The 42,126-nt window shown below is 68.1% G+C and carries 39 protein-coding genes; 26 read left to right on the top strand and 13 right to left on the bottom strand.

Going from position 1 to position 42,126, the window contains the following annotated elements; all coding sequences use genetic code 11:
- The first annotated feature begins 23 nt into the window (after positions 1-23).
- A complete protein-coding gene (locus AB0O34_RS21050; RefSeq protein WP_363917690.1) occupies positions 24-3,215 on the top strand; it encodes a 2-oxoglutarate dehydrogenase E1 component in 3,192 nt (1,063 codons plus the stop codon).
- Entirely contained in the window at positions 3,212-4,045 is an 834-nt protein-coding gene (locus AB0O34_RS21055) for a CoA ester lyase (protein ID WP_363917692.1), read from the top strand. Before AB0O34_RS21050 ends, AB0O34_RS21055 begins: the two co-directional genes overlap by 4 nt.
- A gap of 406 nt (positions 4,046-4,451) precedes the next feature.
- Here the strand turns inward: AB0O34_RS21055 and AB0O34_RS21060 are convergent, their stop codons facing one another.
- Positions 4,452-4,658, bottom strand: a complete 207-nt coding sequence (locus AB0O34_RS21060) for a hypothetical protein (protein WP_363917694.1) — start codon at positions 4,656-4,658, stop codon at positions 4,452-4,454.
- 28 nt (positions 4,659-4,686) lie between these two features.
- Between AB0O34_RS21060 and AB0O34_RS21065 the strand changes: the two genes are divergently transcribed.
- Entirely contained in the window at positions 4,687-5,220 is a 534-nt protein-coding gene (locus AB0O34_RS21065; RefSeq protein WP_363917696.1) for a hypothetical protein, read from the top strand.
- Positions 5,207-6,169, top strand: coding sequence for a hypothetical protein (locus AB0O34_RS21070; RefSeq protein WP_363917698.1), 963 nt, complete (start codon positions 5,207-5,209; stop codon positions 6,167-6,169). The genes AB0O34_RS21065 and AB0O34_RS21070 overlap by 14 nt, the downstream gene beginning before the upstream one ends.
- Here the strand turns inward: AB0O34_RS21070 and AB0O34_RS21075 are convergent, their stop codons facing one another.
- From AB0O34_RS21075 to AB0O34_RS21085, 3 genes are all read right to left on the bottom strand, one after another.
- Positions 6,170-6,634, bottom strand: a complete 465-nt coding sequence (locus AB0O34_RS21075) for a helix-turn-helix domain-containing protein (RefSeq protein ID WP_363917700.1) — start codon at positions 6,632-6,634, stop codon at positions 6,170-6,172. It abuts the gene before it with no gap.
- Between the two features lie 41 nt (positions 6,635-6,675).
- Positions 6,676-7,749, bottom strand: a complete 1,074-nt coding sequence (locus AB0O34_RS21080) for a hypothetical protein (protein ID WP_363917702.1) — start codon at positions 7,747-7,749, stop codon at positions 6,676-6,678.
- A gap of 102 nt (positions 7,750-7,851) precedes the next feature.
- The gene (locus tag AB0O34_RS21085; protein WP_363917704.1) at positions 7,852-8,733 is read right to left on the bottom strand and encodes a hypothetical protein; all 882 of its coding nucleotides are present in this window, start codon (positions 8,731-8,733) and stop codon (positions 7,852-7,854) included.
- A gap of 494 nt (positions 8,734-9,227) precedes the next feature.
- Between AB0O34_RS21085 and AB0O34_RS21090 the strand changes: the two genes are divergently transcribed.
- A complete protein-coding gene (locus tag AB0O34_RS21090) occupies positions 9,228-10,205 on the top strand; it encodes a S41 family peptidase (RefSeq protein ID WP_363917706.1) in 978 nt (325 codons plus the stop codon).
- A 222-nt stretch (positions 10,206-10,427) separates the two neighbouring features.
- Here AB0O34_RS21090 and AB0O34_RS21095 read toward each other — a convergent pair whose 3' ends face one another.
- On the bottom strand, positions 10,428-12,758 hold the full coding sequence (locus tag AB0O34_RS21095) for an ATP-binding domain-containing protein (protein WP_363917708.1): 2,331 nt from the start codon (positions 12,756-12,758) through the stop codon (positions 10,428-10,430).
- 164 nt (positions 12,759-12,922) lie between these two features.
- Complete coding sequence (locus tag AB0O34_RS21100) at positions 12,923-13,297, bottom strand: STAS domain-containing protein (RefSeq protein WP_363917710.1); 375 nt, start codon at positions 13,295-13,297, stop codon at positions 12,923-12,925.
- A 139-nt stretch (positions 13,298-13,436) separates the two neighbouring features.
- Here AB0O34_RS21100 and AB0O34_RS21105 point away from each other — a divergent pair, with 139 nt between their 5' ends.
- From AB0O34_RS21105 to AB0O34_RS21145, 9 genes are all read left to right on the top strand, one after another.
- Complete coding sequence (locus tag AB0O34_RS21105; protein ID WP_363917712.1) at positions 13,437-15,239, top strand: glycosyltransferase family 2 protein; 1,803 nt, start codon at positions 13,437-13,439, stop codon at positions 15,237-15,239.
- A gap of 212 nt (positions 15,240-15,451) precedes the next feature.
- A complete protein-coding gene (locus AB0O34_RS21110; protein ID WP_363917714.1) occupies positions 15,452-16,486 on the top strand; it encodes an energy-coupling factor ABC transporter permease in 1,035 nt (344 codons plus the stop codon).
- A complete protein-coding gene (gene cbiQ / locus AB0O34_RS21115) occupies positions 16,486-17,250 on the top strand; it encodes a cobalt ECF transporter T component CbiQ (RefSeq protein WP_363917716.1) in 765 nt (254 codons plus the stop codon). Before AB0O34_RS21110 ends, cbiQ begins: the two co-directional genes overlap by 1 nt.
- Positions 17,247-17,999: an ABC transporter ATP-binding protein gene (locus AB0O34_RS21120; RefSeq protein WP_363917718.1), complete on the top strand. Its 753-nt coding sequence runs from the start codon at positions 17,247-17,249 to the stop codon at positions 17,997-17,999. Before cbiQ ends, AB0O34_RS21120 begins: the two co-directional genes overlap by 4 nt.
- Before the next feature lie 117 nt (positions 18,000-18,116).
- Positions 18,117-18,458: an STAS domain-containing protein gene (locus AB0O34_RS21125; RefSeq protein ID WP_363917720.1), complete on the top strand. Its 342-nt coding sequence runs from the start codon at positions 18,117-18,119 to the stop codon at positions 18,456-18,458.
- Positions 18,459-18,506: 48 nt separating this feature from the next.
- Positions 18,507-19,280: an SDR family NAD(P)-dependent oxidoreductase gene (locus AB0O34_RS21130; RefSeq protein WP_363917722.1), complete on the top strand. Its 774-nt coding sequence runs from the start codon at positions 18,507-18,509 to the stop codon at positions 19,278-19,280.
- A gap of 21 nt (positions 19,281-19,301) precedes the next feature.
- Positions 19,302-20,066, top strand: coding sequence for a crotonase/enoyl-CoA hydratase family protein (locus AB0O34_RS21135; RefSeq protein ID WP_363917724.1), 765 nt, complete (start codon positions 19,302-19,304; stop codon positions 20,064-20,066).
- Between the two features lie 184 nt (positions 20,067-20,250).
- A complete protein-coding gene (locus AB0O34_RS21140; RefSeq protein ID WP_363917726.1) occupies positions 20,251-20,913 on the top strand; it encodes a rhomboid family intramembrane serine protease in 663 nt (220 codons plus the stop codon).
- Between the two features lie 92 nt (positions 20,914-21,005).
- Entirely contained in the window at positions 21,006-21,416 is a 411-nt protein-coding gene (locus AB0O34_RS21145) for a BlaI/MecI/CopY family transcriptional regulator (RefSeq protein WP_363917728.1), read from the top strand.
- Positions 21,417-21,453: 37 nt separating this feature from the next.
- Here the strand turns inward: AB0O34_RS21145 and serC are convergent, their stop codons facing one another.
- Both serC and AB0O34_RS21155 read right to left on the bottom strand, forming a co-directional pair.
- Complete coding sequence (serC, locus tag AB0O34_RS21150; protein WP_363917730.1) at positions 21,454-22,566, bottom strand: phosphoserine transaminase; 1,113 nt, start codon at positions 22,564-22,566, stop codon at positions 21,454-21,456.
- A gap of 179 nt (positions 22,567-22,745) precedes the next feature.
- Positions 22,746-23,852 carry a citrate synthase 2 gene (locus AB0O34_RS21155; RefSeq protein ID WP_363917731.1) on the bottom strand — a complete coding sequence of 369 codons (1,107 nt, stop codon included), beginning with the start codon at positions 23,850-23,852 and terminating at the stop codon, positions 22,746-22,748.
- Positions 23,853-24,022: 170 nt separating this feature from the next.
- On the opposite strand from AB0O34_RS21155, the gene pdxH reads away from it, so the two are divergent.
- From pdxH to AB0O34_RS21180, 5 genes are all read left to right on the top strand, one after another.
- A complete protein-coding gene (gene pdxH / locus AB0O34_RS21160) occupies positions 24,023-24,676 on the top strand; it encodes a pyridoxamine 5'-phosphate oxidase (protein ID WP_363917732.1) in 654 nt (217 codons plus the stop codon).
- Between the two features lie 69 nt (positions 24,677-24,745).
- On the top strand, positions 24,746-26,002 hold the full coding sequence (locus tag AB0O34_RS21165; protein ID WP_363917733.1) for an MFS transporter: 1,257 nt from the start codon (positions 24,746-24,748) through the stop codon (positions 26,000-26,002).
- A 247-nt stretch (positions 26,003-26,249) separates the two neighbouring features.
- Positions 26,250-26,954: a metal-dependent transcriptional regulator gene (locus AB0O34_RS21170; protein WP_363917735.1), complete on the top strand. Its 705-nt coding sequence runs from the start codon at positions 26,250-26,252 to the stop codon at positions 26,952-26,954.
- 168 nt (positions 26,955-27,122) lie between these two features.
- A complete protein-coding gene (locus AB0O34_RS21175; RefSeq protein WP_363917737.1) occupies positions 27,123-29,351 on the top strand; it encodes a SpoIIE family protein phosphatase in 2,229 nt (742 codons plus the stop codon).
- Between the two features lie 215 nt (positions 29,352-29,566).
- Positions 29,567-30,343, top strand: coding sequence for an alpha/beta hydrolase (locus AB0O34_RS21180; protein WP_363917739.1), 777 nt, complete (start codon positions 29,567-29,569; stop codon positions 30,341-30,343).
- A gap of 55 nt (positions 30,344-30,398) precedes the next feature.
- Here the strand turns inward: AB0O34_RS21180 and AB0O34_RS21185 are convergent, their stop codons facing one another.
- Together AB0O34_RS21185 and AB0O34_RS21190 are read right to left on the bottom strand one after the other, a co-directional pair.
- A complete protein-coding gene (locus tag AB0O34_RS21185; RefSeq protein ID WP_363917741.1) occupies positions 30,399-30,563 on the bottom strand; it encodes a hypothetical protein in 165 nt (54 codons plus the stop codon).
- Between the two features lie 223 nt (positions 30,564-30,786).
- Positions 30,787-31,932, bottom strand: coding sequence for an acyl-CoA dehydrogenase family protein (locus tag AB0O34_RS21190; RefSeq protein WP_363917743.1), 1,146 nt, complete (start codon positions 31,930-31,932; stop codon positions 30,787-30,789).
- A gap of 274 nt (positions 31,933-32,206) precedes the next feature.
- Here AB0O34_RS21190 and AB0O34_RS21195 point away from each other — a divergent pair, with 274 nt between their 5' ends.
- From AB0O34_RS21195 to AB0O34_RS21205, 3 genes are all read left to right on the top strand, one after another.
- Positions 32,207-33,538: a hypothetical protein gene (locus AB0O34_RS21195; RefSeq protein ID WP_363917745.1), complete on the top strand. Its 1,332-nt coding sequence runs from the start codon at positions 32,207-32,209 to the stop codon at positions 33,536-33,538.
- Positions 33,535-34,395: a class F sortase gene (locus tag AB0O34_RS21200; protein ID WP_363917747.1), complete on the top strand. Its 861-nt coding sequence runs from the start codon at positions 33,535-33,537 to the stop codon at positions 34,393-34,395. The genes AB0O34_RS21195 and AB0O34_RS21200 overlap by 4 nt, the downstream gene beginning before the upstream one ends.
- 124 nt (positions 34,396-34,519) lie before the next feature.
- The gene (locus tag AB0O34_RS21205) at positions 34,520-35,554 is read left to right on the top strand and encodes a cupin domain-containing protein (protein ID WP_363917749.1); all 1,035 of its coding nucleotides are present in this window, start codon (positions 34,520-34,522) and stop codon (positions 35,552-35,554) included.
- Between the two features lie 52 nt (positions 35,555-35,606).
- On the opposite strand, the gene AB0O34_RS21210 is transcribed toward AB0O34_RS21205, so the two are convergent.
- Positions 35,607-37,049, bottom strand: coding sequence for a HAMP domain-containing sensor histidine kinase (locus AB0O34_RS21210; RefSeq protein WP_363917751.1), 1,443 nt, complete (start codon positions 37,047-37,049; stop codon positions 35,607-35,609).
- 398 nt (positions 37,050-37,447) lie between these two features.
- Positions 37,448-37,882, bottom strand: a complete 435-nt coding sequence (locus tag AB0O34_RS21215) for an ATP-binding protein (protein ID WP_363917753.1) — start codon at positions 37,880-37,882, stop codon at positions 37,448-37,450.
- A 138-nt stretch (positions 37,883-38,020) separates the two neighbouring features.
- Between AB0O34_RS21215 and AB0O34_RS21220 the strand changes: the two genes are divergently transcribed.
- The 3 genes from AB0O34_RS21220 (at position 38,021) to AB0O34_RS21230 (ending at position 39,365) form a co-directional block, all read left to right on the top strand.
- Positions 38,021-38,848, top strand: a complete 828-nt coding sequence (locus AB0O34_RS21220) for a helix-turn-helix transcriptional regulator (protein WP_363917755.1) — start codon at positions 38,021-38,023, stop codon at positions 38,846-38,848.
- A complete protein-coding gene (locus AB0O34_RS21225; protein ID WP_363917757.1) occupies positions 38,839-39,066 on the top strand; it encodes a DUF397 domain-containing protein in 228 nt (75 codons plus the stop codon). Before AB0O34_RS21220 ends, AB0O34_RS21225 begins: the two co-directional genes overlap by 10 nt.
- A gap of 68 nt (positions 39,067-39,134) precedes the next feature.
- Positions 39,135-39,365 (top strand): DUF397 domain-containing protein, encoded by a 231-nt coding sequence (locus AB0O34_RS21230; protein ID WP_363917759.1) that lies wholly within the window; start codon positions 39,135-39,137, stop codon positions 39,363-39,365.
- A gap of 81 nt (positions 39,366-39,446) precedes the next feature.
- Here AB0O34_RS21230 and AB0O34_RS21235 read toward each other — a convergent pair whose 3' ends face one another.
- On the bottom strand, positions 39,447-40,334 hold the full coding sequence (locus AB0O34_RS21235) for a hypothetical protein (protein WP_363917761.1): 888 nt from the start codon (positions 40,332-40,334) through the stop codon (positions 39,447-39,449).
- 633 nt (positions 40,335-40,967) lie between these two features.
- On the opposite strand from AB0O34_RS21235, the gene AB0O34_RS21240 reads away from it, so the two are divergent.
- On the top strand, positions 40,968-41,948 hold the full coding sequence (locus AB0O34_RS21240; RefSeq protein ID WP_363917763.1) for a hypothetical protein: 981 nt from the start codon (positions 40,968-40,970) through the stop codon (positions 41,946-41,948).
- Positions 41,949-42,126: the final 178 nt, after the last annotated feature.

The following is a 42,126-nucleotide window of genomic DNA, read 5'->3' on the forward strand; positions in this document are numbered from 1 at the left end:
TTTGCCCCCTGGCGGTCGGTGTCGTGGAGAGCCGGCTCCTGCGCGGCCGTGATGCCGCCTTGGCGCGCAATATGGAGGCCAGCCTCACCGTACCGACGGCCTCGACAGTCCGAACCTTCAACGTCGACCGGTTGGTGTCGTGGCGGGCCGGGCACAAGAAGGCCGGCCGGCCACTGCAGTACGCCGCCGTGATCGGCCACGCGCTCGTACGCACACTGGTCGAGGATGTCCCGGCGATGAGGCATCGGCTGGAGCGCGACGACGCCGGGACGTGGCGGGTCGACGACCAGGCGGTACACCTGGGAGTCGCGGTCGACCTGGAGACGGAGAAGGGCCGGACGATCCTGGTCCCGGTGATCCGCGACGCCGATCAGATGACATTCACCCAGTTCCGGGAGCGGCTGGAAGCTCTGGTGCAGGCGTGCCGATCCGGCCGGGTCGACCTCCGGGACCTCAGCGGGGCGAACATCATCATGACGAGTACCGGCCGGTTCGGCTCAACCAGCGGCATACCGCGGCTTCCGGTCGGCCCAGGCTCCATCGTCGCCGTCGGCACCATAGGCGTGCCGCCCGGCCTTGAGCTGCTGGCCAACAGTGTTCCGGTGTCGCCGGTCGTAACCGTCACCTCGACGTACGACCATCGCGTCATCCAAGGCGGCGACTCCGGTGCCTTTCTCTCCTTCCTCCAAGGCAGGCTGCAGAGCGCCGATTTCTACGCCGCGCTCGACGACGAACTGACGCCCGCCGCGTCGGCCGACAATCCCGCCGCCAAGCTCGCCCCGGCTCGGGTACGGCACCGTGGTGCGGCCGGGGCGGAGCCCTCGTCCCGGATCAGTGGGCCCGGGCGCGTATTCGACGGCGTCGAGATCGAGGCGGCACACCTACCCGATCCGGACGCACGGGCCTGGTTCGACCAGGTGATCGCGCAGGCAGACGACTACCGCCCGACGCCGGACGCACGCCGGTCGGCTTTGACGTTGCTGGCCCGCCTCGACAGCTTCGAACGGTTTCTACAGCGGCAGTTTCTGGGGCAGAAGACGCTGTCCGTCGAGGGTCTCGACACGTCTGTCGTGCTGTTGGCCGAGATCGCTGAGCAGGCGGCCGCCGAGCGGGCCGAAAGCGTGTTCATCGGGATGGCCCATCGCGGCCGCCTGAGCATCATGGCGCACGTGCTCAACTGGCCGTACGAACGGATCCTCCGGGAGTTCCTGCCAGACGCGCTACCGCCGGACACGTCGGGGTCTGGCGATGTGCGCCAGCACCTGGGCGGTGCCGGCCGCTACCGAGGCCGGGCGGGGAACGTCGTCGACGTGTACCTCGAAGAGAACCCCAGCCATCTGGAGTTCGTTTCCCCGGTGGCGCTCGGCGCCGTTCGAGCCGTCCAAGACGACATGGTGCGCAGGGGAATTCCCCTCCCGGCTGCGCAGGCACGGGCAATGCCGGTGCTCTTTCATGGTGACGCGGCGTTCACCGGTCAGGGCGTCGTGTACGAGACGCTCAACCTGCACGCGCTGGATGCCTACACGGTGGGCGGCGCGGTCCACGTGATCCAGGACAATCGGCTCGGCTTCACCGCCGGCCCAGGCCAACTGCGATCTACCGGCTGGCCCACCGACGTTGTGCGCGGCTTCGGGATTCCGGTGCTGCATGTGGACGCCGACGACGTGGACGGGGCGCTCACCGCCGCCCGTATCGCCCACCGGTACCGGAGGCGGTTCGGCCGCGACATCGCGGTCCATGTACTCGGCTACCGCCGGCTCGGGCACAACGAATCCGATGAGCCGCGCTACACCCAGCCGCTGTACTACCGGACCGTCGACCAGCACCCCCGGGTCGCGGAACTTTACGAGACGGCATTGGTGGCCGACCGCGCCGTGTCACCCGGCCGCGTGCGCGAGACGCAGGCGGACACGCACGCTCAGCTGGCTTCCGCACTTGCGGACGTCAAGGCCGATCCGGCCGGCGTGGCTCTCCAACGCCGCCGAGCGTCGCCTGTCGGCGAAGTCGCTTCGGCCAATCTGGAGTCCTGGCTGGCCCAGGCCGACGAGGCATGGGTGGAGAAGGCTCTGACCGAACTGGAGAGCCCACCAGAGGGCTTCGCCACCCACCCAAAGCTGCGCAGACAGTTCGAACGCGCCCGCCAGACCCGGCAGGCCGACAGCACCGTCGACTGGGCGCAGGGAGAACTGCTCGCCCTCAGGCTGATCAGCGAGGCCGGCGTCCCGGTCCGGCTGACCGGCGAGGACTGCGAACGGGGTACGTTCAGCCAGCGGCACGCGGTGCTGCACGACGAGCTCACCGGTGAACGCTGGCAGCGCCTCCAGTCAGCGCATGGTCCGATACTCGTGGCGAACTCCCCGTTAACCGAGGTCGCCACCGTCGGTTACGAGTATGGGTACGCCCGCACCGCTCCGCACGCCCTGGTGCTGTGGGAGGCCCAGTTTGGTGATTTCGGCAATGTCGCGCAGGTCATCTTCGACCAGTTCGTCATGGCCGGCCGGGAGAAGTGGTCCCGGGACGGGCGGCTGGCCCTTCTGCTGCCGCATGGTTGGGAGGGCGCCGGGCCTGAACACTCCTCGGCCCGGTTGGAGCGGTTCCTTACGCTCTGCGCCCGCAACAACGCCTCGGTGCTCAACCCGACCACCGCCAAACAGTACTTCGCGGCTCTGGTGTCGGCTGCCTTGAACGAGGAACCCGCGCCGACGGTCATCATGACACCGAAGTCGTTACTGCGCTCCGAGAGCGCCCGGTCGACGGTGCAGGAGTTCGTCGGCGCCCGATACGAGCCGGTTCTCGCGTACGGCTGCGCCCGTGAAGAGGCGAGGCGGCTCGTTCTCTGCTCCGGAAAGATCGGCGCGGAGCTCGCCCCGCTGCTCGCCGGCGCGCCCGGGGTACGGCTGCTCCGGCTAGAGCGGCTCTACCCGTTCCCCCGCCGGGAAATCGCCCGCGAGCTGGCCGGCTGCGCCTCGTTGTCAGAGGTGGTCTGGGTCCAGGAGGAGCCGGAGAACATGGGTGCCTGGCGGTACGTGGCGCACGAACTGCTCAAGTCAGGGATGACCGGCCCGAGGCTTGGCTACGTCGGCCGGCCCGAGGCGTCCTCGCCCGCAGAGGGCTACCATGCGGCGCACGTTGTGAACCAGGAACGGTTGCGCGCAGCCGCAGTACGCCTCGGTACGGCCGACTACTGGCTGGTCGGATCGGCGGCGAGTTCGTGACCGGCCCCGTATCGGCAATCCACGCGCGCTCCTGGTTGTTCGTACCCGGCGACCGGCCCGACCGATTCCGTAAGGCGGCAACCAGCGGCGCGGACGTGGTGCTCATCGATCTGGAAGACGCAGTCGACCCGCAATGGAAGGCGCTGGCGCGCGACGCGTGCCGAAAGCACCTGGACGCCGGGCAGCCGGCGGCCATCCGGGTCAATGGTGTCGACACCCCGTACGTTAACGAGGACCTGCGCGCGCTGGCCGGTACCAAACCGACCGCCATCGTGGTGCCCAAGGCAGAGTCGCCCGAGCAGATCCGTTCACTGGTCGCTGCGTTTCCCCAAGACGTACCTGTCGTCGCCCTCATCGAGACGATCAAGGGCGTCGACGCGATGGCCGACATCGCCGCCGAACCCGCCGTAGTGCGGCTCGCGCTGGGTCACATCGACCTGTCCATGGATCTCGGTGTCGGGCTGGAGGCCCCGCTCCTTGTCCACGTTCGGAACTTGATGGTTCTGGCCAGTCGGCGGGCGCACCTCCACCCGCCGATCGACGGCATCTGCCTGGAGATGGTAGCCACCGACGCGGTCACCGTGCAGGTTCATGGGGCTAGGGAGCAGGGCTTCCGGGGCAAGCTGTGTATCCACCCGACCCAGGTACCAGTTGTCAACTACGGCTTCACGCCGAGCCAAGACGACGTCGACTGGGCGCACCAAGTCGTCGCGCTCAGCCGCAGCGCCGGCAGCGGGGCGATCGCGCACGAAAGCCGCATGATCGACCGCGCGGTCATCAAGCGCGCCGAGGGGATCCTGCTACTGGCGGCACAGTACGGCAGGCGATGAAGACCCCGGCGGGGTCGGCCGCTTACAGGGAGGAAAGGGAGCATATCCGCGCCGTACTCAACGAACGGTTCGCTGAGGCGGGCGGCGCAGCGCATCAAGCGGAGTGAGGGCGACAGCGCGGGAATGGGGGAGTAGGAGCCCTAGCCCTTTCTAGGGTCCTTCAACCTCGCTGCCGCCCCCGTCTCAGGGCGAGATCTCCTCTTCTCGTAGGGGGCGACACGTCCAGCGCGGCGCTTCGCGGAGTCGGTTGCCGATGGCACGGCGGGCCTGCTCAGCGCTGGAAGAGGGGGAGGTGGGCATGCCCGTCACAGCACCAGACCTTGCGCGCATACATAAAACAGCCCGAACGGGCCAGAAATATCAATACGCGCAGACATCGGCTTGCAACGGCCAAACCCGGGACAACTCAGTTCGCCCGGATGAGGACTTTCTCCACGTCTTTAAAGGCGGCCCGCCGCGCCGGGCGGACACCGGCCGCGCTGCGGCTCTCCGGCCGGTCGCGGCCCGCGCCGCCCCGCGCGCACTGGCAACTGAGCGACCCCACGATCGAGAGCACACCCATCCAGGCATGGGCGGATTTCTGGATCCATAGCGATGAGAGCGACAGCCCCATAGCCTAGGTCCGTGACAGGGGAGGCAAGGTGACGGCACCACCAAGCATCGTGGATGGACAGCTGCCACACGGGAGATGGGTCTGCACCGAAGAAGAGGCCAAGGCGGCCTACGTCAATGGTAAGCCCGGCGATCGCGAAGCGATATGGGCCGAGTGGCAGCAGATCACCGGAGTCTTGCGTGCTGTCGTCGGTGAGATCGCAGCATGCTGGCTCTCAGGCAGCTTCTTCACCGACAAGCCGGACCCCTCCGACATCGACTGTCTGTACATCGTGGACAGCGACCGCCTCGTGCAAGCGGCTCAGGCTGACGCCCGCCATGCCTGGCTCCTCCAGACCGTGGCTGCATCTCAGGTGAAGAACGCTTTCGGCGTACGCGTCGACTCTTACGTCCTTGAATGGAAACCGACTCCAGGCTGTGAGGTTCTTGAAGGTACCCGGGGGTATCTTCAGCAAAGAGGCTACTGGGATAACTTGTGGTGTCGAGTCCGCGACGCGGATGCTCGACTCGACGCGATTCCACGACGCGGCTACCTGGAGGTGCAGCTTGATGGGTACAAGTGATCGCAACCTCGAGTGGTTCCTCAATCGGATGCCCGAGGGCCAGGCCGCGAATCTCCGATCGTTCGCTGCGGGCGAATTGGGTCGACAGAGCATCGAGGCTTCCGTGGCCCGAAGAACAGGCACAATCCGCGCTATGCGTTCTTTTGGTAGCCTGCGTCTACATGGCGACGGAATTCAGACCCATTCTGCTGAACTCAGCCACGTCGGCCTCATCGCCACCGCATGGCAAAAGGCCGTTTCGGCAACAGGGGCCGCTCTTGAACGAGTCCAGTCACTGCGTGGTGCGCTTCCCGCAGAGATCACTCAACGCACCACGCTGCTTCTGAGCACTGCACCCACTCCAGGCTCCATCGTGTTGCATCTAGAGCCACAGTCACAAGCCCTAGATGAAGTGGAGCCACATGGCAATGTGGCAATAATTGAGCCTTCTCGGCCGCTTGCAGATCGCGCATCTTCGAAGCTTATCTCTCTACTTGGGGATATAGGCTCAGTTAGACTGGAACAAACTGAATCTCTTGCAATATCACTTCGAGAGCTCGGCCCTCGAGTGGGGAGTACATTGTCCCAGTTGGCGCAGGCGATTCATCGGTCTAACATCACCATTGATGCGAGCTGGGCAGAACCTGGCGCATCGCTAGCCGAGGCTACAATCAACCCTAACGCGGCAAAATGGATTCGCAATTTTGTCGCCGGGCGAGGGCTGGACGCCGAGGAGCAGTACCTGGCGGGCACACTGCGTACCGTCAGCGATCGCGAGCGGTGGCTAATCGAACTCGATAATGGCGAAACAGAACGCATGGCGGCAAGTGAGCTACCCGAGAGGGAGGTCGCCAAATGGCGAGTTGGTGCGGCTGTTCAGCTACGCGTGCGAGTTGCCCTGCGTGAACAGCCCGACGGCACCGTCCGTCGCACTTTCACGATCCTTCAGGTGTCGGCAGTAGATGACTGATCATCGCCAGCGGTGCTCTTTGGGCTGCCGCGGGGCTTCCGTTCCTCGGGCCTGGCGGCCCCGCGGTACCGGTACAGCTCGGGCCGTTGGTGGAGATGACGTCGCGGTGCCGCAAGCGCGTCGTGCATCGATGCCGGGTGTGCATTCCAATACCGGAATGACTGTTGTAATACAGGAAGAACTGGCCGCAAAAGACGTTGGCGTCTTCGATGGACCGAACGTCCCAGGGAACGCGGGACAATACTTGAGCGTCTTGTTGTGAACACGAACGCGGGAGGTGGAGAAGCGATGGCACCTTCTTCCCGCCGTCCTTCCCGCCCGCCTCCACCGGTTCACCGACATCCGCGTCACCCGGAACGACCGGCCGATCTCCGCATCCGACCAGCCGCTCTCGAACAGTTCGACCGCCTCCAGCCGCCTTGCTCGTGCGGCCACGACGGCGGTACGCGCGAACCCAGCGCGCACCAGGGCACGTCCCGTCCGTGTGGCCTCGATGCCCAGCCGACTCAGCGGCCGTGGGCCCAGATCAGACCGCCGCGGCCAGAAGGTGCCGCGCCGACCGCCCAGACGGAACCGCTCTCCGGCTGGATGGCGAGGTCACGGACGGACGCGTTCTGGTTCGGCGGAGTCGGAAAGGCGCCCGACTCGACACTATCGGTGCCGATGTGCAGGAATTCGCTGCCTCCGCCCTTGGCGTCGTAGACGACCCAGGCTCCGCCTCTGCCGTCGGGCTCCGCCTGGGCGCGCGGCTGGATGCCCGGTTCACCAAGGACCTCGAAGTTCAAGCCGCCCAGATATCCGGACAGCAGCAAAGTCTCACCGCAGAAGGAGTGCTTCGCACCGCTGCACGGCCAGGCGACCCAGCCGACGGCCATCACCCGGCCGGTCTCACCGTCGACCGCGACATCCGTCAGCTCCGAGATCTGGCCCGAGTGTGCGGACGGAATCGCTGGAAGTGCAACCGCGCGCCAGGCCGTGCCGGTCCAGCGGGCCAGAGCCGCCGCGCCCCGCACCGAGCCCGCCGCCCACGCGCCGTCGAGTCCTTTGACCACGATCGGCGTGTGGACCTTGCGCCACATCGACCCGGCCAGGCGCCGCAGCGTGGACCGCGCCTTCCACCCAGCGTCACCGGCCGACGGGAACGCGTTGGAGTTCTCGATGACCCACAGGTTCTTGCCGATGGCGTACGCCCGATCCACCCGGCCGTAGCGCCATCGTTTGACCTGCCAGCGCTTGCCGTCCCACCGGGCGTATCGCGACGTGCCGAACGCCCAGACCCTGGTGTCGGACGCCGACGTCAGCCGCTTCACCCGGAAGCCCGGCCCGGTGACACGCTTGAAGGCGGATCGGCCGCCCTTCAACAGGAGCGACTCGGCACCGGTCGATCCGCGATCCGGACGCCTCGTCCCGGCGACCCAGACCGCCCCACCCGGCGTCACCGTCACCGCGTCGTAGGAGTCGCGGCGATCGTTATGGACGACACTCCACTGACCGGCCGGCGCCACGGCGTGGGCGGCGGCCGGCCCCGTAGTGACGAAAAGGGCGACGGCTGCAGCGGTGCCGCGAAAAAATATTCCCATAAGGGTGAGACGCGCCTTTCGGAGGAAAAGTTGGCATGCTGGCGGCGCATGGGCTTGTCGTCCCACTGGAGCAGGAACTCGACCGGGACGGCGCGTTTCACGTCAGGATGGGGCGAAACGTAGGATCTGATCGCGGAGGCGGTCGTCCAGGTTGGCCTGGAGCAGGCCGTTGTTGATGCCGGGGACGCAGTCCATCGAGATCGTCACCGCAGCGGCCGGTCCTTGCGGATAGTCGAATATGAGCCGGATGCCGCGTTCGTGAGCACCTCCTGTCCCCTCGCAGGTATTCCGGCTCGGCACGGTGTCCAGAGAGTTCAGCGTCTCGGCCAGCGCGCGGGCGACGTCCCTGCCATGCCGTTTCCGATAGGGCGGCCTCACGTACGTGGCGTCCCTGCACACGGTGAGTCGGCCGGGTCGTCCTGGCACCATCAGCTCGTCCTGACCCCGGCGGTCGCCGGGCCCCCGGCAGGGGTCGTCCGGCGGTAGGGACCGCCAAACTCCATCCTTGTAGGCGGTGGTGATGGCGGGCCCGGCGTACGAGCCGCTGCCGGCCGTGCCGTTGGTGGTTCTCACGCAGTGGTTGACCTCCTCGGCGCTGCCCACCCACAGGCCGCGGCCGTCGGGATAGGCGAACCGGATGAGGTAGTTGGTCATCGGTCCCCCCATGGCTGTGCATGGACGGTCTACGTCGGCGGTGGTCACGGGGAGGTATGCGAGGTCACGGGCCATCGCCGCCGTCTGATCCGTCAGCGTTCGCGAGCCGGCCAGCCGCTCACCACCCGGATGCGCGTTGTCCCCGGGGTAGGCGCAGATGAGCGCCTTCACCGGCGAACCGGGGACGAGCGACTCCTCCACGCCGTCGATGTCGGCGGCGGCGGGTACCCAGCCGCCGATGTCGTCGCCGCCCCAGCGTTGCGGGCAGGTGGACGGTACGGGCGGTGGCTCGCTGACCGACCCCGAGAGCACCACAGCCGCTGTGCACATCCCGGCCGCCGCGAGGCCGAGACCGATTGAATGGGAAAGCTTCACAGTTGGTAGGAGACCATGATCGGTCGCGGTCCGGTCGGTGAACTTTGCTCCTCGGGTCAAGTGATTCACGGGATCGGGCCTAGGGTGATGCTTACTTCGAGGCCGCCTGCCGTCAGGGAGTGGGCCTTTGCGACCAGCCGTTCGATCAGTGCGCGGTCGCCGGACGCGGGTGCCGGGTGAAGCGCGGACTCGATCCGTACGCCCGGGTCTCGACGTTGGTCGAGGGCCTCCCCGCTGGTCGCGGGCCGGTCTTGGGCCTGTCCGGTCACGGTGGCCGCGTCGAGGGCCTGCGCAGTGATTTCGGCGAGGTCGAGGGGGTGGCGTTCTCGCGGGGAGGACCTTCGGCGGCACCTCGTCGGTCTGCTGTCGCCCGAGCAGCTCGCGTCACCTTAAGCCCGCCTATGCAGGGGATCAGGGTTATATCTTTCGCCCTGGGTCACTAGGACGCTATGCCCGCACGTGACTGGTCAGCCCAGATCAAGACCCTCTGTGACCACCTGGTCGAGAACTACGTCTTCCCCGATGTCGCACAGCGTGCCTGCGAGGTACTGCGGAGCCGTCTGGAGGCGTACGCGGAGATCGACGACGACGAGACGTTCGCCGCGGAGGTCACCAAGGACCTCCAGTCGATCAACGGGGACAAGCACCTTCGCCTGCTGTACAGCGTGGACCCCATCCCGGAGGAGGGTGATCTCGACTCCTTCGACGAGGCGGCCTATCGGGAGGAGGCCGCGCTCAACGGGTACGGCTTCGCCAGGGTGGAGCGGCTGGCCGGCAACATCGGATACCTGGACACCAGGCAGTTGTTCGCGGCGGAGGTCGCCGGGCCGTTCGCCGTGGCGGCGATGAACCTCGTCGCGGCCACCGACGTGCTGATCATCGACGTGCGTAAGAACGTCGGCGGTGACCCTCACATGATCGCGCTCATCTGCGGCTACCTCTTCGACAAGCCCACGCACCTGAACAACCTCTACTGGCGTGCGGAAGACAGCACGGGGCAGTTCTGGTCGCACCCGTTCGTCCCCGGGCCGCGCTTCGGCGGGTCCAAGCCGATCTACGTGCTCACCAGCGGCACGACCTTCTCAGGCGCCGAGGAGCTCGCGTACGACCTGCAGACGCGGCAGCGCGCGGTGGTCATCGGAGAGCGCACCAGGGGCGGCGCCCATCAGGGTGGCCGCTACCGGGTGGACGCCCACCTCAAGGCGGGTGTGCCGTCCGGCCGGGCGATCAACCCGGTGACCGGCACCAACTGGGAGGGCGTCGGGATCATCCCCGACGTCGAGACCCCCGCCGAGTCGGCCTTCGAGAAGGCGTACGAGCTGGCGCTCGGGCACGTGCTCAGCCTGGGCGGCGACGGCGTACGCCGCAAGGTCGCCCAGGAGGCGCGGGAGGCGCTGGCGAGCCGGGAAGCGCCGGACACGAACTGACCGGTGGACACGACCCGGCGGACACGACCCGGCGGACACGAACCGACCGGCGGACACCACCTGCCCAGGCGGACACGAACCGACCGGCGGACATCATCTGACCCGGCGGGCGTGACCTGACCGGCGGACACCACCTGTCCAGGCGGGCATGAACTGACCGGTGCCGACGAGGCGGGGGAGCGGAGGGCGCGGTGTGGGCCGCGTGCCGCCGCTCCCGGCCCGTCAGGTGGACGGCGTGCCGTTCAGTCTGGCCAGCGTCGGCGGCAGCTCGTCCTCGTGGACGACCGTCAGCCGCCTGGTGGCACGGGTGATCGCCACGTACAGGTCCTGGCCTCCCTTGGGCGACTGGGCCAGGATCTCGTCGGGGGCCACGACCACCACCGAGTCGAACTCCAGGCCCTTCGACTGGGTCACGGTCAGGACCACCGAGGGCGATTCCAGGGCGTTCGCCGTCAGCGCGGACGCCGCGTCCGGCAGCAGCCCCGCGATCTCCCGGTGCCGCCCGTCGGGGGTCAGGACCGCCAGCCGGCCCTCCCCGATCTCGGCGAGCTCGGAGGCGATCAGCTCGGGGAGCACCGTTGGAAGCCCGGCACGCGGTACGTGCAGCGCGCGCGGCGGGGCCTCCCCGTCGCGTACGGAGATCGGGAGCTCCTGGTCCGGCGCGACAGCCTTGAGCACGTCGGCGGCGACCTCCATGATCTCGGCGGGGGTCCGGTAGTTGACCAGGAGACGTGCCTCCCGCCAGCGGCCCTTCACGTACGGGTCGAGCATCTCGGCCCATGACCGCGCGCCCGCCGCCGAGCCGGTCTGCGCCACGTCCCCCACCACGGTCAGCGAGCGGGTGGGGATGCGGCGCATGACCATGCGCCAGGCCATCGCCGACAGTTCCTGCGCCTCGTCCACGATGACGTGGCCGTACACCCAGCCACGGTCCCGCGCGGCCCGCTCGGCGGTCGTCAGGACGGGGTCGTTCGAGTAGTGGCGCTCGGCGAGGGCGCGGGCGTCGAACATCTCCTCCTCGCCGACTCCGGTGATCTCCAGCACGCCGCGCGCGTAGATCTCCTCGGCGCGGCGCACCCGGCGCTCCGCCCGTTCCGCCGCCTTGGCGGCGGAGTTGTCCTCGCCGAGGAGCTCGGCGGCCTCGTCGAGCAGGGGTACGTCTTCGGTGGTCCACGGCGCGTCCACGGGGCGCCACAGGGACTCCCGTTCCTCCGGCCGCAGGAGCATGCCGCCGTTCCCCTCCTCGGGGGAGGCGGCCGAGCGCAGGGCTTCGGGGTCGGCGAGCAGCTCCGACACCAGCCGTTCCGGCGTGAGCAGCGGCCACAGGCCGTCCAGGGCCCTGCGTACGGAGGCCATCCGCCACAGCCCCGCACGCGCGTGTCGCAGGTCGTCCTCGTCGAGCTCCCGGTCGAGCTGGCGTGCCTCGTCGAGCGCGAGCGCCGTCAGCGCCGTGTCGATGAACAGCTTGCGCGCCACGTTGTGCGGGTTGCGTACCGCCCGCGCCCGCTCGCGGGCCCGTACGCAGGTGGCGTGGTCCATGTGCAGGGCCATCTGCTCGACTACGACCTCGACCCCGTTACGGCGCGAGGTCCGAACGTCGATCAGGACCTCCAGGTCGCCCTCGGGCACCCGCTGCCGGTCCCGCACGGCCGTCTTGATCACCTCGACCATCCGCGGGTCGCCTTTGACCGTCGCCGTCTCTGGCCGGTCGGAGGCGGTGGCCCGTACGCCCGGGTACAGCTCGCCCACGGTGGTCAGCACCACGTCGGTCTCGCCGAGGGACGGCAGCACCTGGCCGATGTAGCGCAGGAACATGGTGTTCGGGCCGACGACCAGCACGCCCCGCCGCTGGAGCGTGTCGCGGTGCGCGTACAGCAGGTACGCGGCCCGGTGCAGGGCGGCGACGGTCTTGCCCGTGCCCGGCCCTCCCTGGACGACGAGCGCCCCGGGCAGGCCCGAACGGATCACCTGGTCCTGCTCGGTCTGGATCGTGGCCACCACGTCGCCCATCCGGCCCGTGCGGCCGCGCCGCAGCGACGACATGAGCGCGGCCTCGCCGACCAGTGTGCGGCGGTCGGGCTCGCTCATCCGCCCGAGGTCGAACACCTCGTCGTCGAGGTCCACGACCGTACGGCCGCGTGTGTGCAGGTGGCGGCGGCGCACCAGCGACTCGGGGTCGCTGGGTGTGGCGGTGTAGAACGCGCGGGCGGCCGGCGCGCGCCAGTCGATGAGGACCAGCTCGTTGGCGGCGTCGCGCAGGCCGACGCGGCCTAGGTAGTAGGTGTCCCCGTCGGTGTCGTCGATCCGGCCGAAGCACAGCCCGCGTTCCACCCCCGAGAGCTGCGCGACGCGCCGCGCGTGTTCGTTGGAGGCCACGTCACGCTCGAAGCGGGCCTGGTGCGTGCCGCCCGGCGTTCCCCGCCCGTGCTCCTCCTCCAGTGAGGTCTGGGCGCGCTCGCGTACAGTGTCCAGACGGTCGTACAGCATCGAGACATAGGCTTGCTCGGCTTGCAGGGCTTCCGCGCGGGCGGTTTCGGGTGCACGGGGCTCCATCGGTGTGGTATACTCCTAACGGGCAGTGCTGCACGGCCATTGTTTAGTCGTGCCGAACAGTTGAGCGTACCAGCTTTCTCCGCTCGCGCACGCCGTTCCGCTCGGCACGGGCCGTGACAGACCCTCGTTGGTCGCGAATCACACCGCTCGAACGCGTATCCCGATCAGGCCGTCTGCAGGACCGCCGCCACCGACTCTTCAGCGGTCGGGTGGGTCTCGAAATGATGATCGAGATTGGTGATCGTGAGCAGCCTGGAGATCATCCCCGGGGCCACGGCCAGCGCCAGCCTCCCGCCCATCTCGCGCACCCTGTTGTACGTATGGACCAGCAGGCCGAGGCCGAGAGAGTCGCAGAAGGTGGTCCGGGTGAGGTCCAGCACCACGTATGGCGGACGGCTCGCCTCTACCACTCCGTCCAGCTCGGCGCGGAGCAGGGGGACCGCGTTCATGTCGAGCTCGCCGGCGATCTCGACGATCGTGCAGGCTTCCTCTCGCCTCAGGTCAATCCCCAGCCCTGTCTCACCTGCCGGGTAAGCCACGCCATCACCTCCGTTGCGGACTCGTTACCCTGACAAAAAGGTAATAAGCCTACATAGCCAAATAAGCAGGTAGGGCGGCTGTCGCGAAGGCGTTGATTGGGCCTCGTGGCGCGGGTCAGCGGTTACATAATGAATCGCAATGAAGACGGAAAGTAGTCGGCGCGTCGACGTGAGCATCGTGGTGCCCGTCCACAACTGCCGCCCGTATCTCGACAGGTGCCTCAGCTCGCTGCTGGAGCAGCGCGTCAGCAAGGAGATCGTCATCGTCGATGACGGCTCCACCGACGGCAGCCGGGATCTCCTCGCCGACTATGCGACGAAATTTCCGGAAATACGGGTCTCTTACCAGCAGGCCTCAGGCAGCGCCGGCCGGCCGAGGAACCGCGCGATCGCCCAGGCCAGCGGGCGTTATGTCTTCTTCTGTGACGCTGACGACCACCTCGGCCCCGAGGCGCTGCAACGCATGCTCGCCATGGCCGACCGCAACGGCTCCGACATCGTCCTCGGCAAGATGGTGGGCCACGGCCGCAAGGTTCCCACATCCATGTTCCGCGAGAGCCGCGACCGCGCCCCGCTCGGCGAGACCACCGTCTACAACACGCTCACCTGCTTCAAGCTCTTCCGCCGCGAGCTGCTCACCCGCCACCGCATCCTGTTCGACGAGTCGCTCAGGGTCGGTGAGGACATCGTCTTCTCCGTCCACGCGTACTGCCACGCCGAGACGATCTCCGTGGTCGCCGACCACGACTGCTACCACCTGGTGTCCCGGCCCGACGGCAGCAGCATCATGCAAGAGCCCGGCAGCCGCGACCCCCTCGCCTGGCTGCGCATGATCCGCACGCCCATCGAGCTCATGACCCGCCACATCCCCGCCGGGCCGCTCCGCGACCACCTCCTGCGCAGGCATTTCCGCTTCGACATCCTCGGCCAGCTCGGCGCCCCGTTCCTGTCGGAGGACGCCGAGGCCCGGCTCGCGATCGCCCGCGAGGCCTCCGACCTGTGCGCGGTCTGGCTGACCGACGGGGTGCTCGAGCGGTTACGGCCCATCGACCGGCTCAGGGCCGCCTCGCTCGGCGACGTCGACCGGCTCGTACGGCTGGCGCGGGTCGAGACCGCCGCCGTGCGCCACCGCCTCACCGGGCTCGGGTGGGCGGGCGACCGGCTGGAGGTGTCCGGCCGCGCCGTCCTCACCGACTCGTGGAACGGCGTCACCGTGGGCCTGCTCTTACGGGAACGCTCCACAGGCACCGAGCGCCGCGTCCCGGTGACCTCCGTGGCCGATGTCTTCGCCGGGAGCGTCGAGGTGTCACGGCTGCCGCCCGGCGTCTGGGACATGTACGTGGTGATCGCCTGTGAGGGGGTGCGCCGGGTGGCGAGGTTCGGCGCCGAGCGCGAGCCCGAGGTCGGCCGCCCCGGCCCGCGCCTCACGGCGGCCGTCGCGGCCCCCTACTTCACCCGCCCGCAGGGCAACCTCAGCATCGACGTCGGCGGCCACGTCGTGACCATTCCCGGGTCCGCGCGGCTGACCCGCGCCGCGTGGGGCGGCAAGGGCGTGCTGACCATCGAGGGCACGGTCACCGTCGCGAGCGAGTGCCCCGCCGCGCGATGCGTGCGCCAGGTGGTCTGGCGCGAGCGCTCCTCGGGGAACGAGCGCAGGGCTCCCGCGTCCGCCGTCGACGACGCGCTGTTCACCGCCACGGCCACGCTGGACGTTCCGGGCATCTGGGAGGCGAACCTCGAGCTCAACCTCGGCGGGCCGCCCGTGCGCTATCCCGTGCAGGTGGGCGAGGCCGAGCTCGGGCCGGGGGTGGCGTGGTGGCGCGGGCGGCGGCGGTGGACCGCCCTGGCCAGGGCGTCCAAGGTCCGGCGCAAGCTCGTCGTCACGGTCCTCGCCAGAGGCCCGAAGGCCGTCGTACGCCGGTCGATCCGCATCGGGCGTTAAGACGCACGCCGGTCGATCGGCACCAAGCGTCAAGACGTACGCCGGTCGATCCGCGCCGGGCGTTAAGAACTGTCAGTAGCTCGCCGTATACATATGGGGAGCGCCGCTCGGCCCGCGTGATCTCATCGCCCATCCGTCGTTAATGCCATATCTTTGCAACTACAACCCCATAGCCTAGAGTTGGCGCAGCTCAATCGCTCCGGAGGCTTGTGGTGCACGTACCAGACGGTTTCTTCAACGCGCCGGTGTCCATCGCCGCCGGCGCGTTCGCGGCGGCCGGGCTCGGCGTCTGCCTGCGCGGCGCGCGGCGCGAGCTCGACGACCGTACGGCCCCGATGGCGGGCCTCGTGGCGGCCTTCATCTTCGCCGTCCAGATGCTCAACTTCCCGGTCGCGGCCGGCACCAGCGGTCACCTGCTGGGCGGCACGCTGGCCGCGGTCCTCGTCGGGCCGTACACCGCCGTCCTATGCGTGGCGGTGGTGCTGCTCGTCCAGGGGTTCTTCTTCGCCGACGGCGGCCTCACGGCGCTCGGCGTCAACATCACCCTGATGGCGATCGTGACGGCCGTCGTGGGCTGGACGGTGTTCCGCCTGATCGTGCGGGCCGCGCCGCGCAGCCGCACCGCGGTCACCGTCGCCGCCTTCGTCGGGGCCGCGGTCTCCGTCCCGGTCGCGGCGCTGGCGTTCACCGTGCTGTTCTGGATCGGCGGCACCGCCCCGATCGACGTGTCGTCCGTCGCGGTGGCCATGGGCGGCGTGCACGTCCTGATCGGGCTGGGCGAGGGCGTGATCACGGCGCTGACCGTGAGCAGCGTGCTGGCCGTGCGGCCCGACCTCGTGTACGGCGCGCGGGGCCTCACGGCTCCGCTGGTGCTGCGCACGGCCGGCGGCGGGAGCACCGAGGTCACCACGGCCCCGGCTCCGGCGCCCGCCCGCAGCATCCGGCCGCTGCTGGCCGGAGGCGCGCTGGTCGCCGTCATCCTCGCGGGCGTGGTGTCCTTCTACGCCTCCAGCAGCCCCGACGGCCTTGAGAAGGTCGCCGGCGACAAGGGCCTCAACGCGAACGAGCAGCACCACCCGCTCGGCCACTCGCCCTTCGCCGCCTACGGAGTCAAGGGCGTCGGCAGCGAGCGGCTGGCGGTCGGCGTCGCGGGCGTCGCGGGGGTCGGCATCACCGTGCTGGCCGGCGGCGCGATCTTCTACACCGTGCGCCGCCGCGGCCGTGACACCGAACGGGCGCGCGCGTAGTGGGTGCCGGTCACCACCACCAGCTCTACCGGCCGGGGGTCACCCTCGTCCACCGGCTGCCGCCGGAGTGCAAGCTGCCGGCCGTCGCGGCTTTCGCCGTGGTCGTCGTCGCCACCCCGCGAGAGGTCTTCTGGGCCTTCGGGGTCTACGTCCTGCTACTGGCGGCCGTGGCGGCGGTGGCCCGCGTCCCGGCGGCGTTCGTGCTGCGGCGCATGGTCATCGAGGTGCCGTTCGTCCTGTTCGCGGTCGCGCTCCCGATCATCGGGCTGGGCGCGCGCTTCGAGGTGCTCGGGCTGTCGCTCAGCGCGGAGGGGCTGTGGGCCGCGTGGAACATCCTCGCGAAGGCCACCCTCGGTGTCGTGGCGAGCATCCTGCTCGCCGCCACCACCGAGCCGCGCATGATGCTGCTGGGCGCGCAGCGGCTCCGGCTGCCCCAGCTGCTGGTGCAGATCGCGATGTTCATGCTCCGCTACATGGACGTCATCCTCGACGAGATGCGCAGGATGCGGGTCGCCCGCGAGTCGCGCGGCTTCGCGGCGCGTGACGTGCGGCACCTGCCTGTCCTGGCGAAGTCGGCGGGCGCGCTGTTCATCCGCTCGTACGAGCGTGGCGAGCGGGTGCACCTGGCCATGCTGAGCAGGGGATACACGGGTTCGATGCCGGTGGTTCACGAGGGGGGCGCATCGGTGGCAAGCTGGGCCACCGCCGCACTCCTGCCGGCCGCCGCGCTGGCCACGGCCGCACTCTCCTGGAGCCTCTCGTGACCCCATCCCCGCCCTCCCTGCGCGTGAGCGAGCTGGCCTACGCCTACCCCGACGGCACCCAGGCGCTGTTCGGCGTCGACCTGACCATCGGGAGCGGCGAGCGGGTCGCGCTGCTAGGGCCCAACGGCGCGGGCAAGACCACGCTGGTCATGCACCTCAACGGCATCCTGACCGCCGGGCACGGCCTGGTCGAGGTGGCGGGCCTGCCCGTTCGCAAGGACACCCTCAAGGAGATCCGCCGCCGGGTCGGCCTGGTGTTCCAGGATCCCGACGACCAGTTGTTCATGCCCACGGTCCGAGAGGACGTCGCGTTCGGTCCCGCGAACCTCGGCATGCGCGGCCCCGAGCTGGAGCGCCGGGTCAGAGACGCTCTCGAACAGGTCGGGCTGCCCGAGGTGATCGACCGGCCACCGCACCACCTGTCGTTCGGGCAGCGCCGCAGGGTCGCGGTGGCCACGGTGCTCGCCATGCGGCCCGAGATCCTCGTGCTCGACGAGCCCTCGTCCAACCTCGACCCCGCCTCGCGGCGCGAGCTGGCCGAGGTCCTGCGCTCGCTGGATGTCACCGTCCTGATGGTCACGCACGACCTGCCGTACGCCATGGAGCTGTGTGAACGCTCACTCATCCTCTCCGGAGGCGTGATCGCGGCCGACGGCCCGACTCGCGAGATTCTCGCCGATCCCGCCCTGCTCGCCGCCCACCGGCTGGAGCTCCCGTACGGCTTCGCGGTCGCCGAACGGCCGCACTGAAGCGCCCGGCCGTACGGGCGCGGCCGTACCGGCGATGCGGTGAGTGGCGGATCTTATGGTCACGTGACATCTGTCACGGTGATTGAGAAGTAAAGTGGGCGCGCGAGGAGGTTCCACATGAAGCTGCGGCTGGCGCGGCGCGCGTTCGGGGACGCCGTCGTCGTGGCTGTCGAGGGTGAGCTTGATCTGTTCACGGCGCCGTTCCTGCGCGACGAGGTGCGTGAGGCGATCAAGCAGGACGGCACCCGGCTGGTGCTCGACCTCGGCGCGCTGTCGTTCATGGATTCCAGCGGCCTGTCGGTGCTCATCGAGGCGTGGCGCCTCGCGACGGGTGAGGGCGGCGGGGTCTCCCTGGCGGCTCCGCAGGCCCCGGTGGCGCGCATCCTCCGCACGACCGGGCTCGACCGGCGCATCAAGGTCTATCCCGACGTCGACGCCGCTATTTCGGGTGAGATTTGAGCCACCCCTAGTAGAACTTCATTCGGTTGCCGCGTTAAGGTCCGGGATATGGACCTGAACGGAGCAGCAGCAATCATCTCAGGCGGTGCCAGCGGCCTCGGTGAGGCCACCGCACGCGAACTGGCCGGCGCCGGCGCGACCGTCGTCATCGCCGATCTCAACGCCGAGCGCGGCAAGGCCCTCGCCGACGAGCTCGGCGGCGTCTTCGTGCAGACCGACGTCTCCGACGAGGCCTCGGTCCAGGCGGCCGTGGACGCCGCCGTCGCGACGGGCAAGCCGCTGCGCGCCGTCGTCAACAGCGCGGGCATCGGCTGGGCCTCCCGTACGGTGGGCAGGGACGGCTCGCCGCATGACCTGGCGAGCTACCGCAAGGTGATCGACGTCAACCTGATCGGCACCTTCAACCTCATGCGCATCGGCGCGGCGGCCATGGCGAAGACCGAGCCCGCCGACGCCGACGGAGCCCGTGGCGTCGTCATCAACACCGCCTCGGTCGCCGGAATCGAGGGCCAGACCGGCCAGGTGGCCTACAGCGCCTCCAAGGGCGGCATCATCGGCATGACCCTGCCCGCCGCGCGTGACCTCGCGGCGATCGGGGTCCGGGTTCTGACGATCGCGCCGGGCATCATCGACACCCCCATCTACGGATCGGGGCCGGAGTCCGAGGCGTTCAAGGCCAAGCTGTCGGCGCCGGTGCCGTTCCCCAAGCGGATGGGCCGGGCGTCCGAGTTCGGCCACCTGGTGCGCGCCCTCGTCGAGAACGACTACATGAACGGCGAGGTCATCCGCTTCGACGGCGGTATCCGCTTCCAGCCCAAGTGAGACCGCCAACCGGAGGTAAGGGTGTCTGACGAGGTTCTCGTCGAGGTAGAGGGCGGCATCGCCGTCATCACGATCAACCGGCCGCAGGCCAGGAACGCCATCAACGGCAACGTCGCACGCGCCGTCGTGGCGGCCCTGGACGAGCTGGAGGAGCGCAAGGACGTCTCCGCGTACGTCCTCACCGGGGCGGGCGGCACGTTCTCCGCGGGGATGGACCTCAAGGGGTTCCTGACCGGAGACTTCCCGCTCGTCGAAGGGCGGGGCTTCGGCGGTCTCACCGAGAGGCCGCCGAAGAAGCCCATCGTCGCGGCCGTGGAGGGCTACGCGCTCGCCGGGGGCTTCGAGCTGGTGCTCGCCTGCGACATCGTCGTGGCCTCCGAGGAGGCGAAGTTCGGCCTGCCGGAGCCCAAGCGCGGCCTGGTCGCGGGAGCCGGCGGTGTGATGCGGCTGCCGCGCCGCATCCCGTACCACATCGCCATGGAGATCGCGCTGACGGGCGACCACTACCCGGCGTCGCGGCTGTACGAGCTCGGCCTGGTGAATCGCATCACTCCGGCGGGCGAGGCGCTGGCCACGGCCAAGGAGCTCGCGGCCAAGATCGCGGCCAACGCTCCGCTGGCGCTGCTGGCGACCAAGCGTGTCCTGGTCGAGTCGGCCGACTGGTCCCGGGACGAGATGTTCGCGAGGCAGGGGGAGATCACCAACCCGGTGTTCGGCTCCAAGGACGCCATGGAGGGCGCGGCGGCCTTCGCCGAGAAACGCGCCCCCAACTGGGCGGGGGAGTGATCGCCGTCCTTGAATGATCACCTCCGTGCCGAGTTGATCATTTCGCTGTAAGGCGCATGTTGCCCATGATCATGGGCAACATGCGCCTTATTCGTGTCTCGCGCGAAATCGCGGGTTAAACACTGTTTGCGTACGGTAAAGGGAGAACAAAGCGCGTTCCAAGGCACGTCACAAGAGGAGAGCGATGAGCGACTACGCGACCGGAGTTGCGCCTGCCGGCCGGACCTCGGGTGAGGTGGTCAAGCAGCGCGTGGTCGGCCTGGTCACGGGAGCCCTCGGTGCCGCCATCGTCATCTCGCTCCTGGTGGCCGTCGAATGGGGCGTCGAGGTCGCGGACTACGTCCTGCCCCAGGACCTCGACCGGTACGGCATCGTCTCCCACGACGTGAACGGGCTGGTCGGCATCCTGATCGCCCCGTTCCTGCACGCGGGCTTCGCGCACCTGATGGCGAACACCGTGCCGCTGGCCATCCTGGGCTTCCTCGCCGCGCTGCGCGGCCTCGGGAGGTTCTTCGTGGCCAGCCTGATCATCATCGTCGTCAGCGGGCTCGGGGTGTGGTTCCTCAGCCCTCCGGGGCTCACGGTGGGCGCCAGCGGGCTGGTGTTCGGCTACTTCGGGTACGTCGTGACGCGCGGGCTGTTCGACCGGCACCTGCTGGACATCGCCCTCGGCATCGGAGTGGCCGTCCTGTACTACTCGCTGATCTGGGGAGTGCTTCCCGGGCAGCCGGGCATCTCCTGGCAGGGCCACCTGTTCGGGCTGGTGGGCGGGCTGCTCGCCGCCTGGATGCTGCGCCGCAGGAGGCGGCCCGTCGCGGTCGCCTCCTATTCATCCGGGCGAGACTAATTGATCAGAGAAATGACGCATTATCGCGTGAAATCAGCCGGTCAGGGATCATCAACTGGTCGTGATGGGGCTCCCTGAGGGAGGATGACAGCGTGAATAGTCTGGGATCTCTGGAGCGCGCCATCATGGAGGTGCTCTGGGATTCCGCCCATCCGTTGCTCGTCCGCGAGTTGCAGTCAGTGCTGAACGCGGAGGCTGAGAAGCCGCTGGCCTACACCACGGTCCAGACCGTCGCCGAGCGCCTGGTGAGGAAGGGCCTGCTGAGCCGCACGGCCGAGCGCAAGGCCTTCCGCTACTCCACGAGACGCTCCCGCGACCAGCACGTCACAGCGGTCATGCTGGAGGCTCTGGCCGAGAGCCCCGACCGGGCCCCCGTGCTCTCATGCTTCGCGCAGAGCGTCGACCTCGATGACGCGCTGCGCCTGCTGGAAGAGCTGGCCCGCCGCACGGGCGAGCAGAGGCATGTCGGGGGCCCCGGCTGGGTTCCGCCGCCCTCGCCCTAGGCCCTGGTCAGGGGCTCTGAGGGCGGCGGGAGGGCTTTCAGAGGCGCTCGACCACGTGGTCGACGCAGGCCGTCAGCGCCTCGACGTCGGCCGGGTCGATGGCCGGGAACATCGCGATGCGGAGCTGGTTGCGGCCGAGCTTGCGGTAGGGCTCGGTGTCGACGATGCCGTTGGCCCGCAGGACCTTCGCCACCTCCGCGGCGTCGACCTCGTCGGCGAAGTCGATGGTGCCGACGACGCTGGAGCGCTGCGCCGGGTCGGCGACGAAGGGCGTCGTGTAGGACGTCTTCTCGGCCCAGTTGTAGAGCCGGGACGCCGAGTCGGCGGTGCGCGCGGTGGTCCAGGCCAGGCCGCCGTTGCCGTTCATCCAGTCGAGCTGGTCGGCCAGCAGGAACAGCGTGGCCACGGACGGGGTGTTGTAGGTCTGGTCCTTGGAGGAGTTGTCGATCGCCGTCGGCAGGCTGAAGAACTCGGGGACGAACCGGTCGGTGGCGGCGATCTCGTCGACCCTGGCCAGCGCGCGGGGCGAGAACAGCCCGAGCCACAGGCCGCCGTCGGAGGCGAAGCTCTTCTGGGGCGCGAAGTAGTAGACGTCGAACTCGCTCGCCTCGACGGGCAGGCCGCCCGCGCCGGAGGTGGCGTCGACCAGGACCAGGGAGTCCTCACCGCCCACGCGCTTGATCGGCATGGCCACGCCGGTGGAGGTCTCGTTGTGGGTCAGCGCGTAGACGTCGACGCCGGCCTCGGGCATCGCGCTCGGGTGGCTGCCCACCGCGGACTTGATCACCGTCGGCTCGCTCAGCCACGGCGCCTTGGCCGCGACGGTCGCGAACTTCGACGAGAACTCGCCGAAGTTCAGGTGCTGGGACTTCTCCTTGATCAGCCCGAAGGCGGCGATGTCCCAGAATGCGGTGGTGCCGCCGTTGCCGAGCACGACCTCGTACCCCTCAGGAAGGGAGAACAGGTCGGCGAGGCCCTCACGGACCCGGCGCACAAGGTTCTTCACCGGCTTCTGGCGGTGGGAGGTGCCCATCACGCTCGCGCCGGCGGCTGCCAGGGCGGCGAGCTGCTCGGGGCGTACCTTCGAAGGCCCGCAGCCGAAACGGCCGTCCGCGGGCTTGAGTTCAGCGGGAATCTCGATGTCAGCCACCTAACCAAGGGTAGTGAGCCGCCTCGGTGGTTACGCCTCGGGTCCGGATCGTGAGATACACGCGCTCATGTCCGCCTACGTCACTGGCGATGCCCACACGCGCGAAAGGCCCGCAACTGGGGGCTGCGGGCCCTCTGTAGGGGGCGGGTACCGGGAGGAAGAGGCCCGGCGGGGGAAGTTCAGTCCTTGCCGATGACCTCGTCGGCACCGGGAACGTCGTTGACCGAGCGCTGCGAGGGGCCGACGTAGTCGGCACTGGGGCGGACGAGCCTGCCCGTGCGCTTCTGCTCCAGGATGTGCGCCGCCCAGCCGGCGGTGCGGGCGCAGGTGAACATCGAGGTGAACATGTGCGGGGGCACCTCGGCGAAGTCGAGCATGATCGCCGCCCAGAACTCCACGTTGGTGGCGAGGACGCGGTCGGGCTTGCGGGCGTGCAGCTCGGCCAGCGCGGCGGTCTCCAGCGCGCACGCCACCTCGTAGCGGGGGGCGTTCAGCTCCTGGGCGGTGCGGCGCAGGACGCGGGCGCGGGGATCCTCGGCGCGGTAGACGCGGTGGCCGAAGCCCATCAGCCGCTCGCCGCTGTCGAGGGCCTTCTTGACGTAGGTCTCGGCGCTGCCGATGCGCTCGACCTCTTCGATCATGTGCAGCACGCGGGCCGGGGCCCCGCCGTGCAGCGGGCCGGACATGGCGCCCACCGCGCCCGAGAGGGCGGCGGCGACGTCGGCGCCGGTGGAGGCGATGACACGGGCGGTGAACGTGGAGGCGTTCATGCCGTGCTCGGCGGCGGAGGTCCAGTAGGCGTCGATGGCCTTGACGTGCTTGGGGTCGGGCTCGCCGCGCCAGCGGATCATGAAGCGCTCGACGATCGTCGCGGCCTCGTCGACGCGCGACTGCGGCACCATGGGCAGGCCGAGCCCGCGGGCGGACTGGGCGACGAACGAGAGCGCGGTGACCGAGGCGCGTGCGAGATCGTCGCGGGCCTGGTCTTCGTCGATGTCGAGCAGCTGGCGGAAGCCGTACGCCGGGGCCAGCATGGCCAGGGCGCTCTGGACGTCGACGCGGATGTCACCGGAGTGGACAGGAATGGGGTACGGCTCGGCCGGGGGAAGGCCCGGCTTGAACTTGTTGTCGACCAGCAGGCCCCAGACGTGTCCGTACGAGACCCGCCCGACCAGCTCTTCGATGTCGACGCCCCGGTAGCGAAGGGCGCCCCCTTCTTTGTCCGGTTCCGCGATCTCGGTCTCGAACGCTACTACGCCTTCCAGCCCGGGTTTGAAGTCGGACATTCTCGGCCGCCTCCCTTTCTTGAAGTCAAAGCCTTGATGTCGAGATACCGGCGGGTCATATTCAACCCCCTTGGCGGGAGTGCTCCGCCTCCGGACCCGCCGAAACGGGATCGTCCCTGGTGGGGGGTGCCGCTTCGGTGGTGGTGCCGAACGCGGAAGAATACCGGTCTGTGGATGCCGCATCGAGCTCGCCGTGCTTCGCCGGGCTCCGCCGTACATACGAGGGACTGCCTTTGAGAGAGGCAGACCTCGCCGCCGATCCCGTGACCCAGTTCGCTTCTTGGTTCGCCGACGCCGTCGACGCCGGGCTTCCAGAGCCGAACGCCATGGTGCTCGCCACCGCCTCCGCCGGGGGCAGGCCGACCGCCAGGACCGTCCTGCTCAAGGGGTACGACCAGGAGGGGTTCGTCTTCTACACCAACTACGAGTCGCGCAAGGGCCGCGACCTCGCCGAGAATCCGCGCGCGGGCCTGGTCTTCCCCTGGCACCCGCTCCGGCGTCAGGTGCGCGTGGAGGGCCATGTGGTCCGGCTGCCGCGCGAGGACTCCGCCGCCTACTTCCGGTCCCGCCCGTACGGCTCGCGCATCGGGGCCTGGGCTTCGCGGCAGTCGGCGGTCGTGCCGTCCAGGGAAGAGCTGGACGAGCGCTACCGCGAGCTGGCCGAGCGCTGGCCGGAGGAGCCGCCGATGCCCGATTTCTGGGGCGGTTTCCGGGTCGTGCCCTCGGAGGTGGAGTTCTGGCAGGGGCAGGTCGACCGCATGCACGACCGGCTGCGCTACCGCCGCTCCGGGAACGAGTGGGTGGTCGAACGCCTGGCCCCCTGAGTTGCCGCTCAGGTTGCCTGGGTACAGTGCCCGGATACGTTGCAGGTGTTCGCGGTCGGCGAGGTGGGGATGACGGGGGTCCACTCAGGGCTGAGGCGCGTCGCCGTCGACACCAGGCCCCTGCGCGTCCCGGCGTACCGGCGGCTGCTGATGGGGCAGGGCGTCTCGTTCGTCGGCTTCCAGCTCACCTCGGTGGCGGTCAGCGCCCAGGTGTACGACATCACCGGGTCGTCGCTGTGGGTAGGTCTCCTCGGCCCGGTGAACCTCATCCCGCTGGTGGTCTTCGGCCTGTGGGGCGGCGCCGTCGCCGACGCGGTCGACCGGCGCAGGCTGCTGCTCACCGGCTCGCTGGTCGCCTGGGCGGGCACCCTGGCCCTGCTCCTCCACGCCCTGTCGGGGCTGGGCAACGTCTATCTGGTGCTCGCCGTGGTCGCCGTCCAGTCGACGGGGTTCGCGGTCACCTCCCCGGTGCGCGGCGCGATCATCCCCCGGCTCGTCCCGACCGAGCGGGTGGCCGCGGCCAACACGCTGAACTTCCTGGTGAGCAGCGTCGGGACGGTCCTCGGGCCGCTGCTGGCGGGCGTCGTGCTCGCCAAGTCCGGCTACGCCATGGCCTACCTCATCGACGTGATCCTCTTCAGCGCCGGGTTCTACGCCGCCTTCCGGCTGCCGCGCCTGGAGCCTCTGGGCGAGATCTCCCGGCCGGGCCTGCGGTCGGTCGTCGACGGGCTCCGCTACATCGCGACCCAGCCGATCGTGATGATGTCGTTCGTGGTCGACATCATCGCCATGGCGTTCGCGATGCCGAGGGCGCTCTACCCGGAGCTCACCGCCGAGCGCTTCGGAGGCTCGGCCATCGCCTTCGGCTGGCTCTCGGCCAGCCTGGCCATCGGCGCGGTCGCGGCGGGCCTGCTGTCCGGATGGGTCGGCCGGGTGCGCCGGCAGGGTGTGGCGCTGACCGTGGTGATCGCGCTGTGGGGCCTCACGGTGGCCGCGGCGGCGTTCGCGCAGCCCTTGTGGCTGATCGTCACGCTGCTGGCGGCCGGGGGAGCGATCGACCTGGTGTCGGCCGTCTGGCGGCAGACGATCCTGCAGACCTACGCCCCCGACGAGATGCGCGGGCGCATGCAGGGGGTGTTCATGGTCGTCGTGGCGGGCGGGCCCCGGCTCGGGGACCTGCGGGCGGGCACGACGGCGAGCGCCTTCGGGCTCGTGCCCGCATGGGCCGGCGGGGGGCTGTTGTGCACAGCGATCGTGCTGGTCGCCGGCCTCGCCGTACGGGCCTTCAGGAAGTACGACGCGGCGGCCGGGCGTCTCGGACGGTGAGATCAGAAAGATCACGTTATGGGCGCTGGCGCGACGCCGGCCGCGAACAGTGAGATCCTTGGGAAGGAGTCACGTCCTTCCGCTGCTCGCGGTCATTCGCCATCTCGGGCCGTTCTGTCAGTAGGTCTGCGTAAGCTCTGTTCAGACGTCGAATCCGTGCCCCCGGCCAGTGTGTCCTCACCTCTGTTGGACACGACCGGCAACGCCGGGCGCCGGACGTAGCATCGATACTTGGAGGGGAGGAGCTTTGACCGCACACGGCCTGATCGACACCACGGAGATGTACCTCCGCACCATCTTCGAGCTAGAAGAAGAGGGGATCACCCCTCTGCGTGCCCGCATCGCCGAACGGCTGCAGCAGAGCGGCCCGACGGTCAGTCAGACGGTGGCTCGCATGGAGCGCGACGGCCTCGTCCGCGTCGAGGGCGACCGCCACCTGACCATGACCGATCTCGGGCGCACTCTCGCCACCCGCGTCATGCGCAAACACCGCCTCGCCGAGTGCCTCCTCACCCAGGTCATCGGCCTCCCGTGGGAAGAGGTGCACGTCGAGGCCTGCCGCTGGGAGCACGTCATGTCCGAGTCGGTGGAGACCCGGCTGGTCAGCCTGCTCGGCAACCCCGTGGTCTGCCCCCACGGCAACCCCATCCCCGGCCTCGACGAGCTGGGGGTCAAAGAGACCGATGAGTCCGTCCATGAGGTGATCTCTGCCATGGCCGATCTGGCCGGGCCCAGAGATATCCCCGTGGTCGTCCGGCGAATTAGCGAACAAGTGCAAAGTGATCCCGCTGTGATGCTTAAACTCAAGCAAGTTGGGATACAACCCGGACGCGAGGTGACGCTCGCGGCGAGCGACGACGGTGTACGGGTGACGGGTGACGATGAAGCGCACAACATTCCCGCGGACTTCCCGCGCGATGTCGCCGCGCATGTCTTCGTCTCCAGACGCTAGCTACTCAGGGCGTGCTTGGTTGGTTCCCAGTAGGGAGTTATCCCTCACCTTGTTCGACAACTTCGCCTTCCCGGAGCCTCCGGGTGGACGCCGCCTTGCCGTCGAGGCTGCTGCAGGAGCGCATGTGGTCCGCTTTGCGAATGACGCCCGTCGAGGGGTGGCCGCCAGATGAAGCGATGGGGCGACCTTTCGCAGGACGCGGCCGATCATCTGACGCCGGAGTCGGTTCTCGACAACGCTGAGATGGCCGTGGTCGTCACCGACCGCTTCAGCAACGTGCTCTATTGGAACCCGTTCGCCGAGCGGCTCTTCGGCCGTCCCGACCGGCCCGCGGGTGTCGAGCAGACCGTTCTGTCCTTAGGCATCATGGAGAAGGACCACCCTCTGGCCGTCGAGCTGGCCAAGCACGTCCTCAAGGGCGGTGTCTGGGAGGGCACCTTCGACGTCGCCCGCGCCGACGGCACGATCATCTACGTCCGGGCGCAGGCCGTCCCCCTCCGTCACCCCTCCGGCTCGGTCACCGGCATCGTGATCACCGCTCGCGAGGCGATGCGCAGCAACGAGCGCGAGAAAGACCGTTTCGGCCTGCTTGAGCGCATCGGCGAGCGGCTCGCCAGCTCGCTGTACGTCGAGGAGACGCTCAACCGGGTCGCCGAGATGCTGGTGCCCCAGTTCGCCGACCACTGCTTCATCGAGCTCACCGAGGGCGACCGGCTCGTCCGTAAGGTCTCCACCCACGTCCAGGGGTGGACCCCCCCGCCCGGCACCTGGCGCCCCGTCGGCTCCGAGATCCGCTACCCGGCCGGCCACTACGCCGAGATCGCTCTGCGCCGCCAGGAGACGATCATCGTCGAGGACTTCGCGCAGACCAGCTACCCCTCGCCCAGCGAGGAGAGCGCCAAGCTGTGCGGCGAGATCGGCATGACCTCGGCCATTGTGGCGCCGCTGTGCGCGCGTGGCGAGACGCTCGGCCTGATGTATCTCGGCCTGTCCAACCTCACCGACCGGCGCTCACCGCACTACGACGCCTTCGACCGTGACTTCGTCGGCGCCATCGCCACCAGGGTCGCGATCGCGGTCGACAACGCCCTGCTGTTCGAGGAGGAGCGGCACACCGCCGAGTCCTTCCAGAAATACCTGCTCCCGCGCGAGCTGCCGCAGCTCGACGGTCTGGAGATCGCGGTCCGCTACTACCCGGCCGCCCCGCTCGCCTCCCACGGCCAGGGCATCCAGACCCAGGTCGGCGGCGACTGGTACGACGTGATCCCCCTGTCCGCGGGCCGCGTCGGCATCGTCATCGGCGACGTCGAGGGCAGAGGGGCCAAGGCGGCGGCGGTCATGGGCCAGCTCAGGGCCGCGCTGCGCGCCTTCGCCCAGGACGACAAGTCCCCGGCCGACATCCTGGCCAGGCTCAACGAGTGGACCCGCATCATCGCCGCGCCCGAGCGCGACGACTACGGCACCGACGTCAGCACCCCGCCCATCGTCACCTGCCAATACCTGGTGTACGACGCGTGGTCGCGGCAGCTGTCGTTCGCCAACGCGGGGCACTCGCCGCCCCTGCTGATCGTCGACGGCGTGGTGACCGAGCTCGACATCGTCGAGGTGGGCCAGCCGCTCGGTGTCAACGCCAAGGGCGTGCACGCCGACCTGGTCTACAAGGAGGAGAGCCGGGTGCTGCCGGCCGGCGCCGCGCTCCTGCTCTACACCGACGGCCTGGTCGACCGGCGGCCCGCGCGCGACTCCGGCGAGGCGCCGCTGACCGACGAGGAGGTCCTGAACATCCTTTGCGAGAAGGTCGCCAAGGCCTCGGCCGACACCGTCGAGCGCATCGCCGACGCCGCCACCGTGGCCGTTCCCGGTGAGATCGACGACGACATGGCGATCCTGGTGATCCGGTCGGCGGGCAAGGAGCTGAAGTTCGAGGAGCGCACGTTCCCCGCCCAGCCGATCATGGTCGGGGAGGCCCGGCGCATGGCGTCGGAGGCGTTCGCCACCTGGGGGGTTCCCGAGGAGCGCTCAGAGCTGGCCTGTCTGCTGGTCTCCGAGGTCGTCACCAACGTCGTGCTCCACGCGGCCAGTGCCAGCGTTCCGCGCAGGGAGCTGGTGCTCGACGGCCCGCCGCTGCCGTTCGACGAGTCCTGGGATGTGCCGGGCTTCGACAACGAAATCGTCAACGAGAAGGAGTTCACGCTGCGGCTGCGCCGTGGCGAGGAGTCCATCTGGGTCGAGGTCTTCGACCAGGATCTCCGGCTGCCCCGCATCCGCAGCGCCGGCGAGAACGACGAGGGCGGCCGTGGCCTCTACCTGGTCGACCAGCTCGCCCGCCGCTGGGGCTCCCGCCCCACCAAGGAAGGCAAGGCCGTCTGGTTCGAAATCCCGACCAGGGGCCGCTGAGCACTAGGGCCGTAGTCGGATCAGTGTGGGTCGGCCACGGCGGCCCGCTGCCGGCGTTCCCCGTCGCCGGCTGCTCACCACCTGAACGAACCGCCGGGGACGCGATCGACACCTGCCGCCAGGAAACTCCGAATGGACCTCCGGCGGCGGTTCGTCGTCGACTCCGAATGGTCGCGTCAGTGACAGGGCTGGGGATGGGTGCTTGACTCGGGCGCATGGAACTGGCCTTCGAGCGGCGCGGCTCCGGGCCGCCCCTGGTGTTGCTGCACGGCATAGGTCACCACTGGCAGGCCTGGGAGCCCGTCATCGACCTGCTCGCCGCCTCGCGTGACGTCATCGCGGTGGACTTCCCCGGGTTCGGCGCCTCGCCTCCGCTGCCGCCCGGCGTGCCGTACAACGCCGAGACGCTGACCGACGCGGTGGAGTCCTTCTGCGCCCGCCTCGGGGTGCGTGAGCCGCACGTGGCGGGGAACTCGCTCGGCGGGTACGTCGCACTGACGCTGGCCGCCCGGGGCGCGGTCCGGTCGGCCACCGCGCTGTCGCCCGCGGGGTTCTGGGCCGGCGCCGAGCCCACCCTGGCGCGGGCGATCCTGCGGAGCATGCGCGGGCTCACCCGGACGCTTCCCCCTGGCCGTACGGACGCGCTGGCGAGGTCCGCGGTGGGGCGTGCGCTGTCGGTGGGGTTGATCGTCGCCCGCCCCTCGCGGATGAGTCCCGAGGCGGTGATCGCGGGTGGTCAGGCCCTGCGCGACGCGGTGGGCTTCGACGAGACGCTGGCCGCGTTCTCTTGGATCGCGCCTCCCGGACGGCCGAAGGCGCCGATCACGATCGCGTGGGGAGAGCGCGACCGATTGCTGCTCCGCCGGCAGGCCGTGCGGGCGGCCAGGTGGTCGGAGCAGCGGGTCAAGCTGCTGAGGGGATGCGGGCATGTGCCCATGAGCGACGACCCGGAGCTGGTCGCGCGGGTGCTGCTGGAGGGCAGCTCACACTGACGGCTCTGCCCGGCCCCTCACGGGTGTGGAGCCGGCGTACGTGAGGGGCCGGGCGTCAGCGCTGGGTCTGGGTGTAGAGGGCGAGCATCACGATGATGAACGTGATGACGACGCCGGTGTAGGCGACCGGGCCGAACCGCAGCGTCCGGCGGACGCGGTTCAGCGCCCAGACGAACAGGAACGCCAGGAAGACCAGCAGGATCAGTCCGCCGTTGTCCATCGCCACCGCCTCCAGGAGCCCGCTCTCTGGAACCCGCTCTCGCCGGCCCGCCCGGGGCTCCCGCCTTCGGGAGCCTCCGCTGACCAGTATGCGGCGGATCGCCGTCGCGCGCGGGAACGTGCGGCCAGCGCGCCGCGTTTTCTGGCGGACCGGCGTGGGGGTGTTTCCTCGGTTGACCGGCTGGAGGTGTTTTCGGCGGACCGATTCTGGGTGTACGGGTGGGTCAGAAACCGAAGGAGCGGCCGATGATCTCCTTCATGATCTCGGTGGTGCCGCCGTAGATGGTTTGCACCCGGCTGTCCATCCATGCCTTGGCCACGGGGTACTCGGTCATGTAGCCGTAGCCGCCGTGGAGCTGGAGGCAGCGGTCGATCACCTTCTGCTGGAGTTCGGTCGTCCACCACTTCGCCTTGGCGGCGTCCACGACCGTGAGCTCCTTGGCGTTGAGCGCCCGGATGCACTTGTCCACGTAGTGGCGGGCGATCTCCACCTCGGTCGACAGCTCGGCGACGACGAAGCGGGTGTTCTGGAAGGCGCCGATGTTCCGGCCGAAGGCCTTACGGGTCTTGCAGTACTCGATCGTGAGCTCCAGCACCGACTCGGCCGCCGCCACCGCCGCCACGGCGATCGACAGGCGCTCCTGCGGCAGGTTGTTCATGAGCTGGAAGAAGCCCTGGCCCTCCTCGTCGCCGAGCCGGTTGGCCACGGGGACGCGGACGTTCTCGAAGAACAGCTCGGCGGTGTCCTGCGCGTGCATGCCGATCTTCTCGAGGTTACGGCCACGGGAGAAGCCGTCCATGCCCCGCTCGACGACCAGGAGGGTGGTGCCGCGAGCACCGGCCGCGGGGTCGGTCTTGGCGACGACCACCACGAGGTCTGCGTTGATGCCGTTCGTGATGAACGTCTTCTGACCGTTGACGAGGTAGTGGTGGCCGTCGCGTACGGCGGTGGTCCTGATGCCCTGGAGGTCGCTGCCCGCGCCGGGCTCGGTCATGCCGATGGCGGTGATCAGCTCGCCGGAGGCGAAGCCGGGCAGCCAGCGCTGCTTCTGCTCGTCGTTGGTGAGATCGACCATGTACGGCGCCATGATGTCGTTGTGCAGGCCGAACCCGAGGCCGGTCGCGCCGTTCCTGATGATCTCTTCGACGATGATCGTGTTGTAGCGGAAGTCGCTGATCCCGGCGCCGCCGTACTCCTCGGGGACCGTGAAGCCGAACATGCCGACCTCGCCGGCCTTCTTCCACACCTCGCGGGGGACGATCCCGTCCTTCTCCCACTGCTCGTGGTGCGGTGCGACCTCGCGGGTCATGAACTCGCGCACGGTCTCGCGGAAGAGCAGGTGCTCCTCCTCGAAGAGGTCTCGCTGCATTCGTTTCCTCCTTGGGGTACGCCCAACAGAATACAATTCTGGTCGTTGGTGGGGCATCTCGGGTCGGTCGTGTCGAGACTGGGGTGTACGTAACAAATCAGCTACGTTGCGTATGGATGGCTTATTTGTAAGGTCCCCACAAGAGTTGAAAGTCATACGATCTACCTTCGGCCGTACGGCCACGGGGTGATCGGAGGCGATCTTGAACACGTGGGGATCCAGGGTTCGTAGATCACTGGCAGCGGGGGTACTCGGCGCCTGCACGAGCGTGGTGATGCTCCCGACCGCCCCTAGCGCAGCCGACACGGATCATTACTTCTACACCTATGTCTGCGAACTAGACGGGCGTCTGACCTCGAAGGACAAGCCCCGTACTATCGGGGTCGAGGTATCGATTCCGCGGATCGTGCAGGTTGGGCAGTCGCTCGCGCTGGCGTGGACCTTGAGTGACTCCCATCTCGTCTCGCCGACCAATTTCGCGTCTGGCGGGAAGGTGTCCATTACCGCCACCGTCAAGGTCGCGGGCTTGTTGCAAGGGAAACTGGACTCCCTCGGGGACAAGACTCAGGACGTGCTCGTAGCCGGCAATGAGTTAGTCCTGCCGACAGCGATCCCGGGCGCCGCTGCTGTAAGCAAAGAAGGCAAGGTTACGGTCACGCCAGCGGATCTTGTCATCGACTTCACGCCACCTGCGAGCACCGTTCGCATAAATGATACCGATGGGACCATCATCAAGGCTGAGGCCGGCGATGAGGTGCTTGTTGACGCTAAGAAAGAGCCGATCAGGTATAAGGGCTCCTGGGAGTATATGGATAATACCAATCCCGATCGGAGCGGCGACTCCGGTCAGGATGTGACCTGGACGGCCAAGGCAGACGACTTGGTGCGTGTCTGGTTCACGGGAACCCAACTCAAGTACATTACCGAGCGTAACCTCGACATGGGCCTCGTTAAGGCGAGAGTCGACAACGCTGGTGAGTGGGAGCAGCGAGACGCTTCCTTGGATGAAGACAACCAGAACAAGGTGCAGGGACGGAAGTACCAGAAGGTCCTGTGGGCGTCCCGCGTGCTGCCCTATGGGGAACACGAAGCGACGATCAAGAATGTCGATGGCACACATATGCTAGTCGATGCTTTCGATGTGATCACAGACCAGCTTTCGAGCCCTCCTAAGTATTTCCAGACGAGGTGCAAGCCTCAGCGCCAGACAAATGGGGTAACCGTTGACGTGGTAGCCGCCCCCAGCAACGATGGGTCAAACGGCGGAAACAACAACGAGAACGGGGAGATCACCGATGGGGATGATTCGGCTCGGGGGGTGATTGTGCTTTCTGGTGGGGGGCAGGGGCATGGGGCTCCTACGGCTACGGCTACCGCCACCAAGACGGCCAAGCCCACCGCCACGTCCAAGGCCAGCAAGACTCCCCAGGTGCGCGTCACGCCGAAGGGCGGCGCCCATACGGGTGAGGCTCCGGCGAACGACACCTCCTCCCCGCTGCTGATCGGGTACGGCACCACGCTGGCGCTGGGCGGCGTCGTAGGCGGTCTCGCGTTGAGACGCCGCCGGGCCGTACACGGGAGCGCTGATCGAGGAAACCGAGGTTGAGCGGGTCGCCACCACCCGGGCACGCGTCCACGGGTGACGACGCTCCTCCCGTCCGCAGGCGTTGGACGGCCGCTCTGCTGCCCGTACTCCTGACCGTCGGATCGCTTGCCGGGATCGGCATCGTGATGGTCGGCCTGCTGGCGTACCTCTCGCCCTCGCGGGAGACCGGCGCAGCGGCAGGTACGGAGCCGACGCCGATGATCGCCCAGATGTCTCCGGTGGACGCCACGACCAGCGCCTCCCCGGCGGACTCGTCCGCCGCAGACGCAGCCACCGATCCGGCGGTGGCCGGGTCGGCGACCGTGGGCCCCGGGGGAGTGGGCGTACCTCTCGTGGAAGCCGCGACCACGGCGCCACCGCCGTCCCCCGCCGCCACGCCGGTCACGCCGCTCGGCAAGTCGGCGCCCACCAGGATCCGGATCCCGGGGATCGGCGTGGACGCGCCGCTGCGCTCTGTCGGGGTGGAGAAGAACGGCGAGATCGAGGTGCCGCCGCTCAGCCGGCCCAAGCTCGCGGGGTGGTACCGGCTCGGCCCGGCCCCCGGCGAGATGGGCCCGGCAGTGATCCTCGGACACGTGAACACCACCCGTGGCCCCGCGGTGTTCAGCCGGCTGCGCGAGCTGAGGCGCGGAGACAAGATCACGGTGGTACGTGCGGACGGCTCCGCGGCGCAGTTCACGGTCGACGGTGCGGAGCAGGCGAGCAAGGACCGGTTCCCGACCAAGCGCGTGTACGGCCACGTCGACAGCCCGAGCCTGCGCCTGATCACCTGTGGCGGCGTGTTCAACCCCCGCGCCCACAGCTACACCGACAACATCATCGTGTACGCGACCCTCTCGGCGTCCGGCCGAGGCTGAGGCCGGAACCGTACCTCGGCCTCTGCTCGTGGAGGTGGAAGGAGTTGGCTGTACCGGCAGTTTTCCGTGCCGGGAAAAGGGAAAAAACGGTCCCCGAGTGCTGAAAAGTGATTCAGGGGGACACATGCGCAACGGCTATTTTCAGAATGCGCTTGCCGTCGGTGGCGCCGAGGACGACCCGTGGGCGGCGAACGCCGTCTACTTCGAGTACACGCGGGCCGCCAATCCCATCGCCAAGGGCGTGATCAGCCAGATCCCCGCGCAGCGGTTCGGAGCCGAGCTCTACTCCAGCGGTCCCAGCCGCGTCGTGCCCCTCGATGTCTCCCGCCACCTCCGCGTCTCGAGTCCGGCCACCTCGCCCGCCCTGTGCGCCAACTTCGTGCGCATCTGCTCCGGTGATCGCCTCCGCACGGACGTCAACGCCAGCTCCCAGCTGTTCTATGTGTTGTCGGGCCGTGGGGAGACGAACGTCGACGGCAGCATGATGCCTTGGGAAGAGGGCGACTTCCTGACCCTGCCCGCCGGCTGCGGTCATGAGCACATGGCGTACGACGACAGCATCCTGTACTGGGTGCATGACGAGCCGCTGCTGCGCTACCTGGGCGCCGAGGCTAGTGCGCGCCGCTTCGAGCCGACCCGCTATGCCCGCCAGGATACGCAGCGTGCCCTTGCGGAGGTGGCCGCCGACCCGGAGGCCGCCAGCCGCAGCCGCGTCAGCGTCCTGCTCGCGAACAAAGCCTTCGACCAGACCCTGACCATCACGCACGTTCTGTGGGCGATGTACGGCATCCTTCCCAAGGACAGTCTGCAACCCCCGCACCGGCACCAGTCCGTCGCCCTCGACCTGATCCTCGACTGCCGACCCGGCTGCTACACGATGCTCGGTGACCTCGACGAAAGCGGCGAACGGCTGGTCAACACCGAGCGCATCGACTGGGAGCCGGGGGCGGCGTTCATCACCCCGCCAGGGCGGTGGCATTCCCACCACAACGAGTCCGGCGCCGACGCTCACCTGATTCCCATCCAGGACGCCGGTCTCCATACCTACCTGCGGACTTTGGACATTCGCTTCATGAGCAAGGAACAGGCGGCCAAGGCACTCGAAATCAGCTATGACATCTCCCCCGCCAATTCGCTGGCCAGCGTCTCCGCCAGGTGAACCAGGCGTCCGGCCGCCCGGCTCGGCCCGGAAAGGTCGTCCACAACGATGTTCAGACAGTCTCCTGCTTTAGCGTCGCGATCCGCATGGTCCCGTAGCGGTCGCCATCCATCAGCGGAAGCCGAATCACGAACTGGGCGCCTCTTGGCGAGTCTTCGATCCGAAGGCTTCCGCAGTGAGCGCTGATGATCGCGCGGCAGATGGCAAGGCCGAGCCCGCTGCCTCCGGGGTCGCGACGGTGTCCTTCCCTCAGGCGGACGAAAGGTTCGAAGACGAGCTCGCGATCCTCCGGTGCGATGCCGTCACCGTCGTCCATCACGGTTACAATGGCTTGGCCGTCCGAGCGTTCTACGGTGATCTCGACGGCGGCCTCGGCATGCCGCTGCGCGTTGACCAGCAGGTTGTTCAGCGTTCTGATCAACTGAAGCTCGTTGCCGAGAACCTTCACCTCACCGCTGATGTGGGCTCGCACAGGCACACCACGGACTCTCGCCGCCACCTCCGTCTCCACTAGCGCGCCGAGGTCGACAGGCACGGGTGCTTCGGGGACGGCGGTCCGTAGACGGGCGAGTGCCAGCAGATCGTCGATGATCGCCTGGAGTCTGCCGGTGGTGGACAGCGCGGCTTGAATCGTGCCGTGAGCATCCACGTCGCCCGGGTACAGCAGTGCTTCCTCAAGTTGCGTGTGCAGGCCGGCGACGGGGTTTCTGAGCTCATGGGAGACAACGGAGGCGAAGTTGCGTTGCTGATCCACGGCTGCTTCGAGCCGGGCGAGGGTTTGGTTGGAAGTGCGGGCGAGTTGCGCGATCTCGTCGTCGCCGGGAGGCTGGGGGAGCCTGAGGCTCAGGTCGCTCAGCGTGATCTCGGCCGTTCTCGTGCGGATCGCTTCCACTGGGCGCAGAGTGCGGCCCACCGCCCACCAGGTCGTCCACGCTATGAGGGCGGCGAGCAGCGCGATCGCGGCCGAGATGAACAGTTCGAGGCGGTGGGTGGCCAGGATCGACGGCTGGCTCATTCCGGCGTAGACCACTGGGGAATCGGGGAGCCGGAGCCGCCCGGCCTCGGCGGGGGAGAGCCGGATGGCCGTGAGCAGGACGCACTTGCCGGCTGAGGAGCACTCGGTCAGATGTACGATCCGGTCGTCGACAGGGGGGCGAAGCGTGCTCAGTGGCGGCTTGCCGGACATAGGCGCGCTGGAGCCCAAGACCCGGCCGTGGACGTCCACCACTTGAAGGAGGTCGACATGGCTCTTGGGCACCGTTCGTGACACATCGCCGTACGTCATTCCCGATATCCACTCGGCGGCGACCCGCTGGGTTTCGGCGTAGACACGGGCCTGGACCTTGTACCGGACGATGATGCCAACGACTCCGCCGATTATCGTCAGAAAGACCAGCGACGCCACTGTCGCAGCGAACGTGTAGCGCGCCCGAATCGAGCGCGGACGCAGCGAATGTGGCATCTTTCCTTCCTCCTGAAAGCGTGTGATCGGCAACTGGTCCTCGCCCGGTGCACGGCAAACATCGCTCCCGATCTCAGAGTGATGTAGAGGCGGGAATCCGACCGAGACGCCGCTGAACGACTACAGGCCGAGATCTTCCACGAGGCGTAGTTCGGTGATCATGGCTCTGTGCGCGCCGGTGGGGGCACGGCGCGACGCCTAGCGGCCGGCGGAGCCGGAGCCACCGCAAGCCAAGCCGGGGAAAGTCGGGCAACGTCTGCCATGCGCTCACGCTAGCACCAAAGTTGAATGATTCAAGTAAAGGGAGTACCCACGTTTCCCATGGTGAGATCTTCGTAAACTCGCAGGTGGGAGCGGTGGCAGTTCCTGCTGAGGCACCTGATGCCGGCGGCGGTCAGGGAACGCGCGACCGCTCGTTGAGCGGATTCGGCCTATCTCTCGGGCCACGCGGCTCTCTCGGGCCACGCGGCGAGCTGGAACCATACCGACTTGCCGTGGGGGTGGAGGTTCCAGCCCCACTTGTGGGACAGGGTTTCGACGATCGCCAGCCCTCTGCCGGTCGTCTCCAAGGAATCGGCGCTTCGCATATGCGGAATGGCCATGCAGGAGTCGTACACGTCCACGGTCATCAGCCGTCCGTCACGGCCGACGGCGATTCGTACGGTGCTCGCGGCGGGAATCGTCATCGTTCCGTGAGTCAGCGCGTTGGTGACGACCTCCGAGGCGAGCAGTTCCGCGATATCCGGCACGTCGTGGGCCGCCTTCCAGTCGGCGGCGACGTCCCGTACGAAGCGACGAGCGGACGCGACGCATTTCAGGTCGCGCGGTATCCACTTCTGCCCCAGTAGAGCGGCGCGATCGTTCATCCCACGGTGGTATTCGGATGGCGTTACGTGAGTCCCCATCGTCCCAGTCATGATCTCTCTCCCTGCTGCGTATTTCGCATGTCAAGGGTGTCGAGATAGGGCTACGCTCGGTAGGCGAACGGTTGCTAATAAGCAGCTTTGAACGTCAGGCTGTGTCCGTTGAACCTCGGCGATTGGGGCACCATGGTCGATCAGTTCACACCTCAGGCCATTTGGGGTAGAGAGCTCCGCCACTACCGGCAGGCGGCAGGCCTCACACAGGCGCAGCTAGCCCAGAAGATCCACTTCAGCGAGGGGCTCATCAGCGGCGTCGAGACCGGCCAACTCCCTGCCAGCCCCGAGTTCGCCCAGTCCTGCGACACCACCCTCGGCACCGGCGGCGCCCTCCACCGCCTACTCGACTGGAGACGCGGCCAGGTCTTTCCCTCTTGGTTCGGAAAGTGGCGTGACAAAGAGCAGGCCGCGACGGTGCTCCGTGCTTACGAACCGATCTTGATCCCGGGTCTGCTGCAAACTCCTGAGTACGCCTCGGAAGTGCTGTACGGAGACCAATCTGCCGTGCAGGCTCGTATGGAACGCCAGGAAATGCTCACTCGCACAGATCCTCCGTCCCCTCTGCTGCGCTGCGTGATCGATGAGGCCGTGTTGCATCGGCTGATCGGAACTCCAGAGATCATGCGCCAGCAGCTAGAACACCTTGCCTCGATCATCACGTCACGCGTCAGTGTCCAAGTGGTGCCTCTTGGTGGCATGCGGGCGGGCCTGGAGGCGGGATTCATAATCGCTACCCTCGAAGGCGCGAGCGAGATAGCTTATTTGGAAACCGCAGTACGTGGACTGGTCACTACTGAACGCGACGACCTGGCGGCAGTCGTAGAGAGATTCGAGGCCATCCGCATCGAGGCGCTGCCACTGCGCATGTCGATAGATCTCATCAAGAGAACGGCAGAGGAACGATGGACCTGAGTAACGCTACGTGGCGAAAGTCCAGCTATACGGGAAGCAACGGTGGAAACTGCGTTGAGGTCGCGGAGCTCGCGGGTGTCACAGATAGCCCCGACGACACTGAGCTGATCGCCGTACGTGACTCCAAGAACCCGGACGGCCCCAAGCTGTTCTTCACCTCCGCCGAGTGGGATGCCTTCGTCAACGGAGTGAAGGCCAACGAGTTCGACCGCGGCTAGGGTGACCGATCCGGACCGCTTGTGCAGGTGGACAGATCTCACGGGAGAACGGCTGGGGGCAGACGGACATGCGCACGGTGCAGTGGCGGAAGTCGAGCTTCAGCGGAAACAACGGCGGCAACTGCGTTGAAGTGGCTGAGCTGTCGGGTCGCACGGATGAGCTCGGCCATGACTTCGGGCACGCCGACGTGATCGCCGTGCGTGACTCGAAGGATCCGGATGGCCCCAAGCTGTTCTTCACTCCTGCCGAGTGGGATGTCTTCCTGGATGGCGTCAAGGCCAGCGAGTTCGAATCGTAAGTAGTATCGCGGGAGCTTTGGCGGCCAGACGTCGGCGTTCGAGCCGCCCGGTCCGGGCGGCTCGAATCATTCCGGCGAGCGTTATGGGTTGGTGAGCGGGTCGGAGAGCCCGTCGGTGGACGTACGCGGAGCAAGGCGGCTGTCCGCCGGCACCGGGGCAGGGAAGCCGAGGTTGGCGAGCCGGCCCTTGACCTGGTTCTCGGCCTGGCAGTCGGTGGTGCAGTTCGTGGGCGGGTTGGCCACTTCGGTGCCGTCCTCGCCGGTGACCATGCCCATCCGGCCGCCGCTGGCGACGTCCCAGATGCTCATAGCGCCGCAGTGATCCCGCGTCTCGGAAAGGCCGAGGCTGTTGGTGAAGTCCGGCCCGCAGGACGTCTGCCGCACCCGGGTGGCGACCTGGGCGCTGTCGCGGAGGATCAGCTTCGGTGCGGTGTCGCTGGAGATGTTGACCCGGGGAGTGACCTGTACGCAGTAGGTCGAGGCTGGCCCGGTTTGAACGTTCTGGCACTCGGAGCCGAGAAACTCCCCGAGGTGCGCCCGGAAGTTCGGGTTGTCATAGTAGAACGCGTTGGCGGCGAGCTCGTGGACGATGCGGGTACGTGTACCGTCGCCGCGGCTCGGCTCCATCTGGAAGATCCCGCCCTGGGCGCAGTCCTTGGCCTGGATCTTCATGCTCAGGCCACCGGTGCCGGTGCGCGAGATCGCCATGGAGTCGTCCTTGAGCTCCAGGCTGATGGCGCTGGTCAGCATGAGGCCACGGTGATCGGGAACCTTGCCGGCGTACACGGGGGTGGGGTGGCCGCCGGTCATGTCCCCCGGGTTGGAGGCTCCGGTGTAGGCGTAGTTGTAGATCGCGAAGGTAGCCGGGTCGATCTCGAACTGGGTGTACTTGCCCTGCACCAGGAACCGACCGGCCGGTGCGGGAACCGTGTCCCTGAACCGCTTGTCGGTTCCGTTCTTACCGAGCACTGCGTAGCCGCCACCATCGCAGAATTTGGAGCTTGCCGCCTGGGCGGCCGGCGCACTGACGGCTGACAACAGCGGCACGAGCAGGCCCACCGCTGCGACGGTGGTGGACAATCTGCGCCGTGTGCGGCCTTGCGGGGTACGCGTGAAAGACGTCTGTTCTTCGACAGAGCGGTACAAGTGGGCAACCTTCCCGAGGGGATTGGGGTGCCGCAACAGTCCCGTGCCCGTCCCTAACAGCGCGGTAGCCGTCCTTTAAGGCGAGGTAAAGGCGCCCTCCTGCACGTCCGCACGCGTGGTCTCCATCGATGAGCGTCCGGTGGCGATCCGAGAGGGAGGCGGGGCACGTACAGCCCGAGGTGGCTCTGTCCTTGTATGGGCGTATTCGCGGGCCGGAGAACGGGCTCGGAACGTTGCGATGAGTCACTGTCCAGGGCATGAAATCGGACGCTAGGCTACTGGGACCACACCGGCGTATACGCAGAGCGATCGTCGGCGAGCGGCGGCCAACGGATCTGACAAATTAAGTTAGCCGATCTGTATGTCACTGACCTGCGGTTATGTCTCCAAGAGGTGACGGGAACCCTCAAACCACAGCGAGCCGGGATGAAGCCTCCGTAGGATCTCTACTGAACTGTGACCACAGCCTGGGATCCTGATACGCCTGGCAAACCGGTCAACGCCGCTGAAATGGAGATATACGTGCTGAAGTCGCAGGCACGCCGTCGCATCGCCGCCCAGGCAGCCGCAGCCGGAGTCCTCAGCGCGGGCATCTTTCTTATCGGTATCCCTCGCATGGCTGCGTTCGCCACCCCGCAGACCGTCACCTATACCTGCAGACCAGGAACGGCGACTACGGGCGCGGGCGTCACTCAATCATTCGTCGTTGACTTGACGGTCTCGAATATCACGCCTACTCCGAACCAGACCGTCACCGCCACGCTCAAGATCTCACAGCCTGCGGCTGGTCCTTCATTGACCGCGACGGCCAGTGTTTCACCGTCGGACTACATCTGGGTCGAGGGCGAAGTAGTCGCCTCGCCTGGGTTCAATTCGCCACTTCCCAGCTCCACGGCGACGGCGACCGCATCAGCCTCCGTCTCTCCGAGTACGGGTCTGTCATCCGGAGCCCCGCTGCCGCTTCCTTCCCAGGCAGGCATCGTGACGGTCGTTCCCACGGCCACGGGCACCGTGGGGCTTGAGGCACAGACCATTGTCGTGAAGGTGGGACCCACTGGCACGGGAACCGGTACAACCGTGGCGCCCGCTTGGTACACCTGCACGCTGCCGACCCCGGGTGGTGCGCCTGCGAAGGTGACTTTGGTTGTGAAGACCGCGCCCACCACACCCGATGAGACGGACTCGACTTCCCCGACGCCAACGGTGACGCCGACCCCCACTAGAACGACTCCCAAGCCGACTCACACCGTCTACGAGACGGTGACCAACAAGCCGTCGCAGCAGGTGACCAAGAAGCCTGGTGGTGGCGCGGCTACCGGTGGTGGTGGGGACGCGGGGCCTGATGGGCGTACGTTCGTGCTGGTCGGGACGGTTCTGGTGTTCGGGGCCGGAGTGGGCGGGCTCATGATGCGCCGCCGGCGTCCGAACCGGGGCTGATCGGGGGTCCAGGGTGACGATGCCGCCCGAATATCCGCCTTCCGAGGGCCATGACGGATATCCACAGCCTGTGCACGGCCAGCCGTACATGCAGCCGGTCTACTACCAGTACCCCCAGCCCGGGTACCCCCAGCCCGGGTACCCCCAGCCCGGGTACCCCCAGCCCGGGTACCCCCAG

Source organism: Sphaerisporangium sp. NPDC088356 (assembly GCF_040685555.1).
In the GTDB taxonomy this organism is placed as follows: Bacteria; Actinomycetota; Actinomycetes; order Streptosporangiales; family Streptosporangiaceae; genus Sphaerisporangium.

Bases quoted from the DNA above. Each gene is read 5' to 3' on its own strand.
- AB0O34_RS21060 (WP_363917694.1), bottom strand. From the start codon at position 4,658: ATGGGGCTGTCGCTCTCATCGCTATGGATCCAGAAATCCGCCCATGCC.
- AB0O34_RS21070 (WP_363917698.1), top strand. From the start codon at position 5,207: ATGGGTACAAGTGATCGCAACCTCGAGTGGTTCCTCAATCGGATGCCC.
- AB0O34_RS21080 (WP_363917702.1), bottom strand. From the start codon at position 7,749: ATGGGAATATTTTTTCGCGGCACCGCTGCAGCCGTCGCCCTTTTCGTC.
- AB0O34_RS21085 (WP_363917704.1), bottom strand. From the start codon at position 8,733: ATGTGCACAGCGGCTGTGGTGCTCTCGGGGTCGGTCAGCGAGCCACCG.
- AB0O34_RS21090 (WP_363917706.1), top strand. From the start codon at position 9,228: ATGCCCGCACGTGACTGGTCAGCCCAGATCAAGACCCTCTGTGACCAC.
- AB0O34_RS21095 (WP_363917708.1), bottom strand. From the start codon at position 12,758: ATGGAGCCCCGTGCACCCGAAACCGCCCGCGCGGAAGCCCTGCAAGCC.
- AB0O34_RS21105 (WP_363917712.1), top strand. From the start codon at position 13,437: ATGAAGACGGAAAGTAGTCGGCGCGTCGACGTGAGCATCGTGGTGCCC.
- AB0O34_RS21125 (WP_363917720.1), top strand. From the start codon at position 18,117: ATGAAGCTGCGGCTGGCGCGGCGCGCGTTCGGGGACGCCGTCGTCGTG.
- AB0O34_RS21130 (WP_363917722.1), top strand. From the start codon at position 18,507: ATGGACCTGAACGGAGCAGCAGCAATCATCTCAGGCGGTGCCAGCGGC.
- AB0O34_RS21140 (WP_363917726.1), top strand. From the start codon at position 20,251: ATGAGCGACTACGCGACCGGAGTTGCGCCTGCCGGCCGGACCTCGGGT.
- AB0O34_RS21155 (WP_363917731.1), bottom strand. From the start codon at position 23,852: ATGTCCGACTTCAAACCCGGGCTGGAAGGCGTAGTAGCGTTCGAGACC.
- AB0O34_RS21165 (WP_363917733.1), top strand. From the start codon at position 24,746: ATGACGGGGGTCCACTCAGGGCTGAGGCGCGTCGCCGTCGACACCAGG.
- AB0O34_RS21175 (WP_363917737.1), top strand. From the start codon at position 27,123: ATGAAGCGATGGGGCGACCTTTCGCAGGACGCGGCCGATCATCTGACG.
- AB0O34_RS21180 (WP_363917739.1), top strand. From the start codon at position 29,567: ATGGAACTGGCCTTCGAGCGGCGCGGCTCCGGGCCGCCCCTGGTGTTG.
- AB0O34_RS21185 (WP_363917741.1), bottom strand. From the start codon at position 30,563: ATGGACAACGGCGGACTGATCCTGCTGGTCTTCCTGGCGTTCCTGTTC.
- AB0O34_RS21190 (WP_363917743.1), bottom strand. From the start codon at position 31,932: ATGCAGCGAGACCTCTTCGAGGAGGAGCACCTGCTCTTCCGCGAGACC.
- AB0O34_RS21195 (WP_363917745.1), top strand. From the start codon at position 32,207: ATGCTCCCGACCGCCCCTAGCGCAGCCGACACGGATCATTACTTCTAC.
- AB0O34_RS21205 (WP_363917749.1), top strand. From the start codon at position 34,520: ATGCGCAACGGCTATTTTCAGAATGCGCTTGCCGTCGGTGGCGCCGAG.
- AB0O34_RS21215 (WP_363917753.1), bottom strand. From the start codon at position 37,882: ATGAACGATCGCGCCGCTCTACTGGGGCAGAAGTGGATACCGCGCGAC.
- AB0O34_RS21225 (WP_363917757.1), top strand. From the start codon at position 38,839: ATGGACCTGAGTAACGCTACGTGGCGAAAGTCCAGCTATACGGGAAGC.
- AB0O34_RS21230 (WP_363917759.1), top strand. From the start codon at position 39,135: ATGCGCACGGTGCAGTGGCGGAAGTCGAGCTTCAGCGGAAACAACGGC.